Annotated in this window: 55 protein-coding genes and 1 pseudogene (1 of these 56 running past the window's edge); 31 read left to right on the forward strand and 25 right to left on the reverse strand. The window is 45.2% G+C overall.

Annotated features, from left to right (window positions below; genetic code table 11):
* Positions 1–115 precede the first annotated feature (115 nt).
* The 3 genes from NE536_RS07950 to NE536_RS07960 form a co-directional block, all read right to left on the reverse strand.
* On the reverse strand, positions 116–1198 hold the full coding sequence (locus tag NE536_RS07950) for a GmrSD restriction endonuclease domain-containing protein (RefSeq protein ID WP_131526108.1): 1083 nt from the start codon (positions 1196–1198) through the stop codon (positions 116–118).
* Entirely contained in the window at positions 1195–2247 is a 1053-nt protein-coding gene (locus NE536_RS07955) for an adenine-specific methyltransferase EcoRI family protein (protein WP_261272369.1), read from the reverse strand. Before NE536_RS07955 ends, NE536_RS07950 begins: the two co-directional genes overlap by 4 nt.
* 1177 nt (positions 2248–3424) lie before the next feature.
* Entirely contained in the window at positions 3425–4516 is a 1092-nt protein-coding gene (locus NE536_RS07960) for an efflux RND transporter periplasmic adaptor subunit (protein ID WP_261272370.1), read from the reverse strand.
* Between the two features lie 128 nt (positions 4517–4644).
* Between NE536_RS07960 and NE536_RS07965 the strand changes: the two genes are divergently transcribed.
* Entirely contained in the window at positions 4645–5634 is a 990-nt protein-coding gene (locus NE536_RS07965; protein WP_261272430.1) for a LysR family transcriptional regulator, read from the forward strand.
* Between the two features lies 1 nt (position 5635).
* On the opposite strand, the gene NE536_RS07970 is transcribed toward NE536_RS07965, so the two are convergent.
* Positions 5636–7003: an MATE family efflux transporter gene (locus NE536_RS07970; RefSeq protein ID WP_261272371.1), complete on the reverse strand. Its 1368-nt coding sequence runs from the start codon at positions 7001–7003 to the stop codon at positions 5636–5638.
* Positions 7004–7227: 224 nt separating this feature from the next.
* Between NE536_RS07970 and NE536_RS07975 the strand changes: the two genes are divergently transcribed.
* The 6 genes from NE536_RS07975 (at position 7228) to NE536_RS08000 (ending at position 14102) form a co-directional block, all read left to right on the forward strand.
* On the forward strand, positions 7228–7518 hold the full coding sequence (locus tag NE536_RS07975) for a co-chaperone GroES (protein ID WP_006086113.1): 291 nt from the start codon (positions 7228–7230) through the stop codon (positions 7516–7518).
* 57 nt (positions 7519–7575) lie between these two features.
* Positions 7576–9213, forward strand: a complete 1638-nt coding sequence (gene groL / locus NE536_RS07980) for a chaperonin GroEL (protein ID WP_259511555.1) — start codon at positions 7576–7578, stop codon at positions 9211–9213.
* Positions 9214–9901: 688 nt separating this feature from the next.
* Entirely contained in the window at positions 9902–10138 is a 237-nt protein-coding gene (hipB, locus tag NE536_RS07985; RefSeq protein WP_105253052.1) for a type II toxin-antitoxin system antitoxin HipB, read from the forward strand.
* Positions 10139–10141: 3 nt separating this feature from the next.
* Positions 10142–11443 carry a HipA domain-containing protein gene (locus NE536_RS07990; protein ID WP_261272372.1) on the forward strand — a complete coding sequence of 434 codons (1302 nt, stop codon included), beginning with the start codon at positions 10142–10144 and terminating at the stop codon, positions 11441–11443.
* Positions 11444–12194: 751 nt separating this feature from the next.
* A complete protein-coding gene (locus NE536_RS07995; protein ID WP_261272373.1) occupies positions 12195–13382 on the forward strand; it encodes a RelA/SpoT domain-containing protein in 1188 nt (395 codons plus the stop codon).
* Positions 13383–13679: 297 nt separating this feature from the next.
* On the forward strand, positions 13680–14102 hold the full coding sequence (locus NE536_RS08000; RefSeq protein ID WP_261272374.1) for a hypothetical protein: 423 nt from the start codon (positions 13680–13682) through the stop codon (positions 14100–14102).
* 151 nt (positions 14103–14253) lie between these two features.
* On the opposite strand, the gene NE536_RS08005 is transcribed toward NE536_RS08000, so the two are convergent.
* Together NE536_RS08005 and NE536_RS08010 are read right to left on the reverse strand one after the other, a co-directional pair.
* Entirely contained in the window at positions 14254–14796 is a 543-nt protein-coding gene (locus NE536_RS08005) for a GGDEF domain-containing protein (RefSeq protein ID WP_261272431.1), read from the reverse strand.
* Between the two features lie 6 nt (positions 14797–14802).
* Positions 14803–15621, reverse strand: a pseudogene (locus NE536_RS08010) (membrane-associated sensor domain-containing protein); the annotation flags it as partial.
* A gap of 394 nt (positions 15622–16015) precedes the next feature.
* On the opposite strand from NE536_RS08010, the gene NE536_RS08015 reads away from it, so the two are divergent.
* Positions 16016–16402 (forward strand): carboxymuconolactone decarboxylase family protein, encoded by a 387-nt coding sequence (locus NE536_RS08015; RefSeq protein ID WP_198573438.1) that lies wholly within the window; start codon positions 16016–16018, stop codon positions 16400–16402.
* Positions 16403–16561: 159 nt separating this feature from the next.
* Here the strand turns inward: NE536_RS08015 and NE536_RS08020 are convergent, their stop codons facing one another.
* Complete coding sequence (locus NE536_RS08020) at positions 16562–16813, reverse strand: DUF2999 family protein (RefSeq protein WP_006083102.1); 252 nt, start codon at positions 16811–16813, stop codon at positions 16562–16564.
* 166 nt (positions 16814–16979) lie between these two features.
* Here NE536_RS08020 and NE536_RS08025 point away from each other — a divergent pair, with 166 nt between their 5' ends.
* The 3 genes from NE536_RS08025 (at position 16980) to NE536_RS08035 (ending at position 19752) form a co-directional block, all read left to right on the forward strand.
* Positions 16980–18476 (forward strand): ATP-binding cassette domain-containing protein, encoded by a 1497-nt coding sequence (locus NE536_RS08025; protein WP_261272375.1) that lies wholly within the window; start codon positions 16980–16982, stop codon positions 18474–18476.
* A 467-nt stretch (positions 18477–18943) separates the two neighbouring features.
* Positions 18944–19240, forward strand: coding sequence for a DUF134 domain-containing protein (locus tag NE536_RS08030; protein WP_012088215.1), 297 nt, complete (start codon positions 18944–18946; stop codon positions 19238–19240).
* Positions 19237–19752, forward strand: coding sequence for a NifB/NifX family molybdenum-iron cluster-binding protein (locus NE536_RS08035; protein ID WP_261272376.1), 516 nt, complete (start codon positions 19237–19239; stop codon positions 19750–19752). The genes NE536_RS08030 and NE536_RS08035 overlap by 4 nt, the downstream gene beginning before the upstream one ends.
* Before the next feature lie 19 nt (positions 19753–19771).
* Here the strand turns inward: NE536_RS08035 and NE536_RS08040 are convergent, their stop codons facing one another.
* Together NE536_RS08040 and NE536_RS08045 are read right to left on the reverse strand one after the other, a co-directional pair.
* Positions 19772–20119 (reverse strand): thioredoxin family protein, encoded by a 348-nt coding sequence (locus tag NE536_RS08040; RefSeq protein ID WP_261272377.1) that lies wholly within the window; start codon positions 20117–20119, stop codon positions 19772–19774.
* Positions 20120–20170: 51 nt separating this feature from the next.
* Entirely contained in the window at positions 20171–20824 is a 654-nt protein-coding gene (locus NE536_RS08045) for an excalibur calcium-binding domain-containing protein (RefSeq protein ID WP_261272378.1), read from the reverse strand.
* A 411-nt stretch (positions 20825–21235) separates the two neighbouring features.
* Between NE536_RS08045 and NE536_RS08050 the strand changes: the two genes are divergently transcribed.
* The gene (locus NE536_RS08050) at positions 21236–21622 is read left to right on the forward strand and encodes a PadR family transcriptional regulator (protein ID WP_106649388.1); all 387 of its coding nucleotides are present in this window, start codon (positions 21236–21238) and stop codon (positions 21620–21622) included.
* A gap of 1 nt (position 21623) precedes the next feature.
* The gene (locus tag NE536_RS08055; RefSeq protein WP_261272379.1) at positions 21624–22586 is read left to right on the forward strand and encodes a hypothetical protein; all 963 of its coding nucleotides are present in this window, start codon (positions 21624–21626) and stop codon (positions 22584–22586) included.
* A gap of 3 nt (positions 22587–22589) precedes the next feature.
* On the opposite strand, the gene NE536_RS08060 is transcribed toward NE536_RS08055, so the two are convergent.
* Together NE536_RS08060 and NE536_RS08065 are read right to left on the reverse strand one after the other, a co-directional pair.
* Positions 22590–24584: a diguanylate cyclase domain-containing protein gene (locus NE536_RS08060; RefSeq protein WP_261272380.1), complete on the reverse strand. Its 1995-nt coding sequence runs from the start codon at positions 24582–24584 to the stop codon at positions 22590–22592.
* Positions 24585–24896: 312 nt separating this feature from the next.
* Positions 24897–25712, reverse strand: coding sequence for a hypothetical protein (locus NE536_RS08065; RefSeq protein ID WP_261272381.1), 816 nt, complete (start codon positions 25710–25712; stop codon positions 24897–24899).
* Positions 25713–26065: 353 nt separating this feature from the next.
* Between NE536_RS08065 and NE536_RS08070 the strand changes: the two genes are divergently transcribed.
* The 8 genes from NE536_RS08070 to fliB all read left to right on the forward strand — a co-directional run bounded on the left by NE536_RS08070 (position 26066) and on the right by fliB (position 36788).
* A complete protein-coding gene (locus NE536_RS08070; protein WP_261272432.1) occupies positions 26066–28096 on the forward strand; it encodes a TonB-dependent receptor in 2031 nt (676 codons plus the stop codon).
* A 207-nt stretch (positions 28097–28303) separates the two neighbouring features.
* Positions 28304–29800: an alkaline phosphatase family protein gene (locus tag NE536_RS08075; protein WP_261272433.1), complete on the forward strand. Its 1497-nt coding sequence runs from the start codon at positions 28304–28306 to the stop codon at positions 29798–29800.
* Positions 29801–29840: 40 nt separating this feature from the next.
* Positions 29841–31478 (forward strand): alkaline phosphatase family protein, encoded by a 1638-nt coding sequence (locus tag NE536_RS08080; protein WP_115335548.1) that lies wholly within the window; start codon positions 29841–29843, stop codon positions 31476–31478.
* Between the two features lie 193 nt (positions 31479–31671).
* Positions 31672–32400, forward strand: coding sequence for a hypothetical protein (locus NE536_RS08085; protein ID WP_261272382.1), 729 nt, complete (start codon positions 31672–31674; stop codon positions 32398–32400).
* A gap of 265 nt (positions 32401–32665) precedes the next feature.
* The gene (locus tag NE536_RS08090; protein ID WP_261272383.1) at positions 32666–33508 is read left to right on the forward strand and encodes an AraC family transcriptional regulator; all 843 of its coding nucleotides are present in this window, start codon (positions 32666–32668) and stop codon (positions 33506–33508) included.
* Between the two features lie 135 nt (positions 33509–33643).
* Positions 33644–34351, forward strand: a complete 708-nt coding sequence (locus NE536_RS08095) for a LysE family transporter (protein ID WP_261272384.1) — start codon at positions 33644–33646, stop codon at positions 34349–34351.
* A 98-nt stretch (positions 34352–34449) separates the two neighbouring features.
* Positions 34450–35280 (forward strand): hypothetical protein, encoded by an 831-nt coding sequence (locus tag NE536_RS08100; protein ID WP_261272385.1) that lies wholly within the window; start codon positions 34450–34452, stop codon positions 35278–35280.
* Between the two features lie 221 nt (positions 35281–35501).
* A complete protein-coding gene (fliB, locus tag NE536_RS08105; protein ID WP_261272386.1) occupies positions 35502–36788 on the forward strand; it encodes a flagellin lysine-N-methylase in 1287 nt (428 codons plus the stop codon).
* A gap of 349 nt (positions 36789–37137) precedes the next feature.
* On the opposite strand, the gene NE536_RS08110 is transcribed toward fliB, so the two are convergent.
* A complete protein-coding gene (locus NE536_RS08110) occupies positions 37138–39078 on the reverse strand; it encodes a bifunctional diguanylate cyclase/phosphodiesterase (RefSeq protein ID WP_261272387.1) in 1941 nt (646 codons plus the stop codon).
* Positions 39079–39302: 224 nt separating this feature from the next.
* On the opposite strand from NE536_RS08110, the gene NE536_RS08115 reads away from it, so the two are divergent.
* Positions 39303–40064, forward strand: a complete 762-nt coding sequence (locus NE536_RS08115) for a phosphatase PAP2 family protein (protein ID WP_261272388.1) — start codon at positions 39303–39305, stop codon at positions 40062–40064.
* A 76-nt stretch (positions 40065–40140) separates the two neighbouring features.
* Here NE536_RS08115 and NE536_RS08120 read toward each other — a convergent pair whose 3' ends face one another.
* Positions 40141–40689, reverse strand: coding sequence for a DUF2799 domain-containing protein (locus NE536_RS08120; protein WP_106649405.1), 549 nt, complete (start codon positions 40687–40689; stop codon positions 40141–40143).
* A gap of 179 nt (positions 40690–40868) precedes the next feature.
* Here NE536_RS08120 and NE536_RS08125 point away from each other — a divergent pair, with 179 nt between their 5' ends.
* Both NE536_RS08125 and NE536_RS08130 read left to right on the forward strand, forming a co-directional pair.
* Positions 40869–41189 carry a hypothetical protein gene (locus NE536_RS08125; protein ID WP_342455075.1) on the forward strand — a complete coding sequence of 107 codons (321 nt, stop codon included), beginning with the start codon at positions 40869–40871 and terminating at the stop codon, positions 41187–41189.
* Positions 41190–41524: 335 nt separating this feature from the next.
* On the forward strand, positions 41525–42385 hold the full coding sequence (locus tag NE536_RS08130) for a PA4780 family RIO1-like protein kinase (protein WP_106649407.1): 861 nt from the start codon (positions 41525–41527) through the stop codon (positions 42383–42385).
* 537 nt (positions 42386–42922) lie between these two features.
* On the opposite strand, the gene NE536_RS08135 is transcribed toward NE536_RS08130, so the two are convergent.
* Positions 42923–43156 (reverse strand): transposase, encoded by a 234-nt coding sequence (locus NE536_RS08135; protein WP_107946534.1) that lies wholly within the window; start codon positions 43154–43156, stop codon positions 42923–42925.
* A gap of 672 nt (positions 43157–43828) precedes the next feature.
* Between NE536_RS08135 and NE536_RS08140 the strand changes: the two genes are divergently transcribed.
* Positions 43829–44518, forward strand: coding sequence for a YiaD family glycine zipper/OmpA-like lipoprotein (locus NE536_RS08140; protein WP_425347528.1), 690 nt, complete (start codon positions 43829–43831; stop codon positions 44516–44518).
* A 263-nt stretch (positions 44519–44781) separates the two neighbouring features.
* Complete coding sequence (locus NE536_RS08145) at positions 44782–45618, forward strand: molybdate ABC transporter substrate-binding protein (RefSeq protein WP_012088232.1); 837 nt, start codon at positions 44782–44784, stop codon at positions 45616–45618.
* 112 nt (positions 45619–45730) lie between these two features.
* Here the strand turns inward: NE536_RS08145 and mgtE are convergent, their stop codons facing one another.
* The 11 genes from mgtE to NE536_RS08200 all read right to left on the reverse strand — a co-directional run bounded on the left by mgtE (position 45731) and on the right by NE536_RS08200 (position 54251).
* Positions 45731–47095, reverse strand: coding sequence for a magnesium transporter (mgtE, locus tag NE536_RS08150; RefSeq protein ID WP_261272391.1), 1365 nt, complete (start codon positions 47093–47095; stop codon positions 45731–45733).
* A 340-nt stretch (positions 47096–47435) separates the two neighbouring features.
* On the reverse strand, positions 47436–47711 hold the full coding sequence (locus tag NE536_RS08155) for an HPr family phosphocarrier protein (RefSeq protein ID WP_006083073.1): 276 nt from the start codon (positions 47709–47711) through the stop codon (positions 47436–47438).
* Positions 47698–48552 carry an RNase adapter RapZ gene (gene rapZ / locus NE536_RS08160; RefSeq protein WP_006083072.1) on the reverse strand — a complete coding sequence of 285 codons (855 nt, stop codon included), beginning with the start codon at positions 48550–48552 and terminating at the stop codon, positions 47698–47700. The genes NE536_RS08155 and rapZ overlap by 14 nt, the downstream gene beginning before the upstream one ends.
* Complete coding sequence (ptsN, locus tag NE536_RS08165) at positions 48549–48992, reverse strand: PTS IIA-like nitrogen regulatory protein PtsN (RefSeq protein ID WP_006083071.1); 444 nt, start codon at positions 48990–48992, stop codon at positions 48549–48551. Before ptsN ends, rapZ begins: the two co-directional genes overlap by 4 nt.
* Positions 48993–48994: 2 nt before the next feature.
* The gene (gene hpf / locus NE536_RS08170) at positions 48995–49282 is read right to left on the reverse strand and encodes a ribosome hibernation promoting factor (RefSeq protein ID WP_006083070.1); all 288 of its coding nucleotides are present in this window, start codon (positions 49280–49282) and stop codon (positions 48995–48997) included.
* A gap of 28 nt (positions 49283–49310) precedes the next feature.
* Complete coding sequence (locus NE536_RS08175; protein ID WP_006083069.1) at positions 49311–50789, reverse strand: RNA polymerase factor sigma-54; 1479 nt, start codon at positions 50787–50789, stop codon at positions 49311–49313.
* Between the two features lie 107 nt (positions 50790–50896).
* Complete coding sequence (gene lptB, locus NE536_RS08180; RefSeq protein WP_006086073.1) at positions 50897–51628, reverse strand: LPS export ABC transporter ATP-binding protein; 732 nt, start codon at positions 51626–51628, stop codon at positions 50897–50899.
* Positions 51625–52179, reverse strand: a complete 555-nt coding sequence (gene lptA, locus NE536_RS08185) for a lipopolysaccharide transport periplasmic protein LptA (RefSeq protein ID WP_261272392.1) — start codon at positions 52177–52179, stop codon at positions 51625–51627. Before lptA ends, lptB begins: the two co-directional genes overlap by 4 nt.
* Positions 52166–52726, reverse strand: a complete 561-nt coding sequence (gene lptC / locus NE536_RS08190) for an LPS export ABC transporter periplasmic protein LptC (protein ID WP_220591973.1) — start codon at positions 52724–52726, stop codon at positions 52166–52168. The genes lptA and lptC overlap by 14 nt, the downstream gene beginning before the upstream one ends.
* On the reverse strand, positions 52723–53274 hold the full coding sequence (gene kdsC / locus NE536_RS08195) for a 3-deoxy-manno-octulosonate-8-phosphatase KdsC (protein ID WP_006083065.1): 552 nt from the start codon (positions 53272–53274) through the stop codon (positions 52723–52725). The genes lptC and kdsC overlap by 4 nt, the downstream gene beginning before the upstream one ends.
* Positions 53274–54251: a KpsF/GutQ family sugar-phosphate isomerase gene (locus NE536_RS08200; RefSeq protein ID WP_006086070.1), complete on the reverse strand. Its 978-nt coding sequence runs from the start codon at positions 54249–54251 to the stop codon at positions 53274–53276. Before NE536_RS08200 ends, kdsC begins: the two co-directional genes overlap by 1 nt.
* 279 nt (positions 54252–54530) lie before the next feature.
* Between NE536_RS08200 and NE536_RS08205 the strand changes: the two genes are divergently transcribed.
* The 5 genes from NE536_RS08205 to NE536_RS08225 form a co-directional block, all read left to right on the forward strand.
* Positions 54531–54689, forward strand: a complete 159-nt coding sequence (locus tag NE536_RS08205) for a hypothetical protein (protein WP_155730104.1) — start codon at positions 54531–54533, stop codon at positions 54687–54689.
* Between the two features lie 206 nt (positions 54690–54895).
* Positions 54896–55714: a phospholipid ABC transporter ATP-binding protein MlaF gene (gene mlaF, locus NE536_RS08210; RefSeq protein ID WP_259544861.1), complete on the forward strand. Its 819-nt coding sequence runs from the start codon at positions 54896–54898 to the stop codon at positions 55712–55714.
* Positions 55711–56496, forward strand: a complete 786-nt coding sequence (gene mlaE, locus NE536_RS08215; RefSeq protein WP_006083062.1) for a lipid asymmetry maintenance ABC transporter permease subunit MlaE — start codon at positions 55711–55713, stop codon at positions 56494–56496. Before mlaF ends, mlaE begins: the two co-directional genes overlap by 4 nt.
* 56 nt (positions 56497–56552) lie before the next feature.
* Complete coding sequence (gene mlaD / locus NE536_RS08220) at positions 56553–57026, forward strand: outer membrane lipid asymmetry maintenance protein MlaD (RefSeq protein WP_006083061.1); 474 nt, start codon at positions 56553–56555, stop codon at positions 57024–57026.
* Between the two features lie 11 nt (positions 57027–57037).
* Positions 57038–57671: the 5' portion of an MlaC/ttg2D family ABC transporter substrate-binding protein gene (locus NE536_RS08225; protein WP_106649421.1), read on the forward strand. It continues 29 nt past the right edge of the window; the window shows 634 of its 663 coding nt (coding positions 1–634); it begins with the start codon at positions 57038–57040; its stop codon lies beyond the right edge, outside the window.

The following is a 57671-nucleotide window of genomic DNA, read 5'->3' on the forward strand; positions in this document are numbered from 1 at the left end:
CGTGAACTATTTTATTGAGAGGATAGGCTTAAAATAATGCTATTATCTTGATTTATATTGAAATGAATTAGAGGGCTGGAGGGCTTATATCTCCAGCTACTCGATTATACATTTTTTATTTACCACTTTTTCTTCTATTGTCTTCTTTACAAAGCATTTGGCAATTCAGGGAAGTCGTTTTCCCTCCTTCATGCCAAGGTGTTATATGATCAGCTTCCATTTCTTCGATTTTAAAATGTTGGCTACATATTACACATATCCCTTTCTGTTTTTCGTATGTTTCTCGTTTTTGGTTTGGGCTAAATGCACGAATATTAAGGTGCTTTTCTTTGCGAGTTACAACATAGGTATAAATACCTTTTTTATTTCCAACATCTTCGTCTTCCATTAAGTTAGCAATTTCAGATTCTAGTTTATTTGAATCGAACTTTTGAGATTTGTATTCGTTATATAATCCGCCCCATTCCACGCCTTTCATCTCTTTTCTGTATTTAGGGAAGACAGTTTTAACCCAATTTATAACGCTCTGAAAATAAAGCCAAATTTCGTTAGCATTAGGTTCGTGTTGATTTTCAGCCATATAACTTTCAATATGGTCATTACTTATCCATTTTATGGTTGTTTCAAAGTAGTCCTGTCTAATTGCCGAGCCGTTAAGGAAGTCACCACCTAAACCATAAGCGGCACAGTTATTTTTACTAAAATACCTTTTAGCGTCAGTGACCCACGATCCTGAATAAACTGCATTTCTCAATTCTTGTTCAAAGAGTTTTTCACCTGCAATATTTATTGTTTTGAACCACTCTAACTTTTCACTATCTGTACCACTACATAGATATACCATAAGCTTGTAGTTTAAGATTTCATCCTTTTCATCTTTTTGAAGGTTATGAAAATACCGTTCATTGAAAGCGAAATCACCTTCTATGTATTGACAAATAGAAATAGTTCGCTGTTGCCCATCAATCACTTCAAAGTTACCATCCTCACGGACTGCCCAATACAATACATTTAAAGGATATTTTTTTATAACAGTATCAATAACTGCATCTCTTTGGCGATCTTTATAAATGAATTCACGTTGATACGGCGGCCTTATATCTAGCTTGCCTCCATACCCTATGACTCCTCCCTCAAAGTTGTCTTCATAATTAGATGTTAATTCACGAATGGTTATTTCTTTTAGGGTTATATTCATAGTTTTTTGCTCTTAATTATTATTCTGGTGTAAGGAACGGTTACAACACCATTTATCATCATATATAAATCTCCATTAACGGCGCCACGTTTCTGAACCTCTTTCCTATAATATTTGTGCTCAGGTTTGTAAGGTTGAATTCCTATTTCAAGACCAGAGTTTGCTATCCCCACTCCTATTATTTCAAATTGTTCAGGATTATATTTGTCCATAAATGTGATTGGCACCCCCATAAAACCATCATAGTCAATTGGAATATCCTTTGTTTTATTGACATTGATAGCATCAAAGTTCTCATATTTTTGATATTCTTCAGGATTATAGTTTTTATAAAGAATTAAGTCCTCATGCCTTTTTTTCAAATCAATATTTGTGAACCAATGAACTCCAGAGACTCGAATCATTCCTTCTTTTCTGTCGGCTGCCGTCGCATAATCTTCGTAATGTTTGTTAATGAAGTGTGCCGCGCCACCTTTGAAACCGAAGCCTAACCAAAGTTTATTATCCCTAATTAATGGGAATATTTCTTTGTATTTAATGGCATTTTGGTGCCCAACTATGATAAATTTTTTATCGTGGTCAATAAGTTGAGCGATATACTCTCTGAAAAGAGAAAATGGTGGATTTGTAACGACAATATCCGCTTGCTTCAGAAGCTCTATACTTTCTTCACTTCTAAAGTCTCCGTCGCCATTTAATTGTTTTATCCCTATATCGCTTGCATCCGGAAGCATATTTCCATTTTTGTCTCCTTCATACTCTAAATATATAGCTCTTTCAGCATTGTTTGTGCTGAATAAGTCCATGTCTTGGCTTTTGTAACAGGTGGTTATTAGTTTCTTTAACCCAAGTTTCTCAAAGTTATATGAGAAATAATGGAAAAAATTACTCACTCTTGGATCATCGCAGTTACAATAAACAACTTTCCCTCTAAAATGCTTTTTATAATGTTTTAACTCTCTTTCAATGTCTGAAAGTTGAGTATAAAACTCATCTTTTTTATTAGATTTTGCTTTGTTTAAGTTAATGTTTTGCGCTTTTTCAGTCATTTAGACTTTTACCTTATTTTTTATAACGTATAACGGTTCAGAGTGAGGTATAAGCCAATGCAGGTATCACCCTTTAAAACTGTTTGATTGGAAATATATCAAACATCAATAATTATCGGTCTGCACATTAGCGATCATTTGATATAGAATAGTCATTTTTTTCTCGCCTAATGGTCTAGTTTCACGCGCAGAAGGTCTGGTGTAACGGGGATTAAAGTATAATTTGGTTTACAATTGAAGCACCCTACTGCGCAAAGGGGCATAGCATTTTCGCTTGAAATCAATTGATGGCCTCTTCAAAAAATAACTAACTATTAAATTAGTAAGTGCCTTTAAAATATCATAAATTTAGCATATTTTCCATCGATTTTGGCTCAAAAAAATTTCATTGATATACGAAAAGATTACTATTATTGCTATGAAGTTTTTGAAAAAACTACCTTAAATAGAGGCGTTGCCTGAAATTCGATTAGGTAAAGCTACTCTCTATCTACCTAGTGTTACGGTGTTAAATTAATGATAGGTTTCACTAATTTGTTATGGCTAGCTGAATCATCGAATTCTTAGAATTAACTAAAATGCCACCCTAAGGTTTTTATGTATGAAATTTGGTTGCGTGGAACTACTTCTTATATAACATGCATTCTTTGTGTGATTTATAAGGCTTTGATATAACTATTTAATTTATAATATCTGCCTATCTAAAGTTAACGCAAAAATGCCACCTTAGCTCGTTTTGCATTGTCCACACTTCTCGCCGCTATAAAATCCAGTATTTTTTGAGGAAAAATTGCCACCTTAAGAGAAGTTTTGCCTGTAAATTTGGTTGCGGAAAACTACTTTTTTGCAAAAATTCTATTATTTATGCATGTTATATGTGTTTGATGTAATTAGTTTAGTTCTAAAAATATACCTGTAGAAAATTAATGCAGAAATGCCACCTTAGCTCGTTTTGCATTGTCCACACTTCACGCCACTCAAAGATCTTACGTTTTTTGCAGAAAATGACACAAAAATACCACCTTAAAGAGGTTTTTTGCCCGAAAATTGGTTGCGTGGGACTACTTTTTTACACAACCCCAGCCCCTTCAAAGGGTTCTAAGTTGCTGATATACTTACCCTGAGCGGAAATAACTGAACACGTAAAATTAATGCAAAAATGCCACCTTGGCACGTCCTATATTCTCCACACCCCACGCTGCCAGCGTAGTGGTTTGACTTTCATGCCAGCGGATAATTGAGACACCCCAGCGCTGACGATAAGATCGCCCTTGTTGATACCCGTTAAAATCTCAACGCCTTGGTTACTCACGCGCCCTAGGGTCACCATAGTCGGCTTAACTTCACCCGATTGGGTTTGATAAACCCACACTTGCACTTGGCCATCTTGATCGCGTTTATCGATGGCGGTCACGGGTACTATGCTGGATGCAAGGGCGCTTGGATCTTTAACTAAGGCTAAGGTTAACTCGGCGCTCATCCCAGGAAGTAATTGAATATCTTGGGGTTGAGGCAATGAAAACACCACTTCATAGGCTTGAGTACCTGGGGTGACTTGGGTGGAGTATTCTTTAAATTTGGCGTCGAAGCTCTGCTCGGGAAAGGCGCTAAAACGCACCTTAGCGGTAAAGTGAGCTTGATCGGTATATTGCTTCAACCCCGCCGCCATCGCCTCGGGCACTTGAATGCTCACATCGAGCAAGTTGTTGTTTTGCAATGTTAACACCCCTTGATTGGCCTGCACGATTTGGTGGTTATCCACTAAACGTTTAGCAATCGTGCCGCTAAAGGGCGCGGTTAAGCGAGTGTAACTCAGCTGATCGCGTGCAGCGGCTAAGGCGGCGGTGGCCGATTTGAGTTGCGCTTGCGTGCTATCAAACTCAGACTGTGAAATCAGTTTACGATTGAGTAGCTCGGCCTTACGTTTAAAGTCGGCGGCTAACAGTTCGTGCTCGGCCTCACGGGTCATTAAGTTATTTTTGGCATCCCTATCGTCAAGCTGGGCGAGCAGGCTACCTTGAGCGACTCTTTGGCCTTCGACTAATGTCAGTTCGGTTAATTGCCCAGAAATACGGAACGACAATTCGGCGCGGCTGTTAGCGGAAACGCGGGCTGGAAAAGTTCTAAAATCTCCAGCTTCTACATTGAGCACTTCAAACAGTTTAACCGGACGGACAGTGTCCACTTGTACTGAACTTTCCGCAGGCGAACAACCACTGAGCAGGGCTGGAAGCAGCATAGCCAGTGGCAAGAGTCGATATGATTTCATGGTGGCGATTTCCTAGTTAACAAGTTGTCAGCATTTCTGGGCGCGAAGATACCAGCTAAAGTAGTTGCAATAAACGGGATACTTTGGGATTATCAGTCCCACATAATGAGATTGAACTTAAGGTCAAAATGAAGACAGAGGACTTAGCGTTATTCCACAGAATTGCTGAAACCGGTAGTTTGATTGAAGCGGCTGATTTACTTAACTTGCCAAAATCGACTGTCAGTCGGCGTTTGCAAGCCTTGGAAGATGAGCTGAATATTAAATTGTTCCACCGCCAGAGCCGCTCCATGACGCTCACGTCTGCGGGCAGTCATTTCTACCAGCGCTCGCAAAACATTCTGGCCCAGCTCGATGAAACCCTATTCGAAATGACTAATGATGATGCTGAGATCAGCGGGCATCTGCGTATTCAAATGTTCCCTATCCATAGCATGAAAATCTTGATGCAAGCCATTTTCCGCTTTATGGATATGCACCCAAAACTCACCTTAGAAGTCATCAGCAGCTCAGAATCCGTCGATATGGTGAAACATAATCTCGATGTGGCCTTTGTGGTTGAGCCTGCGTTGGATACCTTAGATTTAGTAGTGCGGCCGATTTTTACCACTGACTTACGTTTTTACGCCAGTCCGCAATATTTAGCGACGCACGGCACACCTAAAACACCGAAAGAGATTGAAGCGCATAATGTGTCTATGTTCCGTTTATCCAACGGCAAAATTTTTAATGAGTTATTTATCGGTTCAGAACAAGAGGTGAGAGTCAGAGGCAATTTCTGCTCCAACAGTGTTGAAGTGGCGGTTGAGTTTGGATTGCAAGGACGCGGTATAGTGTATGCGCCTGCTGAAGTCGTGGATGAATATGTACAAAGCGGTGAGTTGGTGACCCTTTTACCTGAAATCCAGCCCCACCAAGGCGAGTATTTCTTAGCTTATCCATCAAGACGTTACGTGAGTTTAGCCTGTCGACGCTTTATCGACTACATAATGCAAGAGTTAGTGCCAAATGGCGTGCCGATCAACATGAGTGAGCAAGGCCCACGTCGATCCTGCAAAGCCTCTACGGGAGCGTTTTCAGACGATGTGTTGCGCTTTCCCGTTAAAAAATCAAGCTAGTTTACCCCTCGCGAATGGCGTTAGCGGTTGTGATCTTTGTCGGCTCACAGATCCGCTGCGCTAGCCAGTAACAGGCAATCCCCATCAAAATATTGGTCACAGGTAGCGCCAGCAGCAGGCCTTTAACGTCACCTATATAGGATCCTAAAGCCGCCAGCGGCAGCATAAGTAGCACTAAGCGGCACAGGTTGATCACCAGTGAGCTCATAGGTCTGTGATAGGCATTGAGCGAGGTCGCCACAATAATCACTATACCCAAAGGCCCGTAGGCGCAGGGCAACACTAAGATGTAAAAACTCAACCACTCGATCACCAGCGGATCGGTACTGAATAAGTGCGCGATAGGTTCAGCCAAAAAGATCAGTGGAATATAAAGTATGGTTTGGAAGATAAAGATAAATTTTATCGATAGCAGCAGGGCTTCTTTCGCCCTTTGTGGCTGGCCTGCACCTAAGTTCTGCGCGATAAAGGGCATTAAGCTCGACGATAGCGCCATCACCACGATTAATAGCACTGACTCTAAGCGAGTACCGGCACCAAAGGCTGCCACTGCGCTGTGGTCGATATGCGCCAACATGGCCATGATAATGGCATTGGCTAACGGATTGATTAAATTCATTAAAGCAGCGGGTTGGGCTATATGGGCAAGTTTAGTCCAGTTGGCGCGCATTCTGTCGATGTCAAACACTGTCCATTCGAGCATTTTGCGCCTGACAATCAACAAATATCCCGACAAAGATAACGCCACTAACCAAGCGAACAAGGTCGCAATCGCAGCGCCTTGAATTTCTAAGCGCGGAAACGGCCCAATACCAAAAATCAATAACGGATCGAGGATAAGGTTAATGACTGCCGCCAGCGCCATAATCATCGCAGGCGAGCGGGTATCACCGGTGGAACGTAAGCCCTGATTACCCACCATCAACAACACCAGCAGCGGCGCACCGACATACCAGTAAATCATATAGTCGTGGATCAGCGGCAAACTGTCATCGTTTGCCCCGAGTAAGCGAAACAGTGGCTCGATAAAAATGCTACCCAGGGCGGCTAAACTGGCAATCAAGCCAAAGGTCAGCAATAAGGCATCATGCAAGAACACTTTGGCCTTGTTGGCATTACCTGAACCGATAAGCCGACCTAAATTGGTCGAGACTCCAGCACCAATACCAATGGCGATGCTCGAGATCACTAAGGTCACCGGAAAGGTAAAACTGATGGCGGCTAAGGCTTCGGTGCCCAATTGGCTGATAAAAAAAGTGTCAGCGAGGCTGAAACCTAGAATGGTCATAATGCCAATTAAGTTGGGGAGGCTCATGTTGAGCAGTACACGACCAATTGGCGCGGTGAGCAGCCCGTGTCTGTCTTTCATGGAAAAATAGTGCCTTGTTAGCGAGCGGAGGCGAGATTCTAGCAGGATTGTGCGGACTTGAAAAAACCGACATCAAAAAATTGAAGTTTTTTTTATAAATGCCCTTGGATCTCGACACTATCAGCCCCATATCTCAGACAGCAAAAGAGCAGACTCAGGTGTCTGTTTTTTTAATCACAAATAGGCTCGATTGTAGGGCATCAAATCATTAGGAGAGTTCATAGATGAATATTCGTCCATTACATGACCGCGTAATCGTTAAGCGTCTAGAAGTTGAATCAACATCAGCGGGTGGCATAGTACTGACCGGTAGCGCCGCTGAAAAATCAACTCGCGGTGAAATCCTTGCTGTGGGCAATGGCCGTATCTTAGAAAATGGCACAGTTAAACCACTGGATGTCAAAGTGGGTGACGTGGTGATCTTCAATGAAGGTTACGGCGTTAAGAAAGAAAAAATCGACGGACAAGAAGTCTTGATCCTGTCGGAAGCTGACCTGATGGCAGTAGTGGGTTAATCCTCAGCATCAATTCGACATTCCAATTAATCATTAAAAATTTAAAGGATAATCAAGATGGCAGCTAAAGAAGTTGTATTTGGTAATGACGCTCGCGTAAGAATGCTGGCTGGCGTAAATATTCTAGCGAACGCAGTAAAAGTGACCTTAGGCCCTAAAGGCCGTAACGTGGTATTAGACAAGAGCTTCGGCTCACCACTGATCACTAAAGACGGTGTGTCTGTTGCCAAAGAAATCGAGTTAGAAGACAAATTCGAAAACATGGGCGCGCAAATGGTGAAAGAAGTTGCTTCTAAAGCCAACGACGCCGCCGGTGATGGTACTACTACTGCAACTGTACTGGCTCAAGCCATTGTTGTTGAAGGCTTAAAAGCCGTTGCAGCCGGTATGAACCCAATGGATCTGAAGCGCGGTATCGACAAAGCCGTTATCGCTGCAGTTGCTGAATTAAAAGCCTTATCGCAACCTTGTGCAGATTCAAAAGCGATTGCGCAAGTTGCGACTATCTCTGCAAACTCTGACGAATCTATCGGCGAAATCATCGCAACTGCGATGGAAAAAGTTGGCAAAGAAGGCGTGATCACAGTTGAAGAAGGCCAAGCGTTAGAAAACGAATTGGACGTAGTAGAAGGTATGCAGTTTGACCGTGGCTACCTGTCTCCATACTTCATCAACAAGCCAGAAACCGGCAGCGTTGAGTTAGACCACCCATTCGTACTGTTAGTAGACAAGAAAATCTCTAACATTCGCGAACTGTTACCTATCCTTGAAGGTCTAGCAAAAACCGGTAAGCCATTGCTTATCGTTGCTGAAGACGTTGAAGGCGAAGCATTAGCAACTTTAGTTGTGAACAATATGCGCGGTATCGTGAAAGTGGCTGCGGTTAAAGCACCTGGCTTTGGCGATCGTCGTAAGGCAATGCTACAAGACGTAGCAATCCTGACTGGCGGTACTGTTATTGCTGAAGAAATCGGCCTAGAGCTTGAAAAAGCAACGCTGGAAGATTTAGGTACAGCTAAGCGTGTTGTGATCACTAAAGACAACACCACCATCATCGATGGTAACGGTGAGCAAACACAAATTGCTGCTCGTGTAAGCCAAATCAAACAACAAGTTGAAGAGTCAACTTCTGACTACGACAAAGAAAAACTGCAAGAGCGTATGGCTAAACTCGCTGGCGGCGTAGCAGTAATCAAAGTTGGCGCAGCGACTGAAGTTGAAATGAAAGAGAAAAAAGCCCGCGTTGAAGATGCTCTGCATGCAACTCGCGCTGCGGTAGAAGAAGGCGTGGTTCCTGGCGGTGGTGTTGCTCTGGTTCGCGTAGCTTCTAAGATCGCTGAAGTCGAAGTATTAAACGAAGACCAAAAACACGGTGTGGTTATCGCACTGCGTGCAATGGAAGCGCCACTGCGTCAAATCGCCACTAACGCGGGTGAAGAAGCGTCAGTTGTTGCTAACACAGTGAAGAACGGCAGCGGTAACTATGGTTACAACGCCGGTAACGACACTTACGGTGACATGTTAGAAATGGGTATCCTTGACCCAACTAAAGTGACCCGTTGTGCATTGCAATTCGCTGCGTCAATCGCAGGTCTGATGATCACTACAGAAGCTATGGTTGCTGAAATCCCACAAAACTCTGCGCCAGATATGGGCGGAATGGGTGGCATGGGCGGAATGGGCGGCATGATGTAATCTTTGCTGGTTTAAAACGTTGATTACGGCGTTGCTGCTCGCTCACATACACACAACGTATGCTACGCTCACAGCGCCTTGTTCTGAACGTTTTATTCTGCGCAAAAACATCTGCGGTCTATAGCTTAATCGCTTAAACCTAAATTCTTGTAAGAGAAAAATGAAAACCCCGACTCGGGTAACTGAGTCGGGGTTTTGTTTTTGGCGCTGCTGCGCCAGAGAGTTTGATGTTATCTCGGCTGATATAGATGCTGCGAATGGACTACCGCAGCGCTATAAGGTTCAGTATTTCCTAATTGCCTGCCGCAGGCTCTTACACTGTTACACCAGTGACACGCCGTAGATACTTCCCTGTAGGCTCTACTAAAACATCCATGTTTTAGAAGGTCACTGGTGCAACAATGCCAGTTTTGGTGTAACCATTGAGTGAAGAGCTATGCCTATCATCTCTTTGATTTTTTTTGTTTTTTGCTCTGGCAATTTGGGGAAGCGGCGTTTTTCAAGCTAGGTGTACTTATCTACACTTTTTGAGATTTAAGCACTGAAATGACCGTTAAAGTGTAACATCGTACACTTCTGGTTGACTTGTCATTTTCAACAATAAAAAAGTGTACTTATATACACTTTTAGATTGAATGGGGCTGGTTTTAGGGCTAAGGTGTATGAAGTTACACTTTTGGAGATGATGATGGCATCACCGCTAAATCAACAATCCCTCGGCTTGTTAATTAAAGAGCGAAGGAAAAGTGCTGCTCTTACTCAAGACGTGGCAGCCATGCTGTGCGGCGTAACCAAAAAAACGCTGATCCGAGTTGAAAAAGGTGAGGATGTTTATATCTCAACCGTATTTAAAATCCTTGATGGTCTGGGGATTGATATCGTTTCGGTTCAAACCAGCGACACCGAAACTAACGGCTGGTATTAACCCATGAGTACTTCCAAAAAGCTCACGTTAGAGATGCACCTCGGTGATTTAATTATCGGGGAGTTATCCTTTGATGCGACGACCGACACCTTTGCCGTACATTACACCGAAAAGTGGCAGCAAAGCGGATTTCCACTATCTCCAACAATTCCCTTAGATGGCACAGGAAGTACCAGTCAGATATCGATGTTTTTGGTTAACTTATTACCGGAAAACAAAGGATTAGATTATCTAATTGAATCGCTTGGCGTCTCCAAGGGAAATACCTTTGCCTTGATCCGTGCAATTGGTCTCGATACCGCAGGTGCTGTTGCTTTTGTTCCTAAAGGGACTTTGCTGCCTGAAACACAATTACGGCCAATTAAGGTTGAAGAAGTTATTCAGCGAATTGAAGATCCCACAATGTGGCCGATGGAAATTTGGGACGGCAAACCTCGACTGTCGGTTGCGGGTGTGCAACCTAAATTAAACCTGTTTTATAACGGTGAAGAATTTGCATTTGCCGAAGGCGCACTGTCATCTACCCATATTGTTAAATTCGAAAAATATCGCCATTTAGTGCTCAATGAATTTATGACGATGCGCTTAGCCAAGGCGATTGGAATGAATGTGGCTAATGTTGATATCGTTCATTTTGGAGATTACAAAGTACTCTGTGTCGAACGCTTTGACCGACGTTATATGCCAAATGAGCAAAGGGTATTAAGAAGGCATATTGTCGATAGCTGCCAAGCACTTGGTTTTAGTGTTAGCAAAAAATATGAACGTAATTTTGGTTCAGGGCGTGATGTTAAAGATATTCGTGAAGGGGTAAGTTTTAACAGGCTCTTTAGTCTTGCTGTAAAATGTCGCAATCCAGTGGCTGCTAAGCAAGACATGTTGCAATGGGCGCTGTTCAATTTACTAACCGGCAATGCCGATGCACACGGTAAAAACTATTCGTTTTTTATGACGCCAAGCGGAATGGAGCCAACTCCTTGGTACGATTTGGTCAGCGTGGCTATGTATGAGGATTTTGAACAACAGCTTGCGATGGCAATCGATGACGAATTTGATCCAAACAGCATTTACGCATATCAATTGGCCGCATTTATTGATGGCTTAGGTTTACCAAGAAATCTATTAATCAGTAACTTAACGTCAATAGCGCAAAGAATACCGCAGGCAATAGCGGAGGTGGTTTCAATGCTCCCAGCTCTCGATGAGAGTGAAACAGTATTTGTGGCTCATTACAAAGCGCAGTTGCTGGCGAGATGTGATCGTTACCTTAGTTTTGCCGCCGAGGTCAGGGATGTCGAAGTGTAGTGCTAGCTACATCTTATCACCCAGCGGTAATTTCGCAGGGAAGGGGGCACTCCTGTCACCTTCGTTTTATTTGTTAATTTATAGAGTTGGGCATATCCCATAATTCTTGATTGCTTTTAAAGGCAAAATCAAAGTCGTGGGGCTTCCCCCCCTGATTTTTAATTAAGAGTCGACCAAAAGGGGAAAAGCGCCTGTTCCCCTTTTGGAAATCCCTCGGCGTCCCTAGCGAAGTTACATGCATTAATTAGTGGCTTTGTGCTTATTCGAAAATCGCTAACGCTTCCGATGGTACATCCTGTACCCCGAAAGCTACGCAGACGTCCTGTCTGCGTCACACGCCATTCTTTCAATAAAGAGTCTTCAACGCCCTCCAGCAACTTCGCAGGGGAGGGTGAACTTCTGTAGCCTTGGCGTTGGCTGTTAAACCCAAAAGAGTTATGCCTGTCCTATTTTTCAGTTTGAACAAAGTAGGACATTGACCTTGCTAAACCCGAGGTGACCATATATGTCCCATTTTTGCCGGATTTCTAACTTTATTTGCTTTAGTATGGAAACAGACCATGGCAGGATTAAGATAGGTGCGGTATATAAATTTGATTTTTTATGGCAGAGTAGCCTTTGGTGATGTTTGAATCTATATTTAAAACGTTACCAATGTCTTTTTCTAGGGCGTTAAATAATATATCTTTAATTATTAATGGTTTGTAGGCATTATATTGTGTATTCGCAATTTTAATAATGATAGTGCCCAATGAATTATGATGGAAGGATTGGTGGAGCTTATAAATTGGAAAAAGTTCCTTCAGGAAAGCAGGTGTTACGGGCTGGTGAGTATTTGATTGATAATCAAACTTATGAGCTTGGTAATGAGTCTAAGCTAGATGATGCCTTTCAGATACTTTCTTATTGGCGATATAGTTATGAGCGACCTTTAGAAAATGCGTTGGCTAAAATTCAGCCTGTAGTTAAACCGATCGATACAACAGCTATTTTTGCTAAAAGGTTAAAGCGATTTCCATCGATTGTATTAAAGCTCAAACGATTCCCGAAGATGAACTTAAAAAACATGCAGGATATTGGTGGTTGTAGGGTTATTCTTGCAAATGAGAAAAAGGTTGAGCAACTCTCTAGAGCTTTAAGGAAAATGCCTGAGTTTCGGTGGGAAGATGGATTCAAAATAAAGGATTATATAAAGTCTCCTAAACTTGATGGTTATAGAAGCTTTCATATAATTGGAAGATTTAAAGATACTGATGGTAATGACAAAAAAATTGAAGTTCAACTAAGGACAAGAATCCAACATTATTGGGCAACAGCACTTGAGATTATTGACTTATTCACAAAACAGTCACTAAAAACAAATCAGGGAGAGGAACTTTGGAAAGAGTTCTTTTCTAATGTAAGTCATCAGTTCCAAATTATTGATAATATCCATATTTTTGATAAGTTGTCTGAGAAAGATAAAAAAATTCAATATATAACTAGGTTATTGAAAGATAGGGATTCAGCTAGTTCGGTTTTGACAGTGTGTGATACCGCAAGAGAATTAGGTGTTACTAGCAAACTTAAAGCTTTTGCTAGCTCATTAAAGGTTATAGGTGATGAGCTTGAGACAATTGGTAATGACCGGTATGTCTTACTTGAAATTGATGTAGTAAAAAGTTCTGTCGCCTATACCTTATTTTATAATTATGAGTCTGAAATTGCAGAGAAGAAATATACAGAGTTAGAGAGAAAATTTTCAGATAGAAGAACAAACATGGTTGTTGCACTTGTTTATGCAAATGCAGTTGGTGGTATTAAAGAGGCATATCCAAACTTCTTTGCTGATTCAACAAGATTTAGCGAACATCTATCTTTGATAACAGGGGCTGAGAGTCTTTTTAGGCGAAATTTTTTGAGAAAAGTTTTAGATAAGGCAAATTTGGCTGGACTCTAGTCGCCAGAATCTGGAGAGTAACAAACTACTCATTATTTAATTTACGAGAATTTAACGAGCCAACCATTGTTAAATTTCTATTGTTTTGGACTACTCATTCCGTATAGCCATAATGTACCTTTAGTATTAAAGATAGCGGGCAGGCATATCTTTTATGATGAATGAATTTAGGTAACCAGTTGCGTGAGTCGTGGAGTCTCATTATTGAGTAACCAGGCGGTTTATCTGGTAATTAACATCTAACCTGATAACTTTGGTACATTCTTTATCAGAAATTTAGCGAAGCAGGTAGTTCATATGAAAAGAGTTTTTGGGGTATGCCTTGCTTGCTGTTTATTTGGCGGCGCGATGAGCTGTCAGGCAGCGGGTAGTTTTTCTGAGTTACAGTCGGAAGAACTGACACCGGTATTTGACCAAACGATAGACTCTGCCTATGGATCTCAATCTGTCCTTTTAGAGAAAGAGCTTCCAGCCTTAACTACCGATATTCAGAGTTGGAACAAACGCTACACTGGCTTTGATATCAACGAGAATAGCTGGGGTTGCGGTCTTATTGGAAGTAACGCTAAGGTACACCGCATTGCTTATACCTTGTATTTTCAAACTGATAGAGAAGTATGGGTTCCACTGAATGGGAAAACCATCTATCAGTCATTTTGGCAGGTTGTCCATCCCAAACAGGAAGAGTATGTGTGGACATTTGACCAAAATTCGCAATAGCCGATGCGGCACTCGGCCGCGGTAAAATAAACCTGTGAAAATGATTCCCGCTGGTAGTCACCTGCCTTTTATGACTGAGCAACCATTTAATTAAGCGCGGTTAATCGAATGGCTGAGCTGATGAGCATGGCTGTGGGTGAGTTATGTCTGGTTAGTCAACCGCGACTTTTACGCAATTTCGGCCAGCGGCTTTAGCTTGATATAAGGCGCTATCGGCTGCAATCAGTAAGCTTTGGGCGGTCTCTTCACTGTGCCGCAATACTGCACAACCTATACTGATTGTGACGCTAAGTAACTGACCTTGATATTCAATCTTTTCTGCGCTGACGTTTAGCCGCAATCGTTCTGCTATCTGCATGCCGTCTTTCGCATCGGTATGCGGCAATACCACTATAAACTCTTCACCACCATAACGGGCGATGAAATCTGCTGGTCTATATAAGCTCTGCTCCAGTTGTTTTGCGACGGTCACTAGGCAGTCGTCCCCAGCCAAATGGCCATGCTGGTCGTTAAAAGCTTTAAAGTGATCGACATCGAGCACTAACAAGCACAGTGGTTCTTTATGCCTTTTCGCATGGTCTATGTGTATTGCCAGCTGAGATTCTAGATAACGGCGGTTAAATAAGCCTGTTAAGGTGTCTTTGAAACTCTGCTGGTACAGCGACTCATTCGCCCTTTGGGTTGCGACATACAGTCTGTTAACTTCCCATAGTAAGGCGCAGAGTAAGACCATAGAGGAGACCGAACTGCTAATCCTTGCGGCGTACCAACCCAGACTAAAGCGTGCACCAGCGAATAAGGTTAACGTGACATCAATCAGGCTGGCCAGCAGCGCCACACTCAGCCATGTATAGAGCACATTGTTACTGCGGGCGCGCCGTAACATGCAGAGTAAAGCCAGTGCGTTTAGTCCCCATACGAGTAAGGCATAAGGGCTGTGTAATAACTGTTTATAGCTATTTTTAGCGATCAGGATTGGTAACCAGTGGCTACCCCATGTTGCAAACAAAGCCAGTGCTAAACTGCACAACACAGGGATTAATACAAAACCCCACAGCCAATATTTCAGTTGCATCGGCGCAACTTGCTGTGTTGTTCACTTCTGTTGAGCCATCAAAGCCAGCAGGATTAAGGTTGGAAACGATGCATGCCAGAAGACCCAGATCCAAACTGCACTTTGTGCTCCGGCATTGAGTAACCCCTTGGGGGCAAAGACTCCTGGAAACACTAAAAGCTGAACTGTAACTAAGGGGATAAGAAACAAATACGCACTGGCGACAAAACCTGCGAAAACCTGCCTATTACTGGCAAACTGCGACAGCAATAAATACGCGGTGATACTTTCGAGTAGCACTACTGCGGTGCCGTACACAGGTAAAAATGGGGCAATATCGGGTAAAGGTATTGAAATAAAAGGAGAGATCACAAGAGCTGATGTCAGCAGTAAGAGGGCGACAATCACTGCCGCATGTTTATGGGGGCGCTGCGATAAAAAAGGATAAATGTCTGGCACAACCACTCACTGCTTTATAATATTTATTTGTTGTCACTATAGAAAGTTATCGGCGTTTTGACCAGAGTAAACGCAGTGAAGCTGGTTCTATAAGCCTGCTCTTGTTTAACTATAAGCTTGTTTTTTGATTCTTTAACAAGGCCACAAAAATGACCATGGTCGTATCTTTTTACTGATGACTTAGGTTCGGCTTTTAAGCTTTCTAGGCCCCAAACTCAATCCTCCTTTGATTTGGCTATCACGCTGAGGGAATGCGATTTTTAAATCCTGCTCATTTGTACATCCTATGTTATGTTTTTGCTGGGCAGTGTCTTTGGCGGCGGTTCAATAAGTCTAATCACAGAGCTTAATCACAGAGCTTAATCACAGAGCTTAATCACATAACAAAAAGGATGCATCGATGAACGAAGAGCAATACGAGAAGGGTCTTGAGGTGCGTCGTGCTGTGATGGGCGATAGCTATGTTGATAAGGCGCTCAATAGTGCGACAGATTTTACCCAGCCGCTGCAAGATTTAGTTACGGCCAATTGCTGGGGTGAGGTTTGGGTGCGTGATGCTATTTCAAGGCAAACGCGCAGTTTGATTACTATTGCGACGCTGGCGGCATTAAAGGCGCCGACTGAGTTAAAGGGCCATGTGCGAGGCGCGCTAAACAATGGCTGCTCAGTTGAAGAGATCCAAGAGGTCTTACTGCATTGCACCGTTTACTGCGGTATGCCTGCGGGGATTGAAGCTTTTCGAGCGGCAAAAGAGGCGATTGAGGAGTGGCAGGCGCAAAACAGTTAGTTCACTTGGTACTGATCATTTTGAGCATCAATGGCTTTGGGGTTTAGCTGCTATGAGGTTTAGTTACATTGAGGTTTAGTGGTTTTAACATTCGCTAGGGGAGCTGATTTACGCGCATTCCCCTAGCGCATGATGGCTACAAACTTGAACAGTCTGCGCTTATTTTTGTAACTGGGCTTTTGCGGCTTCTACTTTTGAGAAATCCAAACCGAGTTCAAGTACGGCTTCTTTGATCAAGGCCGGTTTTTGCATCACTAGCCCCAGCAGTTGTTGTAATTTTTCGGCTGGGATGCCTAATTGACCGAGCGTACCCATCGCCATTAATGGATTTTCGGTTAATGTTTGAAACAGTTCTTGGATCTTAGCGTCACTGACGTTGTGTTCTTTTAAGATGGCAATAATGGGATTCATTGCATTACCTTGTTGATATGAAAGTTAAACAGGTGCCGATTTTATCACAATTCTGCCAGAGTGGTTGCCCCACACATGCGTACTCGTTGGATTTTGCCACGCTTTGCCTATGCCATTAAGCGCATTAGATTTTATCATCCCTTAAAAATAGAAAGGAACTGTGGTTATGCTTGATGTTGTCGCGAACCAAGACAAAAGTATTGTGGTTAAACAGTTACGATACGGGCGTGATAATGAGGTGCTAGTCGTCGATGAGTGGCAACTGCACCCTGCTGAACATTGGGCGATTTTCGCGACCGACAGCTATTGTGGTTCCTTGCTCGGGCGAATATTAACCGGTGATATTCAGCCCGATGAAGGGACGATTGCTGGCCTGCCGCAACGTATCGGTTGGGTGTCACTTGGGTTGCAGCAAGCGTTGCTGAAGCGCGAGTTAGAAAAAGACGAGTTGGATTACGGTTCGAGTGTCGAATCCTTAGTGTTGGAATGCTGCCAAGATGCCGCACAACTCGCGCCACTATTACAAAAGGTTGGGCTTGAGCCGCTGCGCCTGCGCGGTTTTCGGCAATTATCCACGGGCGAAACACGCAGAGTCATGCTGGCGCGTGCGCTGGCAACGTTACCGCAATTACTGATTTTAGATGACCCTTATGCTGGGCTCGATGTTGAACATCAGGCGAGTTTATCTGAGCTGCTGAGTGAAGTGGCCGCGCATACTCAGTTGCTGATCATCACCTCACGCCAAGAAGAATTGCCGCCGTGCATCAGCCATGTGGCGCTGTTTAATGGCGAGATGCTCAAATCGGGGCAGAGTGTGCACAAACTCAGCCCGCCGATGTCGATTGAGCAATGGCACAATCATCCTGTGATGGCGCAGCTGAATGCATTATCGGCGCAGCGTAGCGATGAACTCTTGGCCTTGATGGAGCGGCAAAGGCACAACGCCGAGGCGTTTGATCCTCTGGTCGAGATTAAAAATGGCAAAGTGGAGTACGTCAGTGGGCTGATTTTCAGCGGCGTGAATTGGCGCATTGAAGCGGGGCAACATTGGCAAGTTCGTGGCCCAAATGGTTGCGGTAAAAGCACTTTGCTGGGGCTGATTTTAGGTGACCATCCTCAATGCTATAGCAATGACATCACGCTCTTTGGCCGACCTCGCGGAAGCGGCGAGAGTATTTGGCAAGTTAAACAACGGATTGGCATAGTATCGTCGGCGCTGCACTTACAGTATCGCGTCAGTTGCTCGGCATTAGATGTGCTACTTTCAGGCTTTTTTGACTCTATTGGTCTGTACCAGAAACCCACTAAACCTCAGCTAGATTTGGCGAAGGAATGGTTGGCGATTTTGCACATGACTGGGTTGGCGAGCACCAGCTTTAAGAAGCTCGATTATGGTCAGCAGCGGTTATTACTAATAGGTCGCGCCTTGATTAAACAGCCACTGTTGCTGATTTTAGATGAGCCGTATCAGGGCTTAGATTTCATCAATCGCACCTTAGTGATGCGGGCGCTGGAGATGATAGCCGAGCATCATCTGAGCCAATTGCTGTACGTGTCGCACCATAGGGAAGATGCCTTACCTGCGATTAAAAACTTTGTCGATTTTATCAAGCAAGATGACGGCTATTCGGTACAGGTGAACTACTGTGAGTCTGAGGATTAAACCCGTTTAAATCAGTAAATGCCACCTATCACAGCAGCTTAACGGCTGCTTATTTGTTTTGAGAGTTTGTCATTATCCCTCGGCACTCCAACGCAGATTAAAACTGATCTTGCAGGGCGCTAGCCATTGAGTGTGTTAGTTACGCCAGACAGCCGTTCTGTTAATTAGTCATGCTTGATATAGGTATCTGTGAGCCGTCCTACAGTTTTTAATGTCGTTGGCGCGAATAATAGTTTCTGGCCTAGGCCAGAAACTCGTGACTGTTTTATGGTTCATCCACCGAACTTATTCATCAAGTCAGTTATCACGCTTGAGAATCCAGAGCGATGGACTTCCTTGGCGAGATGAGCCTTAGATGAGCTTTAGTTGAGCCTGAGTGCTACTCGTAGTACCAAAGATGTGCACTAAGACCTAAAACACGATTTCAAGTCATATAAGACTACTTAAAGTTAAAGATAAAAACCGTTATGCCAAGACCCAAAAAATGCCGTCAATTATCGAGCTGTGTGCCCTGTAGCCTATTTAAGCCTAATGGGATCCCTGCGGTTAAATTAACTCATATTCAATTAGAGGCCGATGAGTTTGAGGCCCTCGAACTGGGTGATGTTAAAAGATTAAGCCAGATCGAAGCCGCGGCCTTGATGGGGATCTCTCGGCAAACCTTTGGATACCTTCTCGCCAATGCCCGTAAAAAGGTGGCGACGGCTATCACTCAAGGTCAAGCCTTGAGACTGCCAACCCAAACAGACAAGGATTTATCATGATTATTGCCATGCCGATTAGCCGCGAACGACTTGCCAGTCACTTTACTAAAGCCGTGCAAATTGGTTTTTATAACGAACAGTTTCAGCTAATTAAGCTGGTGGATAGCCCGGTAATAGAGGGTGACTGTAGTGCTAAAAAAGCCTTACTTGAGCTGATTATTCAACAAGGTACCGACATTGTGATTGCCCAGAATATCGGTGAGCGCATGTTAGGAAAGTTGCTCGATGCGGGGATTAGCGTGAGTAAAGGCAGTGCTAGTCAAACAGTGGCGACTTTGCTGGCACAAACAGCGGATCTTAATCTTAGGTTGACGGATGCATCCCAAGGTCGCGCTTCACTCAAACATGCGGCCAAGGGCGGATGTTGTCATTCTACAGGTGACGGCTGCGGTTGCAGCGGAAAAGCTAAAGCAGCATCTGGCTCAACACGTCTTATAAGCACGCCAGCAGCACAGGTTACACTCGATAAGTCAGTGCATTACGCTGGGTTTAGGCCGCTGGTAAACAAATAATATCATCGTTTAATTTGGATTATTCCGTCACGATTAAACCATAGGGGCGGGCAAGCGCCCCTCGAATATCCGCTAACGAAAACACCTTGGAAAAACGTCCAAAGGTTTTGCCATAAAACACACATTCCACCACAGGCAAGGCAAATACATTGCGGCTCGCCGCTATCTCACCTTGGGCTTGGCAATCAATATAGGCCATCCGCATCTGCGGGAACGCTTGCGCTAACATCTCAGCAATTCTTGGTTTGAGCGTTTGACACACACCGCAGTCCGGCGCGCCAAATAACAACAGCACCGCTGCGTGCTCGGTTAACAAAGACTCAAGCATCTCTGGTGAGTCAATTTGCGTGATGATATCAGTGTGCATGCGTTGCCATTTAGAAGTTGCTATGGGTATGAATTAATGGGTGTCGTATCGCTAACTGCACCACTGGCGCTCGCAGGGAATGCCATCATCGTCACCATCCATTTGAGCATTGGGGCAATGTTGGATATAGAAAGTCGCTTCAGTACAGGAACTCATGTGGCTGCAATGGGTTTTACCCGCTTCACATTGGAATCTTGGCGTTGCAGGTGTTTGAGTTATCACTTTAGTTTCATACATGGGCATTCTCTGAATGTCCTCATTAGTGAGGACTGGTACTTTATCGATTGCAGGAGCTTCATTGAACTCTTGGTATTGTTTAAAGCCAAAGATAACTATGGTCACGATTATTAGCAGCGGGATTATTGTATTAAAAGAGGATTTTCGTGGGCTATGGGAATGCGCTTTGTTTTTGTTGTTGAAGTTGAAGTTTTCATTGCGTGATTGGACATGAGAGTGGGAGCGCGGTGTAGCACTCGCTGCAATAACAGCGACGCCTTCAATCGAGGCGATAACCGCTTTTCTCTTGCCGTCATTTTGCACTTCAGTTTGAAACAGAATGCTGTCGCCCACTATGGGTTTTCTCGCCATCTTTTTTAGCACCGAAATGTGAATAAACACATCTTGGGCGGCGTTTTTTTCAGGCTGAATAAAGCCAAATCCCTTTTCATCGTTCCAGCGTACCAGCACGCCTCTATCCATGAGCATTTTCTATGTCCTTAATTTAACGGCTTAATATTTTAGTTATTGAATATCAACATTTACTTGAGTCGATCAGATTTATCCCCTTTGAGGAGTAAACCGTTCTTAGGTTGACTGGTCGATTATCCCGTGTTGGCTGCTAAGTTACTCAAGCATAGGAAGTTTTGCAATTTTTTATCCTGAATTTGCTTATGTGTGAGCCATTCGCTTTGAGCGTATGGAGTAGGGGATATGTGAGCACTTAGCAGAAGCGGTTGGCATTTTTCTAAATTCAATACAAACAATTGCTTGTGTTTATTTTGAACATAAAGCGCAAAAAGTGTGCAATAAAAACTTGCAATCTTACTGTGTGCTACATAGTATTTGCTGTGTGGCGCACAGTGTGTGTGACACAGTGTTCAGGATAGGAATTCGACTATGACAAGTTCACAGCTAGTCAAAATGCGACTCGAGTTGCGCCGAGGGGTATTAGTGTTGGCAGTACTGGGATTATTAAAACAAGCCCATTACGGCTATTCGCTCCGCAAACAGTTGCAGGAAGGCGGTATCGATATTGACGAAGGGACTCTGTATCCCTTAGTGCGCCGCTTAGCCGATCAAGGATTGTTGGATAGTGAGTGGCGACAGGCCGAAGGGCGTGAGCGTCGTTATTACCAATTGTCTTCATTGGGGGCTGAGTTACTCAGTCAACTTACCGATGAATGGCAGCAACTTAATGGCGCCTTGGCTTTTTTGCTGGAGCAAAGCGCTGACACTAATGGCTCTGATATTAACCGCTCAGACGAGAGCGCAGAGGAGATTTGATATGGAATTAGTCGATCGCTATATCGCCGCGGTGCAGCGTGAATTGCCCGAGAACAAACGTCAGGAAATTGGTCGTGAATTAAAAGCCAATATCTGCGACCAATTGGATGCCTTATCTGAACAAGGTGAATTGACCGAATCGCAAATTGCCGATGTATTAAAGCAAATGGGTCATCCCTGTAAGGTCGCGCAGCAATTTGTACCAGCAGTGCCTATTATTGCCTCTGAGGATATTCCGCTTTTTAAACATACACTTTTCATGGTGCTTGGTGTTTTATTTGTGCTGCAGGTGGTAGGCGGCACGACGCAATGGCTGGGCTCGGCAGAGGGAAATCTATTCGGATTTATCCATCATATTGCCAGTGGTTTTATCGGCGATGCTTGTCTTGCCTTTACTGCAATTGGCTTGTCTTTTTGGAGCTTTTCGGCTCAAGGAAAACCGCTATCTGGCAGTAATTGTCAAAAATGGCAGCCGCAGAATTTGCCAAAGGTCGGCCCCGGTTGGCAGCATATTAGTTTAAGCGATGTGTTTGCCGATCTGGCGACGTATCTCTTCCTCTTGCTCGTGATCTGGTGTTCTGTGTGGATGAGTAGCGAGCAATTAGCTGCACGTACTGTGATTTTTAGCGCCAATGCTCAGCAATTACTGCAATGGTTTAGCACTATTATTTTGCTGTCTATGGGCAATAGTCTGTGGCAGTTACGCCGCAGAGTGTGGACCACTGAATTGTTACTGGCGAATATGGGGATCAATCTTGCTTATGCCTTGTTCTTAGTCTTTCTGGCATTTAGTTCGCCACTATTACAAACCCAAGTACAGAGCCAAGGAACCGAATTACAGGGGATATTTACGTTACTGCAGCTAGATAAATGGCTCAGTTATAGTCTAGTGATTGCCGCTATGTTCCCTGGGTATGAGGTGATTCGTGATGGATTACGTTGGCGTAAACTCGCCAGCCAGTAGGGCTTAACCTAGGCTTTGCAGGTGAGTCTTATTGGTTTTTTTCATCGAATACATGGCCTGATCAGCATGATTGATCAGGCTTTTTGCATCTGTGCCGTTTTCTGGATAAATCGCCAAACCGACGCTGACACCGATATGGATTTGATGACCATTGATAGTGTAGGGTGCGCAAATAGCTTGGCTTATCTGAGGGATCAGTTGGCCGATTCTGTGGGTATTGGCAAGGTGTTCCAGCAGGATCACAAACTCATCGCCTCCGAGGCGAGTGATGGTATCCATTTGGCGAATCCCAGATGAAAGCCGTTTCGCGACTTCCTGTAATAGTTTATCTCCCACATCGTGACCAAACTGGTCATTCACTGGCTTAAAGTTATCTAAGTCTAAGAAAAGGATTGCAAAAATATCATCAGACCGTTGGGCGTGCACTATGGCTTGTTCAAGTTTAGTGTGGAATAACACACGATTAGGCAGGTTAGTCAGGGCATCGTGATGGGCGATATGACGCAGATATTCCTCCTCTGCCTTACGTTCGGCAATGTCGGTAATCACAATGACAAAATGAGTCAGGCGGTCATGCTCATTGCGCACTGTATTGATGCGCACACTGAGCGGCAGTAAGTCGCCCGTTTTAACTTGTTTGAGTAATTCCCCCTGCCATTGCTCGCCCTGTTGTAGCAGATTTAGCATGGCTTGGCGGGCGTCATCACTATTGTGCCCGTCATTGAGGAAGTCGTTGGCATCGCCGTGTAAATCCTGTTGGGTAAAACCTGTAACATGGGTAAAGGCTTGATTAATAGAGATAATGCTTAGCAGGGGATCGGTGATCATTATGCCGTCTGTGCTGGCATTAAAAACGGTTGCCGCGAGTCTGAGTTTATCTTCGGCCTGCTTACTGGCGGTGAGGTCCATAAAGTAAGCTACGCCTTCATGTTTGCTGCCATTCAAAAAGCTCGCCGCTAGCATCACTGGCACTAAGACGCCATTCTTGCTGATAAGTTGTTTTTCATATTGCTGGCAACGGCCAAACTGTTCTAACTCTGTAATCGCAATGGCATCACGTGTTTCATATTCAGGCGGGGTAATTGAGCGCCAGTTGATTAAGCCTGAAGTTAAATCCGCACGGTCAAAATTGAGCATCTGGAGAAAATGATCATTGGCATCATGTATGGTGCCATCGAGTTGCCATGAAATGATCCCGATAGTGTCGGAGTTTTTCAGGCTAGTGAAGCGAGATTCGCTTATCTGTAACAACCGCTCGGATCTGGCGATGTTACGAATGATCTGCCGACTGGCGAAGATCCCAATACTGATAAACAGCAATAGGGCACCAAGGCTAATTAACCAAGTCATTTGCTTGACCCAGCGCGCGCCTTCACTGAGCACAGCTGAAAATTCAATTTCTAGGCTGAGCAATTCTTCATTGGCATCAATCAATTGCTGGCGATATTGTGCGAGGACTTCGGGCCTAGCACCAAGCTGATTGATTTCAATGCGAATATTTTCGGCGAGTTGCACCACAAACTCGAAGCGTTGATCGGCTAAGCCCCACAACTGAATGGCTTGCTGCATATAATGATTGGATTGAAAGTGTCGGAAAAACCAGATCATTGAGTCGGTATCCCGTTCGTCATTGAGGCCCTGAATAAAACCCTGTTTGGCGGCTTGTTCATCAATGGGTGTGGCGAGTAGGGCTTGTCTAGCTCGATGATCGCCTTCCATGACGCTCGTCGCTGCACGATAACGCTGAAAGTCCACATCATTTTGGGTGTGTGAATAGTGGGTGAGATAAAGTACCGCATCTTTTTGCGCTTTAGCCCATAAGCCTTCACCACGGACATAGGTGCGTACACCATCAAATATATTGCCTTGAATATACACTAGGGCGACGAGCGCGATGCAGATCCCTACGAACATGCTGATGATTAATAAAACCTTAGCAACCGTTGAACGAGTTCGTTGCCGTAACCTAGCTAAGGTGCGTGCGAACTGAGTCCCCATCCTTATGCTCCACTGCCAGTACAGCAATACCACTTCAGAGTGGGCAGCTTAGGGAGAAGGGGTAAATCGATTTGTCTGCAATTTTTGAGGACTATTTTGCTATTCATCTGTTCCTTAGGTTGATTGTTCCACATGCTAAATCTAAATACCGTTTGGTTGTGGGTCAGCCTCTTTGTTGGGCAATACACTGTCAGTTCATTCATGTACTGTCAGTTAAGCCATATATGTCAGCGACATACTTTAGATAACACTAAAACGCTTTGAAATTAAGTCAATGAAATAATTGAAACAAGATTGGCTATGCCGATTAAGTTATTGTGGGGCATCGCCATTATTCACTGCATCATTAAGTGATTTTTTTGCCTGCTGTTTATAGGTTTCAAATATGCCTTCTTGCTTCATCTGTTTTAACTCCCGAGCAAGATTTACGGCGAGTGCCGCGTGACGTTTATTCAGGTAACCATAGCTAGTGAGTTCTTCTAGGGTGGCAATCGCGCTGATCTCGCTACCTTGAAACTCTGGGGTTTGTAATAGATCCAATGAGCTTGCCTCTGTATCAATATAGATATCAATTCGGTTGCGGAGCATTTTACGAAAAGAGCTCACAGGGGATGAGGATTCAGTCAGGCGCTCCTCTGGAATGAGTCCCTTTAGCTTTTGTTCTGCGAGGAACACGCCTCGATAGTATTCGATCTTATATCGACTCTTTTGCAGTGCTTGCCAGTTGGTAATCTTGATGTTGGGATTATGTGCGAAGGCAATTAAATGAGTATCGACAACCGATTCTTCGATGCGAATGAGGTTAGTAAATTTTTCACCATAATGAAATACGCGTCCCGGTTCACCATCCACTTTTCCAGAGTCTGCCATCATACTGGCGCGGGCAGCGGGAACCACTTGATAGGAGAAGCCATAGCCTAAGCGTTCAAAGGCTTGGGTGTATATCAGCTCAGCCCATTTAAAGTAAAAGTTGTGTTTGGGGTCCTCATAAAACGCCATGGTAATAATAGGTTTAGCTGCAAGCGCCGTTGTAGTTTCTGCTGTGGATTTACAGATCGCAGGAACTGAGAAACAAAAGAATAGGACTATCACCCCCCAAAAAATGCGCATATTGCTCCGTCGCTGCATAGCCTGTCCCTAAACGTGTTGAGTTATCTAGAGTATAGCTAGCCTAATAAATGGGTTCATTTTTATTCAAGTTAAATCACTCGTTTCCATGAACTCGCATCAATAGGGTGTTGAAATGTGATCTGCTGGCGGACATTTTGTCCTTTTGCCTTTAAAAATGTGCGATACAACACATAGAATTAACATTTGCCTGTATTTTGCTGTTTTTTTACTCATCAGAGTTTGAGCTCGATCGGCTTTTTCCGTGTGAATTAGGCGTTAAATCGGCGTCATCTATTACTTGTACTAGGAAATAAGGGATGAAGTCTGGACGTGAAGTACCAGGAATACGGTTATCAAAACTTTGGTTATCAATGGCATGGTTATTACCTCTCTGTAGTTTATCCAGCGTGGTTATGGCTGATGCGGCGACTGACAATATTGAACGCCTTGAGGTGCGCGGCAGGCAGATTAATACCTTAGGCCATAGCACCTCGGCATCTGAGGGGATAGTCGGCGCGGCTGAAATTGAGAGTCGACCACTATTGCGCACGGGGGAAATCCTCGAATTTGTGCCAGGTATGATAGTCACTCAGCACAGCGGCTCGGGTAAGGCGAATCAGTATTTTCTACGCGGCTTTAACTTGGACCATGGCACTGACTTTAATACCCGCGTCGACGGTATGCCGGTGAATATGCGCACCCATGGGCATGGTCAAGGTTATACCGACCTTAACTTTTTGATCCCTGAACTTATCGGTGAGATCCGTTATGCCAAAGGGGCTTATTATCCTGAGGTGGCCGATTTTTCCGGTGCGGGTGCCGCCCAATTGCTGCTGGCCGATCAATTGCCCCACAACCAAGTGGGCGTGACTTTTGGGGAATATGGTTACCAGCGGCTTGTGGCGACGCAGGAGTTAAACACTGATATGGGGCGGTTTATTCTTGGCGGTGAAGTACAAGCCTATGATGGTCCGTGGACGGATATTGATGAGGATGTGAGTAAAGTCAGTTTGGTGGGGCGTTATTTAACTCGGCTCGGTGAGGGTGACTTGAGCGTGACTATGATGGCCTATGACAACAGCTGGAATTCGGCGGATCAGATCCCCGCCCGCGCGGTAGATTCTGGATTAATCGATTTTTACGGCTCGTTAGATAAAGACGTCGGCGGTGATTCAAGCCGCTATAGCGTGTCTGCCAATTACGATGCGGGCGATTTGCAGGGAAATGTGTATGCCATTCGCTCGACCATGAATTTATTCTCTAATTTTACCTACTTCTTAAACGACCCCGTTAATGGTGATGAGTTTGAACAAGTCGATGAGCGTACGCTTTGGGGTGGCGATCTGAAACGCGACTGGCAGACTTACCTTGGCGGCACTCAACTGAATTACAGTGTGGGCGGCGATGTACGTTATGACGATATTGGCGCAGTGGGTTTGTATAACACTAAGGCGCGACAACGGCTGAATACCGTCAGGCTCGATGACGTGCAAGAGTTGTCGAGCGGTATATTTGGCAAAGTGGAGTGGCTGCCCGTAGAGCAATGGCGCTTCAACCTTGGGCTGCGTTACGACTATTTTGATGTGCAGGTCGACAGTGATAATCCACTGAACAGTGGCGATGCGTCCGATGGTATGTTCAGTCTTAAGGCGGGCGCTTCCTATTTGTGGAGCGATAATCTTGAGTTATATGTGAATGCAGGCCAAGGGCTACATTCGAACGATGCCCGTGGTGCGACCATTAGCGTCGATCCCGTGAGTGGCGATGAGGTCGAGAAAGTCGATCTGCTCGTGCGCTCCAATGGCGGCGAATTTGGGGTGAAATATTATGATAGGGACTTTATCAATTTCTCCGCCGCGCTTTGGTATCTGCAATTAGACTCAGAACTCGTGTTTGTCGGCGATGCAGGTAACACTGAACCGAGTCGCGCATCTGAACGTTATGGTGCTGAATTAACGGCTTATTATTGGCTGAATGATGCCATCAGTATCGATATGGAGTTGGCTTGGACCAATGCTAGATTTACTGAAAATGAACTCGAAGAGGGCAAGTATATCGATGGCGCGGTTCCTTTTGTTGCCAGTGCGGGCATTACCTATCGACCCGACGGCGATGGCCTGTATTCGAGTGTACGCGTGCGCCACCTTGGCGAGCGGGTGCTCGACAGTTTCAATGATCACAAGGCCGATGCGACCACATTAGTTAACCTCGCGCTAGGATACGAGTTCCGCCGCTTCGACACTAAGCTTGAGCTACTCAATGTGTTCGATAGTAAAGATCACGACATAGATTACTTCTATGAATCACGCTTACTTAGTGAAGCCGCCGAAGGGGTAGAAGATCAGCATTATCATCCTGTTGAGCCACGTATGGTGAGAGTGAGCGTGAGTTACCATTTCTAAGATTACCCCATCCTTTGATCAGTTTGGCCACCATGCTGGTGGTCAAACTTAACGTCTGGCATATTGTTAGTTGAAATAAATCTGACACTTAGCTGCAATAAAATCGCCATCCAAATCACGCTTATTCGTCACATAAATGCCTGAAAATCGGGTCGCCTCTACAGGGAATACCCTCATACACTCAATAATAAATCGGTGATGAACGTGATGAATATTAAACGGATCGCTGCAGCTATCTCCTGCAGCTTAATGACGGTTGTGGCTCATGCTGCAGTCCTACCCGCAACACAAACAGACAGCCAGTGGTTTAAAGACAGTGCGGCAAATGTGGTGGCTAAAGCCCAAGTCGACACTAAAAAAACCGCTAAAAATGTGATTTTATTTGTCGGTGACGGCATGAGTATTTCGACGCTAACGGCAGCCCGTATTCTGCAAGGGCAGGATAAAGCTGACAATCAAGGCGGCGAAGAAAACTTCTTAAGTTTCGAGCAGTTCCCCCACACGGCGTTAGTGAAAACTTATAACACTAACCAACAAACGCCAGATTCTGCGGGCACTATGACGGCCATGGCGACAGGCGTTAAAACCAAGGCGGGTATTATCTCTATTTCAGATACCAGCTTACGTGGTAACTGTTTGTCTTCAAAAGGCAATGAACTTGTTTCACTGGTCGACCTTGCTAATGCCAAAGGATTATCAACTGGCATAGTCACTACGGCGCGTTTAACGCACGCTACGCCAGCGGCAACCTATGCCAAAACCCCTGAGCGCGATTGGGAAGGCGATTTCAACTTACCTGCCGAAGCGGTTGCGAACGGTTGTACCGACATCGCAAGCCAATTGGTGATGCGCGATGAAGCCAATTCGTTAACTGTGGCATTAGGTGGCGGCCGTAGCTACTTCCTACCCACAACAGTGAAAGATGGCGAGAACAAAGCCGGTAAACGTAAAGACGGTAAAGACTTAACCAAAGCTTGGGTCGATAATTTCAGCAAATCTGCTTACGTGTGGGACAAAAAAGGCTTCGACGCCATTGATGCTGCCAACACAGATCATTTACTCGGCCTATTCAATCCATCACACATGGAATACGAAGCAGACCGCGCTGATGACGTAGGTGGTGAGCCATCACTAACTGAAATGACCGCTAAATCCCTCGATATTTTGAAGAAGAACGACAAAGGCTACTTGCTGATCGTTGAATCTGGCCGTATCGACCATGGTCATCATGCGGGCAATGCGAGCCGCGCGTTGACCGATGCGGTTGAATTATCTAATGCAGTGAAAGCGGCAATGGATGCGACGAGCAGCGACGATACTTTGATCATGGTAACAGCGGACCACAGCCATGTGTTCACTATCGCAGGCTACCCAAAACGCGGTAACCCTATCTTAGGTTTAGTGCATAACGTCGATGGCACGTTAGCGACAGCGAATGACAACAAGCCTTATACCACGCTGGCTTATACCAACGGCCCAGGTGCTGTGGTGGGTGTGCGTGACGACTTAACCTCAGTCGATACGCAAGATAAAGATTTTATACAACAAGCGCTTATCCCAATGGAAAGTGAGACTCACGCCGGTGAAGACATCAGCTTACATGCCAGAGGTCCAGGTTCGAATCTGGTTCAGGGCGTGATTGAGCAGAACGTGATCTTCCACATTATCAATCAAGCGCAGCAGCTTGGCGGCACTAAGTACTAATCACGGATTAGTTACTGAGTCCTCACTTTTGGAGCAAAAAATGAATAAGAAATTACTAGTAGTCGCGATTTCAGCCATGCTGGGTTTAGCCGCATGCGGTAGCGATGGTGATAACGGTACCGCGGGAACACCGGGTAGCAATGGATCAAATGGGTCTAACGGTAGCAATGGCAAAGATTGGACTGCTGTGAATCAGTGGTATGTCGATGCACAAGCTCGCGTGACCAAAGCCGAAGGCTTAACGGTTAACAATGATGTTGGCGCCGCGAAAAACGTGATCCTGTTTGTGGGTGACGGTATGGGTGTATCGACCATTACTGCCGCACGTATTTTAGAAGGCCAGCTAAAAGGCAAGACGGGTGAAGAAAACTCGTTATCTTTTGAAACTCTGCCTTATGTGGGTCTTTCTAAAACCTATAACGTCGACGGCCAAACGCCGGATTCTGCAGGCACTATGTCGGCGATGATGACAGGTGTAAAAACTGACGTGGGCGTGATTTCACAAGCTGAAGGCGTAGTACGTGCTAACTGTGCTTCGACTAAAGATCAAAATCTTGTGACGTCACTTGAGCTTGCCGCAATGGCGGGAATGGCAACAGGTGTGGTGACAACTGCGCGTTTAACCCACGCAACCCCTGCGGCGACTTATGCCCATGTGCCAGAACGTGATTGGGAAGCCGATTCAAACCTGCCAGCTGAAGCTGTGACTAATGGCTGTAAAGATATCGCCGCGCAAATGCTCGATTTTAACTACGGCAGCGGTCTTAACGTGATGATGGGTGGCGGTCGCCGCGCCTTTATTCCTAAGACGACCGTAGATCCAGAAGGTAAAGCCGGTAAGCGTAACGATGGTCGCGATCTCACAGCTGAGTGGATGACTAAATACACTAACGCCGCTTACGTGCAAGACAGAGACGGTTTCCTCAGTGTGGATGCAGCAAGCACAGATCATTTGCTTGGCCTATTCAACTCATCTCACATGGAATACGACTACGATCGTAAAGAAGCTGGCGTGACTGGCGAGCCATCACTGGCGGAAATGACGGCTAAGTCGATTGATATTCTGAAGAAAAACTCAAAAGGCTTTGTGCTGATCGTTGAAGCTGGCCGTATCGACCACGCTCACCATGCGGGTAATGCGGCGCGTGCGCTGTATGACACAATGGCATTGTCTGAAGCGGTGCGTGTGGCGATGGAAAAAACCTCGGCAAACGATACCTTGTTAATGGTTACAGCGGATCACAGCCATGTGTTCACCATCGCAGGTTATCCAACTCGCGGTAACCCTATCCTAGGTCTAGTGAAGTCGAACGACGCCAACGGCGTTGCTGAAGTGACTAACTCTACCGATGCTAACGGTTTGCCATATACCACAGTCGGTTACGCTAACGGCATGGGCTATGCGTCATTAGCAACAGGTGGCGATGAGCGTTACAACTTCCCAGTGGACGCAGGTCGTAAGGACTTGAACTTTGTTGATACCCAAAGTGCCGGATTCCACCAAGAAGCGCTAGTGCCATTAAGTGACGAGACCCATGCAGGGGAAGACGTAGCGATTTTCGCCCGCGGCCCAAGTTCGGATCTTATCCAAGGTACGGTTGAGCAGAACCACATTTTCCACGTGATGAACCGCGCGGCAAATTTAGTGGCTAAAGCTGAAGCGGCTGCGGTTAAGTAAGCCCTGCTTAGTCTCTGCATAAGTGAAGTAAGAAATAGTGCAGTAAGACATAGTGCAGTAGCAGTAATAGTTAAGTAAAAGCAGCGCTGATGGATGGCATACGTCATCCATCAGCCTTTAGCCTAACGATTTAACATACCAAAGCGTTTACAAAAGCTTAAGTGTTTACCCTGTTCAGTAAGTGAGAAGTCTAATGAAAAACCGTCTATTGGCTCTAATGTTATCCAGCTTAGTTCTGCCCAATGTTGCTATGGCAGCGCAAGAGGCTCAGTGTCCAACGCTACAAGCCGAGCATTTAAAGGCTCAATATCAAGTGACCAATGGCAAGGGCCAGCAATGGCAAATGACCCTCATCCGTAATGGACAAGACTTTATTATTCAGCGTGATGGATCAACATTTGAAGAATGGTCGAGCAATGGCGAATATGTGCGTTATTTCCCCGCTGAAAAACGTTCTGTGACTTACCGTAAAGGTGATTTGCGCGCACTCAACATTCAGCACGATCGCGACCAGTTGTACCATGTCGTATCGCCAGCATTGCCGACCCACATGACCAAGACACAAGCTAAGCAAGAGGCGTGTTTTGCGACTCAAGGCTTTGAAGGTAAGGTTAACGGTTTAGAGAGTGAGCTTGTTTGGATTGATGCCATCAGCCTGCCCGCTGAGTTTATCTTAGGTCAATCTCAACCGAATCTAGCCTACAAGCTGGTGGGCGTAGAGCCATTTGATAGCGATGCGTTTGTGGTATTAACCCAAGATTATCAAGATATTGATTTTGCCGATGTCGGCGACAGTGAGTCTGATCCTTTTATCGCTAAGATGATCAACCAAGGCTTTATTGAACATGGCGGTAGCGGTTTTTACAACAGCGAAGGCCAATCTATTGAAGCCCAAGGCGGACACGGCAGCCATTCGCATTAATCGATTTAATCGATATTAAGTGTAAGTGATACTGACGAGCTTAGCGCTGAGTAGAACTGAGAACTTAAGCCAGTCCGTATTTATAAGCGCCCACAGAGTTGGGCGTTTTTGTTTTTTTTCAGCGCGAATCTATGCGCACATTCCATCAAACCATATGGCTGCAATAATTTACTATTCCCGCGCTGACAATGAAGGCTAGAATGAACCTTAGTGGATTTGAGTTTCCCCAGTTTTTATGCTGATTAATAGGTAATAGCCGCGAGAGATGAGCACAGCAACACCGATTGAAAACATTAACTATTGGCGTCATCCCAGCTTATCAGGCATAGAACTGAGTCAGGCGGAATTCACGCATTTCAGCTTTGATAAACATGTGCATCTGGATTACCACTTAGGTGTGGTCACCCAAGGTGCGCAGCAGTTTGTGAATAAGGGCAGCCGTTACCAACTCGGTCAGCACAGTCTATCGACCTTAAATCCCGACGAAACCCATGATGGCCAGAGCCGCGATGCCGACGGTTATCGGGTGAAAGTCATGTCGATCCCCGTGGAATACATGAATGAAGTCAGTCAAGAACTGGGGTTGAAGGAACACTTCTTCAGCGCGCCTATGGTGGATGACCCAACGCTTTATCAATATTTTATTCAGCTACACGAGCTATTGATCCAAGGCCAATGCAGTGCGCTCGCGGGCGAATCCCACTTACTGAACTTTATTCATCTGCTGCTGGAGCGTTACCCAAGCGGCGTGTCATCTGGCATATCTAAACTGAATCCACAGCTGGGGTTATCTAAGTTACAGGTAAGCTTAGTCAAGCAGCGAATTCACGATGAACCTTGGCATAATACTCAGCTTGAAACCTTAGCCAATGAAGTGAGCTTAAGTAAGTTTCAGTTTTTACGGCAATTTAAACAGGCAACAGGGATGACACCCCATGCGTATCTCAAGCGGGTGCGTTTAGAGTTGGCGAAAAAATCCTTAAGCCATGGCGCTCTAGTGGCGGATGTGGCGCAGCAATTCGGATTTTTCGATCAGAGCCATTTAAATAAAGCCTTTAAGCAGGCATTCCTATTATCGCCGGTGCAATTTCAGCGGCGCATGCTCTAGTTTTTCCGTCTTTCGACGATTGCCGATTCGAATAAAACAGAATCGTGCAATTTATTACAATTCAGCTCGGCGACAAATGGCCATACTGGCCGCCTCAGTTATCGTTTATTACTTTTTTTGCGGAGCCGCATCTCTATGGATTTATCTTTATTACTCACCTTGGCCGTGATCCACACGGTTGCCTTGATCAGCCCAGGACCCGATTTCGCTATTATGGTGAAGATTGCCACTCAGCAACCTAGAGGCACGGCAATTGCCGCCGCTGTGGGGATTTCAATGGCCATTTTAGCCCACACGATTTTGAGCCTAACTGGCGTGAGTCTACTCATTAAGAGTTCACACACTCTGTATTTATTGGTGCAAATCGTGGGCGCGTCTTACCTCGCTTGGATGGGGTTTGGTGCCCTGCGTGCAGGCCTTGCGATACTGGCTAAACGTAAAGCGAGTGCCAGTACAAATGCTGGGACAAAGGTTGATGCTCTTTCTGCTGACGTTGAAGGCGCGGCGTCTATTGCTGGTGGCTTAGGTGGACCTATGTCGCGCAGACAAGGTTTTTTGACTGGGCTTTATACTAATTTATTGAATCCCAAAGCATTGGTGTTTTTCTTAACCCTGTTTTCTGCTTTGATAACCCCAAGCGTTACCACAAGCACTAAAATCGCTGCCGCTATCTTGTTGTTATCGCTGTCGCTAGCATGGTTTGGCTTTGTGGCTGTGATGTTATCTAAGGCGCGGGTGCAACTTAAATTGCAGCGACTGACACCGATTATCGATGCAATTATTGGGGTTATCTTTATGTCGGTCGCGCTGGCGATTTACGCTAACCTGTTGCTGACGGTTTAGTCAGGCATTGCGTCAATCGGCTTAGGTTTTTGTCCTGTGTACTTATGTTATTCTTCGCTTTGGGTCTCAGCAGAGACGTTTGGATATAAGGGATAAAGATGTCACTCGCCTCACCATTAAAGGCAATAAAAACCGCTGTTTTCGGCCAAGCTAAATTGATGCAAATCCTATGTTATGCCGCCTTGATATTCGGTGCTATGGGGTTAAGTAGCCCAGTGAATGCGGCCGACGAGGCATTACCAAAGGAATATATTCCTCTGGTGCAAGGGCTTATCGATGCGGCTAAGGCAAATGCTCCAGAAGCCATTGCTAAGCGAGTGGCTTACCCACTTAAACGTGAATATCCGATCCCAGCGATTCAAAATACTCAGGAAATGGTTGCACGTTTCAACCAAGTCTTCGATCCACAGCTGCTTGAGCAGATTGCTCATTCTAAGGTTGAAGCCGATTGGCAGACTATGGGGTGGCGCGGCATTATGCTCGGCAGCGGTGAAGTGTGGCTGGATTTTGACGGCAAGATTATTGGCATTAACGCTCAAACACCCGCAGAGGCAACGTTGAAGGCAGAGCTGATCGCTAAGCAAAAAACGGGATTACATGCGAGCGTGAGTGAGTTTGTGAGCCCAGAATTAACTTGGAAAACTGCTAAGTTTACGATTCGTGTCGATAATATGGGGAATGATCAATACCGTTATGCCGCTTGGGCAAAAGGTAAGTCATTGAGCGAAAAGCCAGATCTAGTGCTGAATAAAGGCAAACTCGTATTCGATGGTAGCGGTGGGAATCATTCATACCAATTTCGCAGCGGCCCATACCAGTATCATTGTTATGTCACCGTCTTAGGCACCAGCGATAGCCCTCCAGGCGAGCTAGTGGTGTTTAAAAATGACCAAGAAATACTCAAACAAACCGTCATCAAAGCAGACTAGTCTCGTTTCCCTATCCCTATAGTGAGATGTAAAGCAGTGACCTAGGTTGATGGGCGCTGCTTTAATCATCTATGTTTTAGAAGGTCATTGTTGCAACAATGCTAATCTTAGATAAGTTCTCAATATATAATGCGTCCTAAAAAGCTAATGTATCACTCCCTTTTGTAAGCAAACTTGCATGCAAGTCTAAAGATAACGTCGTACAGGAGTTTATTAACACTATGAATAAAAAAAAATTGGAAGTAATGACACCGAAATTTGCTAGTGACTTCGCCTGTATTGGCAGTGATTGTACTGCTCATTGCTGCAATACTTGGACAGTAGAAGTAGACAAACAGACTTATAAAACCTTAAAAAAGCACGGTGATATTGTAATTCGTCAACTTGCTTCTTCAACCTTCAAGCTAACTAGAAAATCAGAAAAAGATTACGCTAGTATAAAAATGTCCAACAATGGTGATTGCCCTGTTTTAGATGAAAAAAACTTATGCAATATACATAAAAAATGTGGTCCAAAACTACTACCACATGTATGCCAAGATTATCCGCGTACACCTCGTTGGTTTGGCGAACAAGCTGAGATGAGTATGGCGATTTCTTGCCCTGAAGTCGTTAGAAATGTCTTATATGATCCTGGAGCCATGATGATATCAACTGTAACTCAATACCAAAATGAATTAAGTCATGGCAATATCCGTGGTTTAACCGCTGCTAATCTACCTGCGTATTTAGCATTTATTCGTGATTTTTGCTTTAGTATTGCTTTAAATTCTGAACTCAACTTTGAACAACAACTATTTATAATTGGCTTATTTTTAAAACAGTCTGATTCTCATTTAAATAATATCACTCGTTTGTCAGAACTTGCTGAGAACTTTAATATCATGATTAGTGATGGTACTTTGCTTGAGCATTTTCAAGCACTGCCTTCAGTATCTGCTATAAAGTGGCATTTCTTTGCAACTCAAGATTCATTTTTCGTTACCCATATATATAAAAATAAAGAGATCCCCACATGTAATATTAAAAAGTTTGATGACTTCATCGAATGCCAACAGATGCTTATGAGAAGCCTCAACACTAATGAGGCCTACAGTAACAATGATAATGTTTTCATAGTCGCCAATCCAAATCGAGAGCATCATGCCTACACTGAAATATTAAAAACCTCACAAAAAATAATAGATGAGCATTTAGCAGAATATCCTCACTTTTTAAATAATTTTTTGTTATATAGTATTTATAACGACCAATTTATGGCTCACTTAGGCAAGCGACCAACTGAGTATTTTAAGTTTCTAATACTTGATGTGTTAATGCTAAAAAGTTACTTGGCAGGAATTGCTATGCAGCAAAAAAAGTTAACCAAAGACTCCGTTGTAAAATTGTTTCAGAGTTATTTTAGACGTAGACAGCATTATCCTGGATTACTAGCTTTCATGGATGAAAAAATAAAAGAGGCTGAATTGCAGAGTGAGTATGTTATTTTTTCACTCCTAAAAAATTAAATCAGCTTATAATTGATTGTTTTTAACGATAGATGACACTCTTGTGGTGTCAGCACAGGAATAACTCTAAAATTACAGAAGACATCTACTCCACTCGAAACGACCACAGTTATTAGCTAAGTCCATTGCATGTTCGAGATATGGTTATGAGTGTAGTGGCCAATAAAAATTGGCTACATCTTTAGAAGTTTTAAATATAAATATTTATCTGAAACAAGCTCGATTATAATTTATTTCTAGCGGACTTCTATCCAAATGTGAGTTATAACATTCTTTGTAAATGACTATTCACCTAGCATTATTCAGTCGGTTTTAATTCGCGAGATAAAAAAGAGCATTAAGGATGAACTTAATGCTCTTGTTTATGGATAAATTTCTGCTCAAACTGTGTTGCGGTAATGGGTTTACCGTAAAGGTAGCCTTGGCCTAAGTCGCATTCCTCGTGACGAATAAAGGCATCTTGTTCTAGGGTTTCTACGCCTTCGGCGATCACTTCCAAGTTCAGTTTCTTACCAATGGCAATAATCGCTTTAGTGAGTTCCCTATCTTGTTCGTTTTCTTCTAGTTTACTAATAAAGCAGCGATCGATTTTTAAAGTGTCGAAAGAGTATTTTTGTAGATAACTGAGGGATGAATAGCCAGTACCAAAGTCATCTAAGGAGATGCGGATACCGAGTTCCTGCAACTTTTGGATGGCATTGTGGGCTAAGTGTTCGTCCTGCATCAGCATGCCTTCGGTAATTTCAAGCTCTAGAGCGGTCGGTGGTAATTGATAGAGGGTGAGTAAGTCAGCTATGTGCTCGCTAAAACGGGGATTGCGCATTTGCAAAGGGGAGATATTGATGGCGATTTTAAACTCCTGGTCTAGCTCGCGACACCATTTCGCCGCCTGAGCCAGCGCGGTATGCAATACAAAATTACCGATATCAATGATCTGGCCATTACGTTCTGCTAAGGCGATAAATCTGTCTGGGGCTACATTGCCAAGGATCGGATTGTGCCAGCGCAGCAGGGCTTCGGCGCCTATCACCTTTTGAGTCTTTAAGTTAATAAAGGGTTGGTAATGCAGACTTAATTCGTTCTTGTTCAATGCATCGACCAAGTGAGATTCCAGTTGATAGCGTAGATTCACCGCTGCTTGAGTGTCTTGATTAAAGAAGCTGTGAGTTGAGCCATCGGCTTTGCTGATCGTCATCGCAGCCCCTGCTTTTTGCAGCAAAATGGCGGCATCTATGCCATCGATGGGCGCTTGAGCTATACCCATGCTCGAGGGAATCGTGATCACAAAATCTGCCACGCCAAAGGGGGTATTACAGCAGTTAAGTACTTTATTGATGAGTTTATTGGTTTCGTTATTCGAAGGTTTATGGGCTTGAATAATCACAAACTCGGCGCCGGCAATACGGGCGATGAAGGTGTTTTCATCGGCATAGTGTTGTAAACGGTGGCTGAGGATGGTGAGAATTTTATCACCAATCAGATAGCCATAACTGTCGTTAATGGATTTGAAATTGCGCAGCCCCAGATAGAGTACTGAAATCTTTTCCTTGCGATTCACTTCTTCGAGCATAGTCGAAAGGCTATTAATCAAATTGATGCGATTCGGTAATCCCGTCAGTGGATCATAGCTTTTATGGTATTCCAGTGAGGTTTCGGTGGAGGTCCGATTTTCGATTTCTTTGATGAGCTTGCCACTGAGTTCGGCGAGTTCATGGGTGCGTTGTTGTACTTTTTGCTCTAACTCTTGGTTATGCAGTTGCAGCTTTGCCTGTTGATAGAGGGTGACGAGGTTGGCTTCGATACCATTTTGAAACCGAGCGAGTAAGCTGCGAAACGATTGGCTGTAATTATGCTCTTTGTTATCGAGCATGCAGATAGTGCCAAAGGCGCTGTTATCGGGCCAGCGTAAAGGTAAGCCACAGTAGGCAATCATGCCGAGTTTAATATCCGGATTTTTATCCCAGTCTTTATCTTTTAGGGCATTCGGAATGTGGAGTTCCTTGCCTCCTTTTATCACTGTCTCGCAGTAAAGTCCGTGGCCTAAACTGTCTTTGTCGTGTTTTTTATAGGGATTCCCCTGAGTGCGGCTCGAGGTAAACACTTCTATATCGGTTTGATGGACACGCATGATTAAAGCCGCGGGAGTGTCGACCAATTCAGAGAGCAAATCTAAGGTTTGTTGCCAGTTATCAACCATGACTTGGGGAACTACGATTTTATCTGTGTCGATAGCAATGTCGGCGAATAAACGATCTTTTTGAGACTGATTAATGGCGAAATTGTATGGCATGAATGCTCAGTCCTAGAGGCGCGATATTATTTATAAACTATAGTCTTTTTACTCATGTTGTGAGTTTTTTGAATAAATTTAGTTGTATTGCGATGTAAGTTTTGTGTTAACGTCGGCGCAATTGCGTTTCTTAAGTTTTAGATAAGAATTCAGCGCTACCCTAACGCAAGATATTCTAGTCATTGGATTTATGAGTGAGTAACTATTTTAAAGGTAATGTTAGGATGACATTTATCGATTTTGCCAAAGGGCATCTAATCGCGCCACTATTAGTGTTTGCGGTGATCATCTTTGGGCTTGAATGGACTCACGCCGATATGAAAGTGGCAACCTTGTTATTTCATTGGCAGGGTGGCGTCGACTCTTGGCCATTAAGAGGCCATTGGCTGACCGAAAATGTATTGCACGTTGCTGGGCGTAACTTTGTTATCTTGCTGGCGGTGAGCGTTGTAGTCGGCATTGCCTTTAGTTTTCGAAGTGACAGGGTTAAGCCGTACCGTAAAGGGTTGATTTATCTATTTTGTAGCGTATTGGCGAGTGTGTTGCTGGTACGCATTGGCAAGAGCTTTACCCATATGACCTGCCCGTGGGATGTGATTGAGTTTGGCGGCCGTATGCTGCATTCCTCCCTGTTTGCCCGTTTACCTGAAGGCGCTGAATTTGGTCAATGTTTCCCTGGCGGCCATGCTAGCGGTGGGTTTGCTTGGGTTGCCTTGTATTACGTCTTACGTGAGTATCGTCCGCATTTAGCTAAGTTTGGTTTGATTTTCGGGGTGAGTTTAGGCCTATTGTTCGGTATCGGCCAAGAGTTACGCGGTGCCCATTTCTTGAGCCATGACTTATGGAGTTTAGCTATTGCATGGACGTCGGCGAGTCTACTTTACTATAGTTTTTTCCTGCGTCCATCAGGGTTTAAAAAAGCTAAATTTGCCGATGTTAGCCAAAGAGTCAATGTTAAATCCACTGCTGGATTAACACAAAAATAGCGGACTGTGAAACTGACATAACCTATGTGATTAACCTAAGCACTGAGTCCAATTGGGCTCAGTGTTTTTTTATGGCTTAGAATCTTAATTCGAAGCGCATATCGGGTCTGCGTAGGCGAGATCTTTCATCTAACAGCTGGTTCTTCTCATTGAGTAGGCTGTTTTTCTGTTTTAATAAGTCGGCCTTATCGGTGAGATTATTGATCTTGCCATCAAGACTGCTTATTTCTCTATCAATGGCATTTAAGCGATCGGCTATTTCAGCTAAGCGTTTGTTAGTTAGATATTGTTGATGGCCCTGATTATAACGTTCAACGAAGGCGTTATTGCTACAAACCCCATAGTAGCTTTCTCCCGCTAAGCCAACGCGATAGCCATTTTCGGGAAGACAGTAACTGGCTAACCCTTGCTGGTATCCTTGTTTCCACTGTGCGGTATCGACGCTGAGATTAAATTCTCGGCAATCTTTTTGATATTGATTCAATTGCCCTGCGCTCGTCCCACGGTTGCCATCGGCCAGTCCTAGGGCAAACCAATCACTATTGGCGCATTCTTCAATCGATAAGCTGCTGCATTGAGTGAGCGATAGGACCGAAAGGGCGAGGAAAAGGCTGGGATAATGCATGGACAAGTTCTCTATATGTTGTGGCGTTTAGGATAAAGGCTCTTCTGGGGGAGATCTAGTTTTATATACCGCCGATGATTCTGTCTTAGATGCGCTTTTTTGGGCAAAATCCATCACACTTTAACGGATGGATGCATGATAACCGGCTGATATTATGTTAGTTTGCGATTAACACTTTCATGTCTGCTTTGGGGTTAGCTATGATTTCACCCGTTTCATCGGCGCATTCTGCTTCATTACCGACGGCCAAATCGGTTCATCAACCCAGCGAGATTGCAGAGCCAAGTGGACTCAAATCCTTTACCTATGGCGCTTTAGGCTTGGCTGCTCCCAATGCTGAGCCCAGTTCCGATGTTGCTGCGACGAGCAAACCACTATTGCCAGCTCCCGATGATGCCGCCCCTAATGACATTCGCGATTCGAACGATACTTATTATAGCGCTGGGCAAATATTGAAAGCCGCAGCGACCGTGGGAAGTGTGATTGCCTTATTTGTGTGAGTTAAGTTTTTACGTAAACCTAGCTCGGATATCTATTTGAGCGGTCTTGAATTTGAATGTTCGCAGCAGGATCGAGGCTGTGGTTTTACCTCTTGCTTTATATAGGTTGGCGGAAAAGAATATTCTTTTAGTTTAAGCTTCATTTTCAGTCTCTTTCTTTGCCAAAGTCCTCAGTAAATCTGGTATTGTGTTTAACACGCAAGTGCATTAGTTTTTACTTAAAATTCGTTTAATAATCCTGAACTATATTCATCAAACTTCCGCTGGAGACCGCTTTTGTATGAAGATTTGCCCGCAGTATTCCATATCATGCCTAAGTAAGGTATAAGGGCGCTATGAAAACTCCGAAACGAATCCAACCCCTGGTTGATGAAGGACTGGTCGATGAGGTCATTAGCCAGTTAATGAGCGGTAAAGAAGCGACTGTGTACGTTGTACGCAGTGGTGATGATATCCGCTGTGCCAAAGTCTATAAAGAAGCGGACAAGCGCAGTTTTAAGCAAGCTGTGTTGTATCAAGAAGGCCGAAAAGTCCGCAATAGCCGTCGTGCGCGTGCGATGGAAAAAGGGTCTAAATTTGGCCGCGATCAGCAGGAAGAAGCTTGGCAAAATGCCGAAGTTGAAGCACTTTATCGTTTAGCAAATGCAGGTGTGCGCGTACCAACACCCTATGGTTGTTTCGATGGCGTGTTGTTGATGGAGTTAGTGACGGATGCTGATGGACATGTGGCGCCGAGATTAAACGATGTCAGTATGTCGGCCGAAAAAGCCCTGAAAGATCATGCGTTGGTGATGACCTATGTCAAACGCATGCTTTGTGCTGGGTTAGTGCACGGTGACTTGTCTGAGTTTAACGTGCTAGTCGATAGCGAAGGGCCTGTGATTATTGACTTGCCTCAAGCTGTCGATGCCGCCGCGAATAACCATGCCAAATGGATGTTAGCGCGTGATGTGAATAACATGACCCAATACTATGGCTTGTATGCTCCTGAGCTGTTAAAAACACAATATGCCAAAGAGATTTGGGCCCTGTTCGAAGCGGGTGAATTGAAGCCAGAAACACCATTAACTGGTGAGTTTACCGAAGTATTGGTCGAAGCCGATGTCAGTGCCGTGTTAGAGGAAATTCAAGCGGCCTTTGAAGAGGCGCAAGAGCGTAAACAAAGGATCCAAGAGGCAAACGAAGAAGACTATTAATCGTCTGCCATTGTTTTTTCCCATAAAAAAGACGCTCAAAGTAGCGTCTTTTTCATGCTAAAAATTAAGTGTCACTATTATTTTTATTGTTGATTTTATTATTGTTATTTAATTTTTGGCGTTAGCCAATCCTTGGCTTAATCCCCAATAGAAGCTGGGGCCATCCTTGTTGCTACAAACAAGCTAGCAATCATAGAACTGTGAATAAAATGACAAGACCAGAGAGAGAAATATGTTCATGACTTGGGGGAGCACAATTCACATATTTGATCTTGGGGGAGATAACTCCCTCCCCAGTCTTGCCGAAACTTTTGCATTGTCCCTATTCGTTTGTTGCTGTTAATACTCTTTCCCAATCTTCGTTGGGTCTATCAATTTGGGCGACAAGGCCGGACTAAAAAGGGCGCTGTTATTATTGTTGTTAGCACATCTTTTACATCGTTAGCGTTATCAGCAGGGCGATATGCAATCTCGTCCGGCCTTGTCTATTCGGGCACGTTTAGTTTGTTGTACAGGCATTCAATTGCCATGCAGCGCTTAACCTATGGTGCGTAGCTCGTTATTGAGCTGTTTAATTCTTTTCTGCAGTTGGGCAATCTCGCTCATTAATGCGCATTCTCTTTGCTGGGGTTGTAGATCGCTTTCCCGAACCCATTGGTAGACTGCCTTGGCAGATAGACCGTATTGACGTGCAACATCCGACAGTAAGCGACCTTGCACTTTAACCTCGGTGATAACATGTAGCTTGAGACTATTTTCTGAGATTCCCATGAGCGTTCCCTCTTTTACTGCTTTCTAACTAAAATATGACCGTTTGTGTTGCCTGTTATTGAGGATATTGACGCTGTTCTAAATCCCACTGACTCAGGCCTAGGTGGCGCAGACAGATCCATTCGTGGCGACATAGTGCGATAAAGTTCATGACTGTTTTCATACTTCCTCCTTCATGACCCTAAATACTCGAGTGCATTTTCTGTCTCGATAGGTCCATTTAATTTGGATTAATCCTGTTGAAGTCGACTTGAGTTTTCGGCGATTTCTACCGCGTCTGACTGTCTATTCACTTAGTAGTATGTAAAATTCGTGCCAATATTCTAATTTTTATTTTATTCTTTAAAATCATTGTGTTGTATATTCGATTAAAACGGTGTGATTTTTTAGTGCTGCCAAAAACAGTGCAAGACGCACTATTTCGGTGCCTTCGGCTTGATATGGAACAGGGCTGTCTAAGGCACGATTGCAACCCGAAATCTGTATCTTTGCTGACTACAATCTGGATTAGCAGAATTGAATATGGATAAAGGATTGTCTCGAGCGTAATTGCTTATATACTGCCAGCCTTGTGGCAATCCCTAGGTCATTCGTATTACTTAGTGTGAAGTGATATTTCTTGCCCTTTGAGCGGTATTCACAGTCATCAATCATATAAAGAGGTTATAAATGATGAAGTGTTTTCAGGCAGTGCAATCTGAACCATCCCTGTTAGCCATAGTGGTATTGACGACCGCGCTAGTTGCATCGGGTTGTACAACAATCAATCCCTATTCAAACGAACAACAAACCGCTAAAGCGACCAGTGGTGCATTGATTGGTGCCGTCGCAGGGGCTGCCATTGGCGTAGTCTCTTCGAGCAAAAGCGACCGCGGTAAAGGTGCCTTAATTGGTGCTGCATCAGGCGCTGCAGTCGGCGGTGGTATTGGTTATTACATGGATGTGCAAGAGACCAAATTACGTCAACAACTCGCTTCAACGGGCGTGAGTGTGACCCGTAGCGGCGATAACATCATTTTGAACATGCCTAATGAAGTCACCTTCGGCGTAGATCAAACCGAGTTAAGCGACGGCGCTAAACGCGTGCTGAACTCAGTGGCGCTTGTGGCCAAGGAATACAGCAAAACACAGCTTAACGTATTAGGTTATACCGACAGCAGTGGCTCAGACTCTTACAATTTACGTCTGTCACAAGTACGTGCGGGTGAAGTGGGTAATTACTTGATGAGCAAAGGCGTCGCCTCTGCCCGTGTAAAATCAAAAGGCATGGGGGAAGCGAGTCCTATCGCATCAAATGCAAATGCAAACGGCCGCGCACAAAACCGCCGTGTTGAGATTGTATTAACGCCGACGGGTCAGTAGGCAAGTGAAGCATTCTAGTTTTACAAAAGTCGCCTGAGGGCGACTTTTTTGTTTCTGTGTTAGGCATATTTAGCGGTAAGTGCCTCGCAGATTTAAGCTAGACAATTTGTCCTCTCTAACCTGTGTTTTGGGTGATCTACACCACAATCACATCACAGCGGTTTGCTTCGGGATGAGTTCAGCTTGATCCCTTTATCGATTTCACGTTCTGTATGAGGATAAGTCACAAGAATGACTTTTAGCGCCCAGAGGAGAATATGACTATGATAAGCAAACACGTGTTAGTCGCCTTGAGTTTAAGCCCTGTCATCATGGTGGCTGCTGTACAAGGAATGCCGATGAAAGCCGAAGTGACCACAGGAGCGGCGCCGATAGAACTGCGCGCCGCAGGCAGTTTAAAGACTGCCATGAAAGATATTATTGCCGCTTATCAAGCCGAGTCGCACACGAGTGTTGCGGCACAATATGCGCCATCTGGTTTACTGTTAAAACGCATTCAAGAGGGTGAAAAAGTCGATATTTTTGCCTCGGCGAATATGAAACATCCGCAGGCATTAGTGGATGCGGGTCAGGGGAAAGCGGTGCAAATGTTTGCCCGTAATCAACTCTGCGCGGTTGCTCAGGATAATGTTCAGGTGACGAGTGCAACGCTACTCGATACCTTGTTAGATCCTAAGATCAAAGTTGGCACCTCAACCCCGAAAGCCGATCCGGCGGGTGATTATGCTTGGGCCGTTTTTGCTAAGGCCGAAGCGGTAAAACCCAATGCGAAAGCCGCGTTAGAGACCAAGGCATTGCAACTGACGGGCGGCCCTGAGAGTGCTAAACCACCTAAAGATCGCAATCCTTATGGCTGGGTGATGGAAAACAAACAAGCAGATATCTTTTTAACCTATTGCACTAATGCTGTGCTGGCTAAACAAGAAGTGCCGAGTCTACAAATCATCGACTTACCGCAGGAACTCGCCGTGGGGGCCGACTATGGTTTGCTGGTTTTGCAGGGCGCCAATGCTGCCGCAACGCCGTTAGCTGAGTTTATTCTATCGGCAAAAGGTCAAGCGATTCTGAGCAGTTATGGTTTTCAACCACCGGCAAAATAGTCTTTTCTAGTTTTTCAGCAGGATAAAAAAACGGCACCCTTTCGGTGCCGTTTTTGTTATAAACTCAAACTGTTAAAGCGTTAAAGCGTTAAAGCGTTAAAGCGTTAAAGCGTTAGTGCATCAGATAGAGCGTCGCTAATCCGAGGAAGGCGAATAGGCCAACCACGTCAGTGACTGTGGTGAGCACCATGCCGCCAGCGAGGGCAGGATCGATTTTAAGTCGTTTTAAAATCAATGGAATACTCGCACCTGCAAGCCCAGCCACTGTCATGTTGATCAGCATAGCGCTGCCAATTAATCCCGCCAGTGCCATATCATCCTTCCACAGCAACACGGCAATAAACACCAAAATCGACCACATTAAGCCATTGAGAAAACCAATCGATAATTCTTTACCAATAAGCCAACGGGCGTTGCTTTGGCCTATGTGGCCTAAGGCAATACCGCGGATCACGAGTGCTAAGGTTTGATTACCGGCCACACCGCCCATGCTAGGGACAATTGTCATCAAGATGGCGATGGTAGCAAATTGCTCGATAGTGCCTTCAAACATATTACTGACCGAGGAGGCGAGTAGCGCGGCGAACAAGTTAATCGTGAGCCAGAGTGAGCGACGTAGGGTACTTTTTAGCACTGGGCCGAAAGTATCCTCGTCATCGTCCATCCCCGCCATCCCCATCATGGAATGCTCGGCATCTTCGCGGATAACGTCGACCACGTCATCGATTGTGATCCGTCCTAGCAGCTTGCCATCTCTATCAACAACGGGAGCTGATACCCAGTCATTGCGTTCGAATTTCTGCGCCACTTCACTGTCGGACATGCTCACCGGAATACTTTGGATATCGGGGTCCATGATGTTGCGAATTGTGGTGCTTGGCGCGCAAGTCAGTAGATCTGCCAGCCTGACACCGCCGAGCACTTTGTCCTGTTTATCGACCACATATAAGGTATCTGTGGTGTCTGGCAGGTTGCCCCTTTGGCGAAGATAGCGCAGCACCACATCGATATTCACATCGGGTTTTAGAGTAACGGTATCTGTGTTCATCAAGCTGCCGGCGGTCTCATCGGGATAGGATAAAGCCTGTTCTACCCGCTGGCGGTTTTGTTCTGTCATCGACTGCAGCACTTGCTTGTAAACGGCGTCGGGAAGACTACGCAGAATATAGGCCAGATCATCGGTGTCCATGCTCGCTGTCGCTTTTGCAACCCGCTCAGGACTCATGCTGCGGATCAGCGGATCTTTGAGTTCTTCGCTTAACTCGTCGAGTATGTCGCCTATTTGTTCTTGATCGATAAGCTGCCACAGCACTTGTCTGGCGCTGGGTGGTGAGGATTCTAAGATCAGCGCGATATCTGAGGCGGCCATTTTCTGCAGCATATTACGCACGTGCACAAACATGCCACTGCTAAGCGCTTGGTTTAACTGGTCGAGACTATGTCCGGTGTGATCGTTTTCTGAATTATCTACGGGCATTTGTCCTCCATAGTTGTCCGCCACTGTGCGGCAAATTGGTTCGAGAGTGCGCTGCTTTGCGCAGGGCTGAGACTTAGCGGTGACTTCGCGATAGCTATGCTTCAGTCACAGATAGAGCGCTCTGGCATAGGTCATGCGTTTTACGCATAGATTAAGGCGGCTAAGACTAAGGTGAGTCAGCGGTAATGCTCGCTAGTGTAATCGCCTATGGTTCGTGCCGTCGAGCGACAAATATGTCGCCAAGCTTTTGAAACGAGATGTGAACTGCACAAATAAGCAGTGCTAAGTGTGATGTGTACTGATCTGAGTGCCTGTGCGGAACACTGAGTATGAAATCAAACTAACAGGCTTCGTCAAACTTAGCGTCGATTAAGGCACAAATGGCATCCAGAGCGGGCTCAGCATCTGGGCCTTCGGCGATAAGTTTAATGGTTTTACCCATGCCAGTCTCAAGCATCAATAAGCCAAGCACGCTGGCGGCCGATGCCTGTTTATCGCCTTGTATTAAGGTGATGGTCGCATCAAACTCGGATGCCAGTACCACCAACTTAGTGGCGGCACGGGCATGTAATCCCAGTTTGTTACAGATGGTGATCTGACGTTCAAGCTTTGGCATTATTCAGCTCTCGATGGCGGGCATAAACTTTATGTTTACCGTTACTAAAGCGTTTAGCCAATTGCTCTGCGACGTAAACCGATCTGTGTTGTCCACCCGTGCAGCCAATCGCTACAGTTAAATAACTGCGATTGTTGCGCTCGAGATGCGGCAGCCAAGTTTCCAGTAAATTTTCGATTTGCCAGATGAACTTATTCACGAGTGGTTGACGATTTAAGAACTCAGCCACGGGCTCATCTAAGCCTGTCAATGGACGCAGCGCCAGTTCCCAGTGTGGGTTAGGCAGAAAGCGTACATCAAACATAAAGTCGGCTTCGGTTGGCATACCGTGCTTAAAGCCAAAGGACTCGAAGTTAATCACTAACTCTTTATCGACGCTGCCGAGCAGAATTTGTCTCACTTGATCGCTTAAATCATAGATATTCAAATTCGACGTATCTATGTAGTGATCGACCAGTTTTGACATAGGCTCGAGCAGTTTCCCTTCCAGCTTTATCGCTTCTTGCAAAGAGACTTGGCTCTTCGACAAAGGATGCAAACGGCGGGTCTCGCTGTAACGCTTAAGCAGAATTTTATCGCTGGAATTGAGGAAGAAGCTGGTTAACTCAGTATCAGGAGGCAGGCTCGCGAGTTGCTTCACTAAGACTTTATCCTGCTCAGGCATGTTACGCACGTCGACACTGATGGCGACGAGATCGTTACTGCCTTTGAGTTGCTCAAGCAAAGTGCCGATTAAGGGCAAGGGAAGGTTATCGACACAATAATAGCCGAGATCTTCGAGTACCCTTAGGGCGACAGATTTGCCTGAGCCTGAGCGGCCCGACACTATGACCAGTTTCATCCAGTGATTACCTGATAGAGTTCCGTTTCATCATGCGTCTTGCGTAATTGCTTTAATATTTGCTTGTCGCTCAGCTTTTCGGCCATGCAAGACAAGGTACTTAAGTGTTGCTGACATTGGTCAGCAGGCACCAGTAGTGCAAATAAAATATCAACAGGTTGCTTATCGATAGCATCGAATGCTATCGGCTCTTCACACTTAATGAGTATGGCAATGGGCTGATCTATATCGGCTAGTCGACCATGTGGAATGGCGATGCCGTTACCTATACCTGTGCTCCCCATCTTTTCGCGCGCCACTAGGCTTTCGAATATCTCTTGAGATGAGAGGGTCGGGTACTGGGCAGCGACTAAGTCGCTGATGAGTTCCAGTACCTTTTTCTTGCTGCCCGGAGTGGCGCAGGTAGTGCACTCCGGCCGCAGTATGGTACAAAGTTCCATTATTAGTGTTTTGTTAACTTCTCTTTGTGTTTAATAACCTGACGATCAAGCTTGTCAATCAGGGCGTCTATAGCGGCATACATGTCAGCATGCTCTGAAGTAGCAAAAACTTCACCACCGATAAGATTTATTCTCGCTTCGGCAATCTGTTGCATTTTCTCGACATTGAGCACAACGTGCACATTATTGATCTGTTCGAAATGGCGTTCAAGTTTTGAAAACTTTTCTTCTACATATGCGCGTAACGATTCGGTAATTTCGACATGGTGTCCACTCAGGTTTATTTGCATAGAAACGTCCTCCGATATCCACTGTAGGTTATAAACTTTTACGCTGATTAGAAGGCGGAATGAGCATAGCCTCTCGGTACTTCGCAATGGTTCTGCGGGCTACGTTGATCCCTTGTTCTGCCAGAAGTTGTGCCATCTTACTGTCGCTTAATGGTTTTTTCTGGTTTTCCGCTGCAACCAGTTTCTTAATGAAGGCTCTGATTGCTGTGGATGAGCACTCCCCACCATCGTCAGTTCCGACGTGGCTAGAGAAGAAGTATTTTAGTTCAAAAAGTCCCTTAGGGGTATGCATGTATTTCTGTGTCGTCACCCTTGAGATGGTCGACTCATGCATTTCTACCGCTTCGGCAATATCGTTCAGCACCATAGGTTTCATGGCTTCTTCACCGTATTCAAAGAAACCTTGCTGATATTGGACGATACAGTTCGCCACCTTCAACAGGGTATCATTACGGCTCTCTAAACTCTTGATAAACCATTTAGCCTCTTGCAGATGACCACGAATAAATTGGCTATCGGCTTGGCTTTTAGTGCTGCGCGCCATCGAGGCATAATGTTGGTTTACATTGATTTTTGGCATGCAGTCAGGATTCAGCTCAACCACCCAGCGGCCATTTTTCTTCGACACAGACACATCTGGGATGACGTATTCGTCATCGTTGGGCGTAATCAATAAACCTGGGCGAGGATTGAGGGTTTGGATAAGCGCGATGCCGTCTCTTAACTCATCCTCTTTTAATTTAGTCTTACGCATCAACAATCTAAAATCGCGGGCGGCGATCAGATCTAAATGATCTTTGATCAGCATGCGGGCGTTTTCTAGGTTGGGCGTATCAGCGGCGAAATGCGACAGTTGGATCAACAGGCACTCGCTTAAATCGCGGGCGGCAACACCAATGGGATCAAAATGTTGAATGCGCTTGAGTACGGCTTCTACTTCGTCGAGCTCAACCTCAGAATTGCCCATGGCTTCGAGGATTTCGTCAGTGCTTTGGGTGAGATAGCCTTGATCGTCGATGGCATCAATAATGGCGGTGGCAATGGCTAAATCGGTTTCAGAAAACGGCGTGAGGTTTTTTTGCCATTCTAAGTGTTCATACAAGCCTTCACTGGTCTCACCTTGGAAGGGCATATCGTCTTCACGACTGCCACCGGGGCCAGAATTAGGAGAGGCGGTGAACACTTCATCCCATGTGGTGTCCATGGGGAGTTCGTCGGGCATGGACTCTTTCGTGAGCGACTCTGCCGTATCTATGGTGGAGCTGTCTTTTTCTGGCGGCAGGGTGCTAGATTCACTGAAATCCGTATCGGATAGCGTTTGGTTTACAGGGTCTTTAGTGGCGTCGAATTGATCCTCTTCCAGCTCGAGAAGGGGATTAGAATCTAAGGCTTGCTGGATCTCTTGCTGCAGTTCTAATGACGACAGTTGCAACAGACGGATGGCCTGTTGTAATTGTGGCGTCATGGTTAACTGTTGACCCAGTTTGAGCTGGAGTGACGCTTTCATGTTACCGCTGATCCCTACGTTATTATTGTTGGATGAGGTCGCTTGTTATCATCTTGAGTGGAGTCCAATGGTGGCATAAATTGCCTGCATTGGCTCCGCTTGATTAACTATAGCCTGAATTGTTCACCTAAGTACACAGCCCTAACTTGCTGATTGTCTAAGATCTCTGCGGGTGTTCCTTCGGCAATCAAGTTTCCGTGACTCACGATATAGGCATGTTCACACACATCTAATGTCTCACGGACATTGTGGTCTGTGATCAACACGCCAAGGCCACGACTTTTGAGCTGTTCGATAATCTTTTTAATGTCGATAACCGAAATCGGATCGACACCAGCAAAGGGTTCATCGAGCAAAATGAACTTAGGATTTGCTGCTAACGCCCGCGCAATTTCGACACGGCGACGTTCACCGCCCGACAATGACATGCCTTGGCTGTCACGGATGTGGGTGATGTGGAACTCTTCAAGCAGATGCTCTAGCTCTTCTTCCCTTTGCTCTTTTTTTAGTTCTTTACGCGTTTGCAGCACGGCCATGATGTTGTCATGGACGGTCAGTTTACGAAAGATACTGGCTTCCTGTGGCAAGTAACCTATGCCTTTGCGGGCGCGCAGGTGCATAGGATCTGCGGTTAAATCATCATCGTCGATAAAGATGTGGCCTTTATCGCTCTTAACCAGACCGACGACCATGTAAAAGGTGGTAGTTTTACCCGCGCCGTTCGGGCCGAGCAGTCCAACAACTTGACCTGTCTTTACCGTTAGACTGACGTCTTTAACCACTTGGCGACTCTTATAACTCTTCGCCAGATTTTGTGCTCTTAGGGTGATTTGGGTCATTTAGAGTCCTGCTTTTTCACAGGTTTATCCGCTGGCGCGTCTGGTTTGGCATCATCTTGATAGCTTTCAGGCTGAATAATAGTGATCACGCGATCGTCACCACTACCTGTGCTTTCTGCAATCAATTTTTGCTGGATGATGTTATAGCGGATCACATTACCCGTCACTTGGCTACCTGCTTGATCTAACGAAGCTTGGCCTTTCAGTGTCAGGGTACGGCTTGCCATATCGTAACGAATTTCTTTCGCGCTCGCCGAGGCTGGACGGCCATCGTCTAACACTTGGCTGTAAGTTGCGGGGTTACCAGTGGCCACTAAAATTTTGCTATTTTCACCTTCGGCAGAAAATGCACGCAGTTCATTTGCTTGGATTTTTATCGAGCCTTGGGTAACTTCCACCGGACCAAAGAAGATGATCTGGTTGTTCTTGATATCTGCCGTTTGGCTCACTGCTTTGATTTTAACTTCCTGCTTTAGGTCGTCGACTTTAGCAAAGGCGCTCATGCTCATTATTAGCATTAGGCTGGCAAGTAATACGTTATTTTGCTTCATATGTTCCTACTACCTGACTGGTCAATTTCACTTCCTGCGCGTTGAGGTCGGCATAAAGGCCTTGGCCTTGAATATTAAAATCTTTCCCTGTGACGTAAATGGTACGGTCAGAGGTCATTATCATCGTATTGAGATCGAGTTCCAGATAACTGGTGGACAAGGTCTGGATCGGTTCTTCTGCGCTAATGGCATCAATAATAACATTGTTTTCGAGTACAACCTTGCCCGTTTCCTTGTTTAGCTTGCCCTGATCTGCACTGAGTTGCCATTGTGCTTTACCTTGGTCTGGATAAACAAGATAAACAGGTTGAGTAAAGTAAGTTTGATTCGTTGAATCATAATGTTCCATGTGTTTCGCCGTCACACGGCTATTGACTAGCCCTTGTTCATTGAACTCAACACTGCGCAGATCTTCAATGATGAAATCTGGGGTATTCTGATCTTTAACTCTATTATCGGTATCACCGCTGTGTTTGTTCTGCACTTGCCAATACAGCACTAATGCAGTTCCAAAAAAAGCAATAATCGCGAGTGTCACACGACTCATATACTCATTCCATGGGCCGAAGTGAATTTATTTTGACTGAGTAGCAACAGATCTGTGAGTTCACGCAGTGCACCGTGGCCACCATTGAGCGTAGTGACAAAGTGGGCGTGCTGACGCACATAGGGATGACCATCGGCCACACTGACCGCTAAACCGACGACATTCATCACGGGTAAATCGACAATATCATCACCGATATATGCTACTTCTTCCGGGGTGACACCATAGAGTGCGAGCAATGCTTCATAGGGCTCGAACTTATTATCTACGCCTTGGTAAATATGGGTTACGCCAAGGGCTGTCATACGGTTTTCAACGATTTTGGATTGACGTCCAGTGATAACCGCAAGATTAAAACCGCTGGTGAGTATCGAGCGCACGCCATAGCCGTCGCGGGTGTGGAAGGCTTTTAGCTCTTCGCCGCTATTGCTTAGGTAAATACGACCGTCGGAAAACACCCCGTCGACGTCACAGATCAACAGTTTAATCTTTTGCGCGCGTTGCCACACATCATCACTGATTGGGCCGTAAAATCCTTGCTGTGGCATTAAATGACTCCTGCTTTAACCATGTCTAGCATGTTAAGAGCGCCGATTGGATGGCGGTCTTTATCGATAACAATTAATCCGTTGATGTTTTTTGAGTCCATCACTTGCAGCGCTTGGGCGGCCAACACACCGTCTGTGATGGTCACGCAGTTACGGGTCATCACATCGGCGATGGGTGTAGTACGTAGATTCACTTCGGCATCGATAACGCGGCGTAAATCACCATCGGTGAAGATACCAACCAGCTTGCGCTGATCATCGATAATCGCCGTCATGCCTAAGCCTTTTTTGGAAATTTCGTACAGGGCTTCTGTGATGCAAATATCGTGGTTAACGAGCGGTAAGTCATCACCGCTATGCATGACATCGCAGACTTTTAACAATAACTTTCGCCCTAAAGCACCGCCAGGATGGGACATAGCAAAGTCATCACGGGTAAAGCCTTTTGCCTGCAGTAGCGCAATGGCAATGGCATCGCCCATCACTAAGGTCGCGGTAGTGCTTGACGTTGGCGCGAGTCCAAGTGGGCAAGCTTCTTCTGGGACTTCAATACATAAATGTACTTTAGATAAGCGCGCCATGTTCGATTCGGGTTTACCTGTTACCGCGATAACGGGCACGCCCATACGTTGGATGACGGGCATTAAGGTGAGGATTTCGCTCGACTCACCAGAATTAGAAATCGCTAAAATCACATCGTTATCGGCTAATACACCGAGATCGCCGTGGCTGGCTTCACCCGGATGCACAAAAAATGCGGGCGTTCCTGTGCTGGCGAGGGTGGCAGAAATCTTATTACCGATATGGCCCGATTTGCCCATTCCCATGACAATCACTTTGCCTGTGCAGTTAAGGATCAACTCGCAAGCTTCTGCAAATTCGGCCGAATCAACATATTGATAAAGATTGTCTAGGGCTGACTTTTCAATGTCGATAACTTTACAGCCCCATTGGCGCAGTTGTGATTTGTCTACCATGTCTATCTCTCTTTTTGCATTGTCTTTGTCGCCCCATTGATGGGATTGGAATAGCACAATTTGGTACGCGATAAAGATGATATGTAATAGGCTTTCTGCCAAGTTTTAGTTTGTTTTCAGACGATTTAGCTTATGTCTTGTTGTGGTGAATTCCCTAAAACAACAAAACAATTGCGGCAGGCTAGAGCGATTGATCCGACTCGTCAAGTTCAGCTGCGGCAGCTATTCATGCACAATAACCTGTTTAGCGGCAGAAGGTCTTGAGCAATATCATCGTCTTTGTCGTTTATTTCAATGGATTTATCCCGTATCGCGGCGGGTATTACCGCACGGGATGCCTCTATTTCACACTCGTATATCGACGCATCGCACCTAAAAGTGGACGAAGAGCGAGCTAAGTGCGAACGAATTAGCCAATATCGCCAATTCTGCAACTAGGTTGAAAACATTAAGTAACATTTTACCTGTGCAGAGTGAAAACTTAGGGCGCATTTTCGCTGTAAATGAGGCAAATTGAAAGTATCGCAGGGCGATAGTGTCGATTCGGTTGTAGGTTAAAGCGCAATTACGTACAATTTGCGGCTCTTCGATTGGTCAGTCTAGGAAGACTAGGATCACCTCTTTTGCAAATGTCGGAATCAAGCATGACTCAAGAACAAACACCGTTGGTTGAGATCCGTAATTTGGGGTTTAGCCGCGGTCAGCGTGTGATATATGAAGATATTAGCCTGTCCATTCCAAGGGGCAAGGTGACGGCGATCATGGGGCCGAGCGGCATAGGCAAAACGACCCTGTTAAAGTTGATCGGCGGCCAATTAACGCCTGACCACGGACAAGTGTTATTCGACGGTCACGATATCCATGGCGTGAGTCGCAATGAATTATTTAGTCTGCGTAAGCGGATGAGCATGTTGTTTCAAAGCGGTGCGCTGTTTACCGACATCAACGTGTTCGATAACGTGGCCTTTGCGCTGCGCGAACATTCAGGTCTGCCAGAAGACATTATTCGCACTATCGTGCTGATGAAGCTCGAAGCCGTAGGTTTACGTGGTGCCGCCCAGATGATGCCAAGTGAATTATCCGGTGGTATGCAACGCCGCGCGGCATTGGCCAGAGCCATCGCGCTTGAGCCTGAAATGGTGATGTACGATGAGCCTTTTGCCGGCCAAGATCCAATCTCTATGGGCGTGTTAGTGAAGCTTATTCGTGAGTTATCGGATGCGCTCAATTTGACCTCCATCGTAGTGTCCCACGATGTGGATGAAGTCCTCGGCATTGCCGATTATGTGTATGTGGTGGCCGACAAAAAAGTTATTGCCCACGGTACGCCAGAAGAATTGAAATACGCCGACAATCCACAGCTTAAACAGTTTATTCAAGGCGCGCCCGATGGCCCAGTGCCGTTCCATTATCCGGCGAATGATTACCAACAAGAATTGATGGTAAAAGGAGTTGGCAAGTGAAGTTAATAGACAGTATTGCCGACTTAGGCCGCAGCGCGATTGAGTTAGTGCTCGGTTTTGGCCGCGCAGGCCTTATGTTGTGGGGGGCGATTTTTCGCTGGCCACGGGTGCGCAAAGGTTTTCCATTATTAGTGCGCCAGATTTATGTGGTCGGCGTGCAATCTATGGTGATTATTTTAGTCTCAGGGCTTTTTATCGGCATGGTGTTGGCACTACAAGGCTACAACATCTTAGTTGGTTTTGGCACCGAAGAAAGCTTAGGCCCTATGGTGGCGCTCAGTTTACTGCGTGAGTTAGGGCCCGTGGTTACCGCACTTTTGTTTGCGGGACGTGCGGGTTCTGCCTTAACCGCTGAAATTGGTTTGATGAAGAGTACTGAGCAGCTCTCGAGTTTAGAGATGATGGCTATCGACCCATTAAGGCAGATTATTGCACCGCGCTTTTGGGCGGGGGTGATCAGTATGCCATTACTGGCGTTAATGTTTACCGCTGTGGGTATATATGGCGGTCACATAGTCGGCGTGGAATGGAAAGGAATCGACAGCGGGGCGTTTTGGTCGATTCTGCAGGCGTCGGTCGAGTGGCGTCAGGACATAGTTAACTGCTTGATCAAGAGTGGTGTGTTTGCCGTAGTGGTGACTTGGATTGCGTTATATCGCGGTTATCAAGTGATCCCAAATCCGGAAGGTATCAGCCGTGCAACGACTCAGACTGTGGTTCAGTCGAGTCTCGCAGTATTGGCATTAGATTTTTTACTGACAGCCCTGATGTTTGGCCGCTAACGGAACACTGCGGATTTCGACACAGGTAAGATGGATTAACAGAGTGGTAGCTGAACATGTTGACACGAAAAATTGAATTATTAGTGGGTGTGTTTCTTTTAACGGGATTGGCCGCTTTTTTGGTCTTAGTCTTTAACGTTGCCAATATTGAAGTGAAAAGCAGCGATAGCACTTACACCATAAAAGCCAATTTCACCAATATTGGTGGCTTGAAGGTGCGTTCGCCCGTCAAGGTTGGCGGTGTCGTGGTTGGCCGCGTCAGTGGCATAGATTTAGATCCCGTTAAGTTAGTGGCAGTGGTCACCTTAGTGATGGACAAGCGTTACGATAAATTTCCAGAAACCAGTAGTTTAGCCATTTTGACTTCGGGTTTGTTGGGCGAGCAATTCTTAGGGTTAACACCGGGTTTTGTCGATGATGATGTCAGCATGCTTAAAGATGGCGATAAGATTGATGATACGCGCTCGGCATTAGTGTTGGAGGAACTGATTGGTCAGTTCTTATATAGTATGGGTTCGAAAGACAAATAGGGGTTACCGCTATGTTTAAAAACTTATCTCGTTTTTTATTGCCGTTAGTGATGGTTTTAGGGACAACGAGCGCTGTCGCCGCCGATGTGGTTGTCGATACGACAGATCCGTATGCCATGGTGAAAGCCGTTGCGAATAAAACCTTCGATCGTTTTCATAAAGATAAAGCGTTAATTGATGCAAATTCAGACCATTTAAAGGTAATCGTTCGTGAAGAACTCATGCCTTATGTCGATTATAAATATGCCTCTTACAAAGTCTTAGGCCAATATCTTAAGGATTCAACCGAAGACCAACGTAATCGTTTTGTCGATGCCTTTGAAGGTTATTTAGTGTCGACCTATGCCCAAGCCTTTACTGAGTACACCAATCAAAAAGTGGAATTTTCACCTGGGGTTGATTTCAGCAAAGAGAAAATGGTGGATGTGAACGTGCAGATCATCGAAGCCGGTCGTCCGCCAATTAAACTGTTGTTTAAGGCTCGCCGTTTGAAAGATGACTCATGGAAGGCATTTGATTTAGTCGCCGAAGGTGTGAGCTTACTGTCTTCTAAGCAGTCTGAAATCTCGAATCTAATTCGCCAGCAGGGTATCGATCCTGTGATTAAGATGCTTGAAGATCGCACCAAAGAAAAAGTGGTCATGA

It is taken from the genome of Shewanella septentrionalis, assembly GCF_025370265.1.
Taxonomy (GTDB): Bacteria; Pseudomonadota; Gammaproteobacteria; order Enterobacterales; family Shewanellaceae; genus Shewanella; species Shewanella hafniensis.

Bases quoted from the DNA above. Each gene is read 5' to 3' on its own strand.
- NE536_RS08145 (WP_012088232.1), top strand. From the start codon at position 44,782: ATGATAAGCAAACACGTGTTAGTCGCCTTGAGTTTAAGCCCTGTCATC.
- mgtE (WP_261272391.1), bottom strand. From the start codon at position 47,095: ATGCCCGTAGATAATTCAGAAAACGATCACACCGGACATAGTCTCGAC.
- fliB (WP_261272386.1), top strand. From the start codon at position 35,502: ATGAATAAAAAAAAATTGGAAGTAATGACACCGAAATTTGCTAGTGAC.
- NE536_RS08110 (WP_261272387.1), bottom strand. From the start codon at position 39,078: ATGCCATACAATTTCGCCATTAATCAGTCTCAAAAAGATCGTTTATTC.
- rapZ (WP_006083072.1), bottom strand. From the start codon at position 48,552: ATGAAACTGGTCATAGTGTCGGGCCGCTCAGGCTCAGGCAAATCTGTC.
- NE536_RS08055 (WP_261272379.1), top strand. From the start codon at position 21,624: ATGGAATTAGTCGATCGCTATATCGCCGCGGTGCAGCGTGAATTGCCC.
- NE536_RS08175 (WP_006083069.1), bottom strand. From the start codon at position 50,789: ATGAAAGCGTCACTCCAGCTCAAACTGGGTCAACAGTTAACCATGACG.
- NE536_RS08035 (WP_261272376.1), top strand. From the start codon at position 19,237: ATGATTATTGCCATGCCGATTAGCCGCGAACGACTTGCCAGTCACTTT.
- NE536_RS08030 (WP_012088215.1), top strand. From the start codon at position 18,944: ATGCCAAGACCCAAAAAATGCCGTCAATTATCGAGCTGTGTGCCCTGT.
- NE536_RS08020 (WP_006083102.1), bottom strand. From the start codon at position 16,813: ATGAATCCCATTATTGCCATCTTAAAAGAACACAACGTCAGTGACGCT.
- NE536_RS08130 (WP_106649407.1), top strand. From the start codon at position 41,525: ATGAAAACTCCGAAACGAATCCAACCCCTGGTTGATGAAGGACTGGTC.
- hipB (WP_105253052.1), top strand. From the start codon at position 9,902: ATGGCATCACCGCTAAATCAACAATCCCTCGGCTTGTTAATTAAAGAG.
- NE536_RS08025 (WP_261272375.1), top strand. From the start codon at position 16,980: ATGCTTGATGTTGTCGCGAACCAAGACAAAAGTATTGTGGTTAAACAG.
- NE536_RS08050 (WP_106649388.1), top strand. From the start codon at position 21,236: ATGACAAGTTCACAGCTAGTCAAAATGCGACTCGAGTTGCGCCGAGGG.
- NE536_RS08140 (WP_425347528.1), top strand. From the start codon at position 43,829: ATGAAGTGTTTTCAGGCAGTGCAATCTGAACCATCCCTGTTAGCCATA.
- NE536_RS07965 (WP_261272430.1), top strand. From the start codon at position 4,645: ATGAAGACAGAGGACTTAGCGTTATTCCACAGAATTGCTGAAACCGGT.
- NE536_RS08200 (WP_006086070.1), bottom strand. From the start codon at position 54,251: ATGGTAGACAAATCACAACTGCGCCAATGGGGCTGTAAAGTTATCGAC.
- NE536_RS08070 (WP_261272432.1), top strand. From the start codon at position 26,066: ATGGCATGGTTATTACCTCTCTGTAGTTTATCCAGCGTGGTTATGGCT.
- NE536_RS08090 (WP_261272383.1), top strand. From the start codon at position 32,666: ATGAGCACAGCAACACCGATTGAAAACATTAACTATTGGCGTCATCCC.
- NE536_RS07955 (WP_261272369.1), bottom strand. From the start codon at position 2,247: ATGACTGAAAAAGCGCAAAACATTAACTTAAACAAAGCAAAATCTAAT.
- NE536_RS07960 (WP_261272370.1), bottom strand. From the start codon at position 4,516: ATGAAATCATATCGACTCTTGCCACTGGCTATGCTGCTTCCAGCCCTG.
- groL (WP_259511555.1), top strand. From the start codon at position 7,576: ATGGCAGCTAAAGAAGTTGTATTTGGTAATGACGCTCGCGTAAGAATG.
- lptB (WP_006086073.1), bottom strand. From the start codon at position 51,628: ATGACCCAAATCACCCTAAGAGCACAAAATCTGGCGAAGAGTTATAAG.
- lptA (WP_261272392.1), bottom strand. From the start codon at position 52,179: ATGAAGCAAAATAACGTATTACTTGCCAGCCTAATGCTAATAATGAGC.
- NE536_RS08095 (WP_261272384.1), top strand. From the start codon at position 33,644: ATGGATTTATCTTTATTACTCACCTTGGCCGTGATCCACACGGTTGCC.
- NE536_RS08085 (WP_261272382.1), top strand. From the start codon at position 31,672: ATGAAAAACCGTCTATTGGCTCTAATGTTATCCAGCTTAGTTCTGCCC.
- kdsC (WP_006083065.1), bottom strand. From the start codon at position 53,274: ATGCCACAGCAAGGATTTTACGGCCCAATCAGTGATGATGTGTGGCAA.
- hpf (WP_006083070.1), bottom strand. From the start codon at position 49,282: ATGCAAATAAACCTGAGTGGACACCATGTCGAAATTACCGAATCGTTA.
- NE536_RS07950 (WP_131526108.1), bottom strand. From the start codon at position 1,198: ATGAATATAACCCTAAAAGAAATAACCATTCGTGAATTAACATCTAAT.
- NE536_RS08045 (WP_261272378.1), bottom strand. From the start codon at position 20,824: ATGCTCATGGATAGAGGCGTGCTGGTACGCTGGAACGATGAAAAGGGA.
- mlaD (WP_006083061.1), top strand. From the start codon at position 56,553: ATGTTGACACGAAAAATTGAATTATTAGTGGGTGTGTTTCTTTTAACG.
- NE536_RS08120 (WP_106649405.1), bottom strand. From the start codon at position 40,689: ATGCATTATCCCAGCCTTTTCCTCGCCCTTTCGGTCCTATCGCTCACT.
- NE536_RS07970 (WP_261272371.1), bottom strand. From the start codon at position 7,003: ATGAAAGACAGACACGGGCTGCTCACCGCGCCAATTGGTCGTGTACTG.
- NE536_RS08100 (WP_261272385.1), top strand. From the start codon at position 34,450: ATGTCACTCGCCTCACCATTAAAGGCAATAAAAACCGCTGTTTTCGGC.
- NE536_RS07995 (WP_261272373.1), top strand. From the start codon at position 12,195: ATGAATTATGATGGAAGGATTGGTGGAGCTTATAAATTGGAAAAAGTT.
- NE536_RS08075 (WP_261272433.1), top strand. From the start codon at position 28,304: ATGAATATTAAACGGATCGCTGCAGCTATCTCCTGCAGCTTAATGACG.
- NE536_RS08080 (WP_115335548.1), top strand. From the start codon at position 29,841: ATGAATAAGAAATTACTAGTAGTCGCGATTTCAGCCATGCTGGGTTTA.
- NE536_RS08155 (WP_006083073.1), bottom strand. From the start codon at position 47,711: ATGCCAAAGCTTGAACGTCAGATCACCATCTGTAACAAACTGGGATTA.
- NE536_RS08125 (WP_342455075.1), top strand. From the start codon at position 40,869: ATGTCTGCTTTGGGGTTAGCTATGATTTCACCCGTTTCATCGGCGCAT.
- NE536_RS08065 (WP_261272381.1), bottom strand. From the start codon at position 25,712: ATGCAGCGACGGAGCAATATGCGCATTTTTTGGGGGGTGATAGTCCTA.
- NE536_RS08000 (WP_261272374.1), top strand. From the start codon at position 13,680: ATGAAAAGAGTTTTTGGGGTATGCCTTGCTTGCTGTTTATTTGGCGGC.
- NE536_RS08015 (WP_198573438.1), top strand. From the start codon at position 16,016: ATGAACGAAGAGCAATACGAGAAGGGTCTTGAGGTGCGTCGTGCTGTG.
- NE536_RS07975 (WP_006086113.1), top strand. From the start codon at position 7,228: ATGAATATTCGTCCATTACATGACCGCGTAATCGTTAAGCGTCTAGAA.
- NE536_RS08060 (WP_261272380.1), bottom strand. From the start codon at position 24,584: ATGGGGACTCAGTTCGCACGCACCTTAGCTAGGTTACGGCAACGAACT.
- ptsN (WP_006083071.1), bottom strand. From the start codon at position 48,992: ATGGAACTTTGTACCATACTGCGGCCGGAGTGCACTACCTGCGCCACT.
- NE536_RS08040 (WP_261272377.1), bottom strand. From the start codon at position 20,119: ATGCACACTGATATCATCACGCAAATTGACTCACCAGAGATGCTTGAG.
- NE536_RS07990 (WP_261272372.1), top strand. From the start codon at position 10,142: ATGAGTACTTCCAAAAAGCTCACGTTAGAGATGCACCTCGGTGATTTA.
- NE536_RS08135 (WP_107946534.1), bottom strand. From the start codon at position 43,156: ATGGGAATCTCAGAAAATAGTCTCAAGCTACATGTTATCACCGAGGTT.
- lptC (WP_220591973.1), bottom strand. From the start codon at position 52,726: ATGAGTCGTGTGACACTCGCGATTATTGCTTTTTTTGGAACTGCATTA.
- NE536_RS08115 (WP_261272388.1), top strand. From the start codon at position 39,303: ATGACATTTATCGATTTTGCCAAAGGGCATCTAATCGCGCCACTATTA.
- mlaF (WP_259544861.1), top strand. From the start codon at position 54,896: ATGACTCAAGAACAAACACCGTTGGTTGAGATCCGTAATTTGGGGTTT.